The following is a 43,324-nucleotide window of genomic DNA, read 5'->3' as shown; positions in this document are numbered from 1 at the left end:
GCCTCAACGAACTCGGCTACCGGGTCACCCTCGACCCCATGGAGGCCGCCGGATGAACCAACCGGAACGAAACCCGGCGGGAACGGCCCCGCTGGAATCACCGTCGTGCCCGAAATACCACCCACCTGCAGTTATTTACACGTCAGAGCCCAGAACTTGTGCCAGACCCCGACTCGCATTGTCGAAGCCACGGGCGGTCCGGGGCTCCTCGTCCTTCTGGACCGACGTGTGCATGGCACGCGGCATGTCGTGCCGCGCGGCCGATGCAACCCGGCCGCGGCCATCGGCCCCCGCGCCCGCTGTCTACTCGGCTGGAGGTGGGCTCGGCGTCCGGGAATCGGTCGTCGCGGCCAGCGCGCGCTGGTGAGCGACGATGCCGGGCAGTTGTTCGTAGATCGCGTCGATCAGATCGCAGATCCGCTCGGCGATCGGACGTCCGAGGGCGGTCAGTTCGTAGTCGACGCGGCGGGCGACCGTCGGGTGCGGGGTGCGGTTCACCAGTCCGTCGTCGTGCAGGCGTTGGAGGGTCTGCCAGAGCATCCGGTCGGAGACCCCGGTGACCTGGCGCCGTACTTCTGCGAACCGCAGTGGGCCGTCGACCAGGGCGGCGAGGGTCAGGGCACCCCACCGGCCCGCCGCGTGCTCCAGTACTTCCCGTGACACGCACTCCGGATCGAACACGCTCATCCCGGCCACGCGCTCGGTCCCTCGGCTCATGCACCCATCGTAAGGGGTTATGCTTACTATCCATAAGTACTTACTATTGATAAGCTTCGTTGTCACGAGAGAGGCTCTTCCCATGCCCGAGACCCTCGGACTGATCGGCAGCGGCAACATCGGTGCCGCGGTGGCCCGGCTCGCCGTCGCCGCCGGACTGGATGTCGTGCTGAGCAACTCCCGCGGTCCCGCGACACTCGCCGAACTCGTCGCCGAGTTGGGTCCGCGCGCCCGGGCCGCCACCCCGGAGGAGGCTGCACGAGCGGGTGAGCTGGTGGTGGCGACGGTGCCGTTGCGGGCCTACGCGCAACTGCCCGCGGACGCGCTGGCGGGCCGGACGGTGATCGACACGACCAACTACTACCCCTACCGCGACGGCCGGATCGAGGAACTGGACGCGGGCAAGCTCACCTCCAGCGAGCTGGTGCAGCGGCACCTGCCCGGTTCGCGTGTGGTGAAGACCTTCACCAACCTCGACTTTCGCCGGCTGTTCCTCCTGGCCCGGCCTGCCGGTGCGGCCGACCGCAGTGCGTTGGCCGTCGCCGGCGACGACGCCGAGGCGAAGGCGCGGGTGACCGACCTCCTGGACGCGATCGGCTACGACGCCGTGGACCTCGGGACTCTCTCCGACAGCTGGCGCATCGGACCCAACACCCCGATTCACGTCCAGCCCTATCTGGGCGCCTGGCCCGAGGGGCTGAGCACCGACGAGGAACGCGGACGCTGGTTCTTCCAGACGCCCGGAGTCCCCGTGCCCGCCGCCCGTGTACGCGAACTGATCGCCTCGGCCGTCCCGGTACCGGCGGGCGGACCGACACCGCGCTCCGCCGGCTAGACCCTGAGCACGGCTGACGCGATGGCGGACCGGCCTTAGGACGGTCCGCCATCGCGTTCCCCGATACCGCCGCAGACCCCGTCAGGTCCACGGGCGGACGTCGGCGCCGCAGGCGGTGTCGCGGTCGGTCACGGGGGTGGACCGGCCGCGACCGCTGCCGCATGTCGGCGCCGTCCGCTTGCCGCAGTCGGCGACGTCGAGCAACTTGCCAGTGGCCACGTCCGTCAGGTGGTGGGTCTCGTCGCCCGGGTCGGAGAAGTCCACAGCCGGTTGGTGCCGCCCTTGCTCCCGTACTGGATGACGCCCGCGCCGTCGGCCGGATCGCCCGCGTACTCGTCGAGGTCCTTGCCGCTGCGGTTACGGACGCCGCGGTGGCCTACGACGACCCCTTGGTGATCGGCGTGGACGGACGCCGACCTGTGGCCCTCCTGAGTCTGAGCGGTGGCCCGACTTCTGCTGCGCACCCGCGTCCGCCGCCGGCGGGTTCAGCCGCGCAGGTGCATGCCGCCGCAGATGGACCAGACCTGTCCGTTGATCCACTCGCCGTCGTCGGAGAAGAGGAATGCGGCGATGCCGGCCATGTCGGAGGTCTTGCCGAGCCGAGGGCTGAGGGCGGCCGCGAGGGCTTGCTTCTGCATCTCCTTGTCGGCCTGCCGAATCTGGGTCTCGCCCATGACCAGGCCGGGGGCGAGGCCGTTGCAGCGGATGCCCTCCTTGCCCCAACGGGTGGCGATGTGCCGGGTCAGGGCGTTGACACCGGCCTTGGACGCGGAGTAGGCGGGCCGCACCCGCGCGCCGCTCCAGCCGGCGCCGGAGGACGTGTTGACAATGGCGCCGCCGCCGGCCTCCAGCATGTGCGGGATGGCCGCACGAGCGGTGAGCGCATAGCCCACGAGGTTCACGTCCAGGGTGCGCTGCCAGACCCCCAGGTCCATCTCCAGCAGGTCGAGGTCCCGGCCGAGGTTGGCGTCGGAGACATCCGCGCCGACGTTGAACAGCCCGTCGATGCCGCCGAGTTCGGATACCGCGCGGTCGATCAGCGCCTGGATGGACGCCTCGTCGGAGAGGTCGAAAGCCACGGGGACCGCCACGCCCCCGTTCCCCGTGGCGCGCTTGGCGGTGGCCTCCACGCCCGCGACGTTGATGTCGCCGACGACCACGGAGGCGCCCTCCTCGACCAGCCGCTCCACGGTCGCCGCCCCGATTCCGGTGGCGCCGCCCGCGACGACGATGCGCTTGCCCTGCAGACCCCTCATGTCCCACTCCTAGTGAAGCACGTACACATTGATGGAACTGAGTCTCACATGTGTGACAGTGTCTTGCAAGTGGGCGCATGACTCGGATGCAGGCATGGGTACGATCGGTGAATGAATGAAGCAGTACACGCACCACCGCCCGGGACGGGGGCGCCCGCAAGCGTTGCGGCGGGCACGAGTACGCGGGACATCGCGAGAGCCGCCGTGCGGACCCGGCTCGCCGAGGTGGCGTTCGAGCTGTTCCGCCGCGAAGGCTTCGACCGTGTCACTGTCAAAGAGGTGTCCGCCGCGGCCGGTGTGTCGCGCAGCACGTTCCTGCGGTACTTCGACAGCAAGGAGGACGCGATCCTCAGCGCCTTCGAGGTGCTGGACGACCGCGTTGCGACCGTACTGCGGACGGGACCCGCCGATCAGGACGACTGGACTGCCCTGCGGCACGCGATGACCACGCTCCTGGAGCCTTTCCGCCGGGCTCAGCGGGACTTCCTGCCCTTGGCCCTTCTGGTCGAGACCACTCCGGCGCTCTCGGCCGGCCGCAGGGAGAAGCAGGTCGGCTGGTCCGACGCGCTGGCCCGGGCCCTGGCCGAACGGGCGGGCGGTTCGTCCTCCGCGGCGCCGCCGCTCCAGTCCCTGGTCCGTGCCGCCGCCGCGGTCGAGTGCATGAACATCGCGGTGGCCCAGTGGGCGAGGTCGGATGGCCGTGAGGACCTGGACCAACTTCTGGACGAGGCGTTCTCGGCGCTGCGCGTGGGCTGAGCGGCGCCGGGCACGTGAACGGCCGCCGGGTGCGCCCGATGGTGTAGCGGGCTACACCATCGGGTCGGGAGTGCACTCCCTCGTGGCGGCGAGTGGGCGACGGGATCGTAGTCGGCAGAGCCCGCGAGAGCGCGGGCTACCGTCCCCGAAGGATGCGCCATGACGTCGACATCGTTCCTGACCCGCGTGAAGTCGTTCATCGCGGATCTCCTGCTCTGGTCCTTCTTCGTCGCCGGTCTGGCCGCGAGCATGGGAGGCGCGGGTGCGTTCCTGGACGGGACGGCGAAGACCGCGGCGACGTTCGCGGGTATCGCCGTTTCGTTGGTGACGGGTTCGCGGATCACGAAGAAGCCGAAGATCAAGGCGTTCTTGTCGTCGCGGCCCGTGCTGTGGTTCCTGTTCCTGTTCAACGGGGGTGTGGCCGCGGCTGCTTACTTCACCATGGACGGCGTGAAGGGCATCGCGACCGCTGCCGGTATGGGGCTGGTCTCACTGGGTGCAGGCGGTGGCCTTGTCTCCAACTACCGCCAGGGAGCCCTGGCCGCTCGCGAGGCAGCATCCGAGGAGCCGTACTTGCGCCCGGTGCCTGAAGCTTCGTACCAGCAGCCGACGCACAACGGCCTGTACTGGCAGTCGCCGTCCGAGGCCCCGTACCAGCCGCCGGTCCGCGGGGTCCCGAACCGGCCCGAGGACGACACGTCCTGGGCGTGAACCGGGCCGCCGAGTACACACCGTGAACATCCTGACATCAAGCAAGGAGAGCTTTCCCATGCCCACGATGAAGTCCCTCCGGACCGGCGCCGTCGACAAGGTCGAGGTGGTGGACGTCGAACGACCCGTTCCCGGGCCGAAGGACGCGCTGATCCGCATCCGTGCCTGCGGCATCTGCGGCACCGACGTCAGCTTTCTGCACATGGGCGGCATGCCCGCCCGTGCGCACCTGGGCGGTGAGATCGTTCCCGTACACCTGGGCCACGAGCCGGCGGGGGAGGTGGCTGAGGTCGGCGCCGATGTCGAGGGCCTCGTCGTGGGTGACCGGGTCGTGATCGATCCGACCGGCCACCCTTCGGGCCTCATCGGCTGTGGTGGCACGCAGGGCGCGATGAGCGAGTACCTGCTTGTCGAGAACGCCGAGGTGGGGAAGAACGTACAGGCATTCCCTGACCACCTGCCCTTCGCCGTGGCGGCGCTCAACGAGCCCATGGCCGTGGCCCGGCACGCCGTCAACCGTTCCGGAGCCGGCTCCGAGGACAAGGTGGTGGTCTTCGGCGCGGGCCCGATCGGCCTCGGCGCCGCGATCTGGCTGAAGTTGCGCGGCGTACGGCATGTGGTGGTCGTCGACGTCATCCCATCCCGGCTGGAGAAGGCGCTTGCCGTCGGGGCGGACGCGGTCATCAACTCCGCACATGAAGACGTCACCGGCCGGCTGACCGAACTGCACGGCCAGGCCGTCAACGCCCTGGGCCAACCCCGGCCCGGCACCGACATCTTCATCGACGCCGCCGGCGCCCCGGCCGTTTTCAACACCGTGATCGGGAACGCCAAGTCGCACGCCACACTCGTCATGGTCGCGGTGCAGAAGAAGGGGGAGGTCGACCTCGGTGGCATGCTGCGCAGCGAACTGACCCTCATCGCCTCCCAGGGCTACCCGACCGAGATATTCGAGGTCACCGCCGAACTCGCCGAACATCACGAACGGTTCGAGAAGTTGATCAGCCATGTAGTCCCGTTCGCGGAGGCCGACCGCGCCTTCGAACTGACGCTCACCCCCGGCGCCGCCGAAAAGGTCGTCGTCACCTTCGACGACCAGCCCTGACCCCACGGCTGCGGCCGGTGTCTCCGGTGGCTGACGCCCGGCCGGCCGCGCGTCAGCCCCGCACTGCTCGCCCGGGACCACCCTCCGGTCCCGCAGTTCTCGGCGAGGGACGCCGTCGGTCTGCCGGAAGGCACCGCGACCCCACTGAGCTCTTCGAGGCCACCCCCGAGCTCGCGGCACACCTGCCGCTGCCGCTACGAGTTGTTCCGACGCCTGCCGATCCCCGGCGCGCGCCGCTACGACGACGGTCACATCCGGCTGCTGTTGCACGTCCTGTGCGTGCACTCACCGCACCCCTCTCCCGTTGCCGCGCAGCCGTCCCGATGTGTCGCGGGGCGACAGTGTGCCAGGAGCGAGCCCCGGGGATCGCGGAGGGTCGCGTCCCGGTCCGCCGCGTGGTTCGGACCGGGCCCGGGGCCGATGCAGGAGCACGGCGGAATTTCATCAGGCGCTTGTTGTTATGTGCGGTCGGCCCGCACGTCTCCTGCATGTACGACCTTTTCCGACAGGAGTTCAGCATGATCTAGCGCGGAACCCCGGGCGTTCACGCCCGGGAGGAAGCGCTTCTCAAGACAGGGGTGACCCGCACGGGTGCACGGGTCCGCACGGTTGGCCTCAGCCGGGACGCTTCTGGTTCTCGATGTACTCCTTGATGATCGCCAGCGGTGCGCCGCCGCAGGACGCGGCGAAGTAGGACGGGGACCAGAAGTGGTCGCCCCACAGGTACGTGCGGATGTGGCCGGGGAACTCCTGGCGAAGCCTGCGGGCTGAGACGCCCTTGAGGGAGCCGACCAGCCGGGAGATGGCGACCTTGGGCGGGTAGTGCACGAGCAGGTGGACGTGATCGCGCTCGCCGTTGAACTCCACCAGCTCGGTTTCGAAGTCGGCGCATACGGCCCGCATGATCTCTTCGCAGCGCGTAAGGATCTCGTCGGTGAACGGGCCGCGCCGGTACTTGGGCGTGAAGACCAAGTGAGCGTGGAGGGTATAGATGACCGTGCGCCCCCTACGGATGTCGGGGTTTGGTTCCCAGCGTGGTGACATAGACCAACCGTAGTACGATTCCCGGCATGAAGATCGTGACGCAGGTGAAGCTGATGCCGGAGGCCGACCAGGCCGCCGCGCTGTCGGCGACCCTGCGCACGGTCAACGACCTGGCGTGCTGGGTCTCCGAGGTGGCGTTCACCCATGGTGTGCCGCGTGAGTACGAGCTGCGCAAGCAGACGTACCCGCGCCTCAAGGCCGAAGGGCTCGGGGCGCAGGCGGCGCAACACGTGATCAAGAAGGTGCGCGATGCGTACACGACGCTGCACGCCAACATCCGCGCCGGAAACCTCGGCAAGCCGAAATCGAAGCGCCGGATCAAGGCCGCATCGAAGCCGATCACGTTCCGTCCCGAGGCCGCGCAGCCATATGACGACCGGTGTTTGAGCTGGCAGTACGACGCACAGACCGTGTCCATCTGGACAACTGCCGGGCGACTCAAGAACGTCCGCTTCGTCTGCTCCGCCGACGCGCTCAAGACGCTCCGCGGCTACCGCAAGGGCGAGTCCGACCTGATCGAGCGTGACGGACTCTTCTACCTGATCGCCACCTGCGAGGTTCCCGAGGCCGAGACGTACGAGCCGGACGGCTTCATCGGCGTGGACCTCGGCATCGTCAACATCGCCACCACGTCCACCGGCTACCAGGCCGCCGGGCGCGGTCTGGGCCGCTACCGCAAGCGTCAGCTTGCCCTGCGGGCCAAGCTCCAGAAGAAGCGCACCACGTCCGCCAAGCGCCGGTTGAAGGAGCGCTCCCGCCGCGAACAGCGGCACGTCAAGAACACCAACCACATCATTGCCAAGACGATCGTGACCGAGGCTGAACGCACCTCGGCCGGGATCTCCCTGGAAGAACTCAAGGGAATCCGGCAGAGGGTACGGCTCCGCAAGCCCCAACGGGTCGCACTCCACTCCTGGGCCTTTGCCCAGCTCGGAGACTTCATCGTCTACAGGGCCAAGAGGGCAGGCGTGCCGCTGGTCTTCGTTGATCCCGCGTACACGTCGCAGACGTGCGCCGAGTGCGGCCACGTCGACAAGCGCAACCGTGTCGACCAGGGGCTTTTCATCTGCCGGGGGTGCGGGGTCGTTGCCCACGCCGACCGGAATGCTTCCCATAACATCGCCACCCGTGGCGAGAGCGTGTGGAATGCGGGGCGTGAGTCACGCGTCCCTGCCACCCCATAGGGATGTCTGGACGGAGGAGCCAACCCAGCAGCCAGTTGGGCGCTACCTCCAAGCCCGGTCCTTTAGGGCCGGGTCAAGTTGACACAGTGCCAGTGAGCCAGGACAACACCCGACCGACGTTGAACCGACGCGGGATGCTGCGGATGACCGGCGCGGCCACGGTCATCGGCATCGGGACGGTGATCGGGGGTGCCGTGCCCGCCGACGCGGCGACGGTGCTCTCCTCGCCCGCCAGTGTCGGCGGGGGTCTTGCCCATCCGGGAATGCTGCACACCCAGGCCGACTTCGAGCGGATGAGGGCGGGAGTCAAGGCTGGCAAGGCGCCGTACAAGGCGGGCTATGCGGTGCTGGCGGCCAACTCGCACGCCCAGAGCACCTGGAAGCCCAACCCGCTGGCGAGGGTGGTGCGCGGCGGCGAGGGCACGAACGTCGGCACGCTTTACCACGATGTGCACGCGGCATACCAGAACGCCCTGCGCTGGAAGGTCACCGGTGACAGCGCGCACGCGGACACCGCCCGCGACATCCTCAACGCGTGGTCGGCCGAGCTCACCGTGCTCGACGGCGACGCCGACCGGTTCATCGCGGCGGGCCTGCACGGCTACCAGTTCGCCAACGCAGCCGAGATCATGCGCGGCTACCCGGGCTTCGACCTCGCCCGCTTCCAGAAGATGCTGGTAGACGTCTTCTACACGCAGAGCAGCGACTTTCTCGCCCACCACAACGGCGCTTACGTCACCAACTACTGGGGCAGCTGGGATCTGCTGAGCATCGGGTGCGTCCTGGCCACCGGCATCCTCTGCGACGACCAGGACAAGGTCGACGAGGCCGTCACCTATTTCAAGTCGGGCAAGGGCAACGGCTCCGTCAAGAACCTCATCACTCACATCCAACCGGGCGGCCTCGGACAGTGGGTGGAGGTAGGCCGCGACCAGGGGCACGCGACCTTGGGCGTCGGGCTGGCCGGCGCCATCGCCGAGATGGCATGGAACCAGGGCATCGACCTCTACGGCTACGACGACAACCGTCTGCTGAAGGGCTTCGAGTACGTCGCCAAATGGAATCTCGGGCATGACGTGCCGTACACCTCCTGGACGTGGAAATACGGCGCTCCGGGCATCTGGGGCGGGTCACAGACCCTGACCGCCCCGTCGACGGACTCCCGCGGACAACTCCGCCCGATTTGGGAGTCGATCTACAACCACTACGTCAACCGCCGTGGCCTCGACGCCCCCTACGTCACGGCCTACGCCGAGAAGGTCCGTCCCGAGGGCGGCGGCGGGAACTACGGCGAGGGCGGCGGCTTCGACCAACTCGGCTTCGGTACCCTGGCCTTCACCCGCCCCAAGGCGATCGTCTCCGTCGGCACACCGGCCCCGTCGCAGGACACGACCGCGGCCTCGGGAAGCCCGAAAGCCACGGCACAGCCCGCCACCGCCGGGTCCAATGACACCCGGGCACAGGGCGGCAGGGGGGACGACCTGGCTGCCACGGGCGCTGGCGGAGTCGCGGCCGTCGCCGCCACCGGAGTGCTGGCCATCGCGGGAGGCATCATCGCCCTGCGCCGCCGAAGCGCCCGCGACAGCGACTGAGGGGGACCCTCACCGACCCGGAACCGGTGACCGGATCGCGGCTCTGCCCGCGGCGGCACGGCGATCCCGCACACGCGATGGTGTCAGAGCGTGGCGCGCCGTGGTTCAGCGCGCCGCTCGGGCGCGTGGTCTGTTGCTGGGCACGTCTGCCGAAGTCGGACAGCCACGGGCTGATGGTCGGTTCGGGGCGGGCGACGACGTGGGTACCCGCCGCTGGAGCGCCCACCTCGCCTCCGTCGAACCGCACACGCAGTGCGCCGTCGGAGGTGAAGGCCATGTCGTCCAGGACGGAGGCACGGCTCGCAGGGCCGGCGGACGTCTCGTCGAGTGAGGCGGCGATGAGCTCGGCGGTGGTCCGGTACGTCCGGTCCCCGCCGTCGTACCAGTACGTCCGGGCCGTAAGTCCGGAGCCGACCGCCGTGCCCCCTCGGTAGACATGCCCCCCAAGGCCGCCCATCAGTGGCGCCAGGCCATCGCCCTCCGCGCCGCGTGGCGTGAGGCCGTGAGTGCCGTGGTGTCGTCGACTTCGAACTCGCCGTACAGCCTGAACTCGGGCTCACCGAGGGGCGCGTCCATACGTCACTCCAGAGAACGTCGCCGTTGCGGATGCGCGGCGCCCAGTCCGGGGCGATGGGCGAGCGAAGTGCCGTTACCAGTGGTGAGTTTGGAGCGAGTGATGGGTTCGTGGTCTTGACGGAAGGATGGAGGCGGAAGTAAATTCAAATGTCTAACGACCGATCGGTATAAATAACGCGTCCAGTAATCGCCGACCGCTGGACCGGGGATTCGGATCTGGACGCCGCCAAGAGCCGGAGACGACCATGGGTGATGACCTCGGCATGCTGGTGATTCGTTTGGCCGTCGGGCTGATGTTGATCACCCACGGGGCGAACAAGGTGGCGGGGCCCGGCGGTATCGGCGGCACGACGGCCTGGTTCGCCGCCCTCGGGTTCCGTCCCGCATGGATGCACGCACGTGTTGCCGCGGCCACCGAGATAGCGGTCGGAGTTCTTCTCGGCCTCGGTCTACTCACGGGGCTGGCCTGTGCCGGGTGTGTGGGTCTGATGCTCGTGGCCGCCCTCACCGATCACCGAGGCAAGGGTTACTTCATCTTCAAGGGTGGTTGGGAATACGTGTTGCTGGTCGCCCTCGTGGCGATCGGCGCTGCCTCCGTGGGACCCGGGGCGTGGTCGTTGGACCACGCCTTCGGGCTCGACCTCGCCGGTGCGTGGTGGGCTCTGGTTGCGGTGGCCATCGGTACCGGTGCTGCCTTCGGTTTGCTCGCTGCGGGGTACCGTCCGGCAGCCGTGTCCGGGGGAGAATCCGACTGATCTGCTGCCCGGCGCCGGGCGCCCCGCCCTGCTTGCCGTCCGCGTAGTGAACGGGCAGTTCAAGCACCCGTGGTGCGGGCTTCGGAGAGGGCGCTTCATATGCCCTGTCGGGTGGTCGTGACGGTCGGCCGCCAGGTGGGCCTGAACGCGCCCGGGATCGGTGCGCTGCCGGCGCGGTACGTGGGCTCGGCCGACCATGCGGCCTCGCACACGCAGGCAAGCGGCGCCCAGGCGGGTGCGCCGTAGGACAGGTGATCGGTGAACTCACAGGTCCGTCGCGGGCCATCCGCCGGATCCACTGGCAGCATGGGGTGCGTCGTGACCGTGCCGAGCACCGGCTGGGTGGCAGGTGTACCGCACGCGGCGGAGCGCCCGACCGGGACCAGCGGGACCGCGGGGTCGGTGGAGGCGCCGTGGCCAACCCGCCGGGCGATCGGCGGGGCCAAGATCCGGACGGCCGGCCGGACACCGGGGAAGCCGACCGACGCGGCCAGCCGGACGGTGACCCCGGCCGGGTCGAGGGAACAGCGGTCCGGTGCCAGCGTTGTGTCCCCGGAACCACCGTACGGATGCACTTCGTCGGAGGGTTGCCCGGTGACCTCGCGGAGCCGTGCCGGAGGTTGGTGAGCGGGTCCGGCCTGCAACGGGGTGAGCCGGCGGCGGGAGAAGGACGGCCGCCCCTCCGATCCGCCCGGAAGGCCGAGTGCAGCCACAGAGCGTTGTGGTGGTTGCGCTCGGCGGCGGATCCGGGAACGGGTGGGAGGTCGCAGGCGCGGGCGATCCCGGCGCGCACGAGGCCGGGACCTTGCCTCCGTTCGACCAAGCCGAACCGGGAGGAGGTGACAGGCGTGTTCCACGCCGTGGCGCAGATGCCCGTGGAATCGCGGTGCCGGCCCCCGACGGTGTGGTCAGCGCAGCGTCAGTGCTGTGAAGGCTTCGTCGAGCAGAGCGACAAGGTCGAGGCGGCCCTCCGAGGCTGTCCAGGCGTCGAGAGCGACATTGAGGCACTCGAGGGCGGCGCCGGCCCGCACATCGTGGGTGAGCGCCGCGTGGTCGGCGCCAGGACTTCCTGAGCCGGCGGGTCGGGTGGCTACGGGTTGGCCGCGCTCGGCGAGAGCCCGGGCCAGTATCGGCCGCCAGCTGTGCTGTTTCTGCAACTGCCGAGCGCTCAAGGCGGGAGTCTCGCGGACCAGACGTGTCCGCGCCAGGGCCTCGGCGGGGTCCTGGCGGTACGGCTCAAGGGCGACGTCCAGACCGTGCCGCAAGGCCGTCCAGTGGCTCTCCTCCGTCGGGCGTGCACGCAAGGCCTCGGCAACGCGGTCGCCCATTGCGTCGAAGGTGTCGAGGACGGCGTCCTCCTTGGTGCCGAAGTAGCGCAGGTAGGTGCTGCGGGACACCCCGGCAGCCCTGGCCAGGTCATCGAGGGTGACGTTGTCGAAGCCCTTCTGACGGAACAGGTCGAAGGCAACTTGTGCGAGTTCGGCCCGGATGGCGGCGCGTGCGATGTCCCTTGTGGTGGTACCCGATGGCGTGCTCACGCTCCGATCCTACCGTCCGTCCGCACACCGGCTTGCAGTATTGACGCTCAATGGCTATCTTGACACTCAGTTCCATGTTGGAAATGGGAAGTCAGCTTCGCTTGTCAGGACGGAGGCTCGGCACTGTGACCATCCGGACGCTCGGCCTCATGGCTGGAGGCGCGATCGGCGGCGCCTTGGCCCGCGTGGCCGTCCTTGCCGGACTGGATGCCGTCCTGGGTAACTCCCGCGGCCTGCGCACCCTCATCGCGCTTGTCGCGGATTTCGGCCCTCGTGTCCGCGCGGCGACGCCGCGGGAAGCCGCCCAGGCCGGAGGGCAGGCGGTGACCGTGCCGCTGGCCTTCTCCCGCGTGGTGAGGGCGTTCAGCAACAGCGACTTCCGTCGTCTCTCCATCGGTGCCCGTCCGTTGAGTGCCGGCCGTGCCGGCGACCGCAGTGTCCGTCCCGTCGGGGGTGACCACTCGTTCGCCAGGGCGGACGTGGGCGGGCCGCTGGTTCTTCGATACCACCCCAGGTGCCCCGGTCCCGGCCGCCAGGAGCGGGGAATTGGCCGATGCTGCTGTCCGAGACCCTGGGCCCGGTATGCGCGCTGCCATTTCCGAAGTGTGAGGGCCGGCCCGCTGTTCAATCGGGGAAATTTTTTGTAGAGCCGTTATCCGGGGGACTGGACGCGTTTTATCTCCTGGGGGACTCGGAGAGGGGATGGAATTATTTCCCGGCACCCGAGAGATAGCGGAAATGGTGGAGCGAATACTGAACTGCGCGCTCAGTCGCCACCCGGGTCGACATACGGGTTCGGCCACAGAGATGAGACTCCGATGACTGATCTTGCAACCTCGATCTCGGGGGGCGCGTCAACCGGCTTCGACCCCCAGCGTGCGGAGAAGGCCGTTCGTGAACTGCTGATAGCGGTGGGTGAAGATCCCGACAGAGAGGGATTGCGCGAGACTCCGGCACGGGTGGCGCGCGCATACCGGGAACTCCTGGCAGGGCTCGGTCAGAAACCCGAAGAGGTGCTGACCACGACGTTCGACCTCGGGCACGACGAGATGGTCCTGGTCAAGGACATCGACATCATGAGTGTCTGTGAACATCACCTTCTGCCCATCCGGGGCGTGGCCCACGTCGGTTACATCCCCGCCGCGAGCGGGAAGATCACCGGTCTCTCGAAACTCGCCCGTCTGGTGGACGTGTTCGCCTGCCGCCCGCAGGTGCAGGAGCGGCTCACCACGCAGATCGCGGACGCCTTGACCAGCATCCTTGAGGCGCAGGGGACCATCGTGGTGATCGAGGCGGAGCATATGTGCATGTCGGCCCGGGGCATCCGAAAGCTCGGTGCGCTGACGACCACGTCCGCTGTGCGCGGGCAGTTGTGCGACCCCGCCGGCCGCGCCGAGGCCATGAGTCTCATTCTGGCGAACTGAATTGAGCTCTTACGTTTCCGGTTCGGCGATGTGAACGCAGGCATCGGGTTCGGTGTCAGCTCCGCGTCAGCAATCCAATCGACTCGCTCATTTCTAATTTGACTATGCCGAATCATTGACTAGACCGAGCGGTACAGCTAACTTCAAAAGTATCCAGGATGAATTCTGGAACGAACGACGAGGTTCGAAAGAGGTACCGCCTGTGTTCAAGGAATTTGTCGTGTCCGGCGACTCGCACATCATCGAGCCGGTCGATCTCTTCAAGTCCCGGCTGCCGAAGCACCTGCGTGAACGAGCGCTGTGGGAAGAAGAGTTCACCCTTGGCGAGCCGATGGTCCCGGGTGGACACACGGAGTTCAAGAAGCTGCACACCATCGGTTTCGACGGGTGGACCATCTCGAAGTACCGTCAGCATGGTGGGGCGACGCCGGACGGCGATCCGGAGCACATCATCCGGGACATGAACCTCGATGGCGTCGACGCCTCGGTCATGTTCCCCAACCTGTCGTTGTTCGTCCTGTTCACGGACGACCACGAGCTGTCGATGGCGCATGCCCGGGTGTGGAACGACTACATCGTGGAGCGTTACCTGCAGTACAAGGACCGACTGCGGCCCACGGCGGCGATCCCGCTGACCCATATCCCGGACGCGGTCGCCGAGATCGAGCGGGTCGCGCGGCTGGGCATCGGTGCGATCCTGCTGCCGGACATCCCGCCGTCGCTGCCGTACTGGTCGGCGGAGTACGACCCGGTGTGGGCAGCGGCCCAGGCGCACGGCCTGCCGGTGTTCTTCCACGTCGCGACCGGTGGGGTGAAGGTCAAGGACAACGAGTCCGAGACGGCGACCACGGTCCGGGGACTGATGACCTCGATGAACATGGGCAAGGGCCAGCTGACCGATGCCATGGTGGCGAGCCGGACGATGAGTGCCGGCGGCAGCGGGGCGGCCGGTCCGCAGGGCATCATCGCCGACCTCGTGGCCGGCGGCGCGTGTGAGCGCTTCCCGAACCTGCACTTCAACCTGATCGAGTACAGCGCGGGCTGGCTGGTCTCGTACATGGGCTTCATGGACAAGCTCTGGAAGACCGGTACCGGTCAGGACCCTGACTGGTGGCTGGGTTTCTGGGACGACTCGCGCTCCCCGCAGGACCAGCCGGCGATGGGACGGCTGTTCGCCGTCAACAACCGGTGGCCGCACCCGCTCAAGCCCAGCGAGTACGTGCGGCGTCAGATCCATGTCCAGTTCGCCGACGACCCGACGGCGGTCAAGGCGCGTCACATCACCGGTGTGTCGACGATCATGTGGGGCAACGACTACCCGCATGCCGAGGGGACTTTCCGCAGCAGCGCCGAGTGCATCGCCGAGAACTTCGAGGGAGTCGGCGACGAGGACCGTGCCGCCATCCTCGGCGGCACGCTCGCCGACATTGTGGGCTTCGACAAGAGCAAGAAGCTGGCAGGGTTGACCAGCGGCGCCTGACCGCGGGGAGCGGAACGGTAGGCCGAGCCCCGGAACGGTGATGTTCCGGGGCCTGGCCTGTTGGCTTGTCCCGATGGGGCCCTCGTTGCGTCGCCGGCCAGGGCGGGACATCGCCCGCTGTCCTGTTGACCGGCGGGGTGCGCAACGATGCCTCCCTGCTGCTGTCCCTGCTCGACGCGATTCCGTCGGCCGGGGCGAGGGCGGCCGTACCCGCCGCAAGTTGGACTCTCTGTTCGCCGGCGGGGCCGGCCGCGGCGCGTACCACGAGCCGCTACGCAGCCACGGCATCATGTCCGCCGTCATCTGCCGCAGCAGCGGGCCGAGTTCCTACCGTTGGTCGAGCGCCGAGGGGGGCCTCACCTGGCTCCAAGGCGTCCAGGACTGCGGATCCGCTGGGGGAATGTCGGCAAGCACGCCACGAGACTGTCCTCAAGCCCGCCGAAGGCTCGGCGCCGACAGGCCGATGCACTCACCGGGCGGTCCAGCCACCGTCCACCGCGACGGTGGTACCCGTGACGTAGCGAGAGGCGTCTGACGCAAGGAACACCGCCGCGCCGCCCAGTTCTTCGACGCTACCCACCCGACCCAGGGGAGTGCTCCGTACGATCCGTTCGCCCCACTTGCCATCCAGCAGCCCCTTGCTGAGATGCGTAGGGAAGTAGCCCGGCGCAAGGGCGTTGACGCGCACCCCGCGATTCGCCCATTCGACGGCGAGTGTCCTGGTGAGCGCCTCGACGCCTCCTTTGCCGGCGGCGTAGGCGGCGATCCGTTCGAATCCGGTGCCCGCGTGCACCGACGAGACGTTCACGATCGAGCCGGACCCTTGTGCCAGCATGGCCTTGCCGGCCTCGCGGCAGCAGTAGAAGGTGCCCTGGAGGTTGGTGCCGAGCACCCGTCGCCAGGCCTCGTCGGTGACGAACTCGCTGCGGGTCAAGTGGGGACTGATACCTGCGCAGTTGACGAGGGCGTCCAGTCGCCCGGCGGTGTCGCCGATCCGCTGGACCGCCGTGCGCATCACGTCCGAGTCGGCGACCGAACCGGGCAGCACCAGCACCTTGCCGCCGTGCGCGCCAAGATCGGCCGCCAGACTCTCAAGGTCGGCGGCCGTACGAGCGGTTACCACCACGTGCGCCCCTGCCTGGGAGAGCGCGATGGCGATGGCTCGGCCGCTGCCCTTGCCCGCACCGGTCACCCAGGCGACCTTCCCGTCGAGACGGAGTTCGGTGTTCACGTCTGTCATGGTTCAGCCTTCCGGATGTTGCACGGGGTCCGCTGGAGGACCGCGTTCCAAGGGATACGGAGCAGTTCGTCGACGACGTGGGAGCGGACCGGTGTGACGTCACCCCGTCCGACGGCGGGTTCCCTCAAGCCGACGGCGAGTCCGTTCACCCGCTCACAGAGTCGACGCCCCCTCAGACTGCGCTCCCCTGCTGTGCAACCAGTGCGTCGGGTCGCTGGGGGCAGGCGGTCGCCGAGGATGCTCGCGAATTTGGGCACGGAGGCTTTCCCGGCTCGGTGGCCAGCCGTACCTAGACCGGTCGGTTGCCTGCGACCAAGCTTTGGCATACCGCCCGGTCTATAAAACCTGTGCGACGTAGCGTACGACGTCGCAGCTGCTCCGACAACCGTCCGGTGTCCGAGAACCGAGCCGCTCACGCCGTGCGGATCCACTGCGGCTACGACTGTGTGAGCGGGTCATCGTAAAGGCGCTGGTACGGCGCGTTGAGTGGCGAAGGGGCCCGCGACCAGGTGCACGGGCCCCTGGTTCAGCCGGCCGCCGGGGCCGGCTTCCGCTCCGGCTCCGGGGCCAAGAACAGATCGGGCCGGTCGCGCTTGAAGGCCGCTGCCGCTTCCTCCACGTCCGGCAGCGTGACGCCCGGCACGCCGAACCCGCGCAGCAGGGTGCTGCAGTACTCGCGGGACAGCTGTGCTGGGTTCCAGCGGCCGTCGGCTTTCACCCACTGGTAGGTGTGATTGTGCAGATTGAGGAATTGCAGGGTGGCCAGGCCGGGGTCCACCGCGCGGAAGCTGCCCCCCTCCACGGCCTCCGTGAGCAGTTCCCTGACCAGCTGTTCGAACTCGGCGCGTTGGCTGAGCAGCGTGTGCAGAGAGTCGCCGGTCAGGCTGCGGTAGTCGTGTTCGTAGACCCAGATGTGGTCGAGTCTGCGGAAGATGATCGTCAGCAGCGATTCCGACAGGAGTCGTAGGCGCACCAGCGCATCCATGTCCAGAGCCGCGATCTGCCGGGCCCGGGCCAGCAATGGGGCCATCACTCGGGACTGGATCTCGATCAGCAGGTTTTCCTTCGCACCGATGTAGTAGTAGAGCGCCCCCTTGGCAAGCCCGGCCGCGCGGCCGAGATCGTTGACCGAGGTTGCCGCGTACCCCTGGCGGGCGAACAACTCGGCGGCGGAATCGATGATCTTCTGACGTTTGACCTCATAGTCCGGTCCGTGGCCCGGTGGACGTGGCATCGGTTGTCTCCCCGCATGTGGCATCAATGTGCCTTGTGGTGACATGCCCCTCACCCGCATCTGGACGTAGTGGATCCGTCCAGGGGGAAGCGGGCTCGGGGCAAGGGTTTCGGTTGTGGTTGAACTGGTTTGTTGGACCGAACGGTACATTGAAAGTGTGGCCCGGGGGAGTGCGGCCGGGCTTGCGCGCTGGTCGACTCGTGGTGACCTGTCGTTGTTCGCGCCGCTTCTGACGTGTCGAAGGACGGTGGTCCGAACTGTCTCCCGCGGCCCTGGTGATCAGGTTCTCGGGGCCTCGGGCCCTTGACGGCCGGGTCAGCGTGTGGTGATCCGGTGGGGAACCCCCTGGCCGAGGTGCTCGGCGTCTCACGGATGGACTCGACGTTCGCCTTGAGGTCGGCCTGTCCCCTCGGATCCGATCGGTGGAGTTGGTCAGCGGAGTCGGTCGACCGCCTGCTGATGTGCCGTCAGTGGGGCCGCCCCGTCGGCGTTTCCGGGCGCGGTCCGAGTCGACCGCTTGCCGGAGAAGCGTTGCAGGCGCTCCCGCTTCTCCCGTGGTTCCTGGGGTGGAGTCGTGGCTGCGACTCTCGGGGAGTGGGTCGGCGCCAGATGGGGTCCGCGCCGATGTCGGCCTTCAGTGGCTTTGTCTGGCCCGCGAGACCCTCCTCGCGATTTCACCCGTGCTTTCTCGCTTGAGCCTTGATTTATGTAGTGGTCACCGGTCGATCGAATGCCGAGGTCAGGGTGGAGCAAGGTCGTGGTCAACGAGCTTCTTCAGTCACCCTCCGGCGGGTGAGGTTGCCGAGCGTGTTGATGAGGCTACCCGGCAAGGGCGGTTTTGCTGGGCCAAGCCGCCGTCGCAACGTCACACCTGATCGGTGGCCAATCTGAAGAAGCTCAATGAGTGTGAATTTCGCCAAAGCGATTGATTGTACCGACCGACTGTTTTAACTTTCTCTTGGGAACGTGAAGCAGCGCAACGGGAGTTACTCATGAACGACAAGGGCGTCGAGGAAACCACCGACCTGCGGGCCGCCGGATGGAAGGCGCTGAGAGCCGCTCTGCCGGATGTGTATCCCGATGGTGAGGTTGAACTGAGGGACGGCCGCCTCGGGGAGGAACTCGTCGACATCGGGCTCGTCAACGTCTGGGGCGGACTGTGGGGCCGTGACGGGCTTGCTCCTCGTGATCGCAGTCTGGTCACGCTCGGACTCCTCATCGCTCTCGGCGCGGAGACCGAGATCAGGACTCACGTCCGTATCGCCGTCACCAACGGACTGACCGAGGACGAGATCGCCGAGGTCATCTACCACTCCGCCGGCTACACAGGTTTCCCCCGAGCGGTCGCCGCCCGTACCGCCGCCCGCGAGGCGCTGGAGGGGTGACCTCTGCAAGGGCCGGCTCCCGGCTGGGACCTCGCATCGAGCACAGCCAGGAGCGCGCATGTCACCGCAGGGAAAGGTCGCGGTCGTCACCGGTCGTGCCCCAGGGGATCGGACGCGGTAATCGCCTCCGTGCTCGCCGCCAAGGAGGCGGCCGAGGCGGTCTGGGACCTGAACTCCGAGGGCGCGGGGAAGACCGCGGCGGAGATCCAGGCCGCGGGTGGTACCGCCATACCGGTGGCCGGCGACGCCGCCGACGCGGCTGGTGCGCCGCCTCTGCGGCCCGGACCCGTGAGGAGTTCGGACCGACCGGTCACGATCCTCGTCAACAACGCAGGCATCACCGCCTACGAACCCTTCACCGGCATCGGCACCGGCATCGGCGAGGCAAGCTGGGACCGCATCATCGGGATCAACCTCGAGGTCCCCTACCTCGTCACCCAGGCCCTTGGGCCCGACAGGCTCGCCGCGGGCTGGAGCCGGATCATCAATATCGCCTCCTCATCGGCCCAGACCGGCGCACCGGCGATGGCGCACTACGCAGCCTCCAGGGGCGGAGTCATCGGCCTCACCAGGGCGCTGGCGGTCGGGTGAGCGGCGTCCGGCCCCCAACGGTGATGTACTCCCCGCCGACGCGGTGGTCGTGTGCATCGGTGCGCTCCCGGCCACCGGTCTGCTGGAGGGGAGCCGGCCGACCCTCGACAACGGCGTGGCGTGTGACTCGCGTTGCCGGGCGGCCGGCGGCATCTACGCCGTGGGCGGCATCGCCCCCTGCCAAGCCAAACTCCAAGCGCACGGTTTCGTGCCCGCCGACGCCGAAGCAGACGTCGTCGAGGGCGATGTGACAGCCCGTCGCTTCGCCATCCGCTATCGCAGCGACAGCCGGGGCACCGGCGTACTCGGCCGGAACATGCCCCAGCAGACCCGGCCGCGCCGACAGGAGATCGTCGACGCCACCGCTGCCCCCACTGACTGATCAGGAGCCCCCATGGAGGTCATCGCGAACCCCATAGAGGAATGACGTACCCCCCCCACTTTCCCCATCCCCCATTGACCTTCTTCAGCCACCCCTCCGGCGGGTGAGGTTGCCGAGCAGGGCAGTTGCTGCCCTTGCTGGGCCAAGCCGCCGTCGCAACGCCACTCGACCGGTGGCCACCCCGAAGAAGCTCAATCATCCCCGTCTGGAGATAACACCATGTCAGAGTCAGCCACTCGTCCCGCCGCCGATGAGCAGATCTACCACTACCAGGACGACCGGGATCCCAAGTGCCCGTTCGCTCCGCCGCCCGGGCTGCGTGCTCTCAACGAGCAGGGTCCGGTGTCCCGTGCCCGGATCTGGGACGGTACGACCCCGTGGCTCGTCACCGGCCATGCCGCCCAGCGCGCCATCCTGTCCGACCCCCGGGTGAGTTCGGACGACAAGCGGGCCGGATTCCCGCTGCCCAACCAGGCGATGGCCGAGAACGTCCAGCATTTCCCGCTGACCATCTTCAATGCCGACGGCGCCGACCACACGCGGATCCGCCGGATGATGACGCGTCCCTTCACCCGGCCCCGGATGGAGGCGCTGCGACCGGAGATCCAGAGGTTCACCGACGACCTCATCGACAAGATGCTGGCTGGTCCCAAGCCGGTCGATTTGATGACGGCGCTGTCGCTGCCGCTGCCCTCGCTGATGATCTGCGCGCTGCTCGGAGTGCCGTACGAGGACCACGAGTTCTTCCAGGAGCACGCCTCGTTCGCCACCCGGAGCGACAAGACCGCGGAGGACGACCGGCGGGCGAACGAGGCGCTGGGCGGCTACCTCGCCGGACTGCTCCAGAAGAAGATGCAGGAGCCTGCCGAGGACGTCCTGTCGGACTTCGCCGGGCGCGTCAAGGACGGAGACCTCACCCTTCCCGAGGCGACTCTGCTCTCCATGATTCTGCTGATCGCCGGCCACGAGACCAGCGCGAACATGATCACGCTCGGTACCGCTCTCCTCCTGGAGAATCCCGAACAACTGGCGCGGCTCCGACAGATCGAGGACACTCGGCAAGCTGCGAACGCGGTCGAGGAGATCCTGCGCTACATCACCGTCGCGACCTTCGGGCAGCGACGCATCGCCGCCGAGGACTTCGAGTTCGAGGGTGTGCAGATCAAGAACGGCGACGGCATCGTCGTACCGCTGCCCGCCGGCAACTGGGACCCGGAGGCGTTCCCCGAGCCTGAGAAGCTCGACCTCGAGCGCAAGGCGAGCCAGCACCACGCCTTCGGCTGGGGAATCCACCAGTGCCTGGGCCAGCAGCTTGCCCGGATCGAGCTCCAGGTCGTCTTCGGCACGCTCTACCGCCGCATCCCGACCCTCCGGCTCGCGGTCGACCGCGACCAGCTCGACTTCCGTCCCGCTGACGCGCTCGCATACGGCATATCGGAGCTGCCGGTCACCTGGTAGGGCGTCCCCCCCGAGTCCTCGATCAACCGGTCCCGCCTACCTGGGCGGGACCGGCACCGGCGGATCCGGCTCTGTCGGTGAGTCACTCGTGATCGGCACTGTGCTCATTCCCGGCACCAAGGCCCTCAAGCTGGTCACCACCAACAAGCTGGTCTCCCGGATGAAGCCGAGAAATGCCCTGCATCGCGAACTTGTCGTCGGGGAACAACGGCTGGGCGGAGGCGCTGCGCCGCGACGCCGCGCCTCCGCCCAGGGGCTCAACACCCATGACGGCAAGGCCGTTTACAAGGAAGTCGCCGAGGCACACGGCCTGGAGCAGGTTGAGATCGCCCGTCACCGGGAACGGGAGCGCCGCCCCGCTTTGTCCGAGTGGAGGATCGAGTGCCGCGTCACGCCGTGCACGCTGCCGCGAAGGCCGTCAGTTCGTGGGCGACATCCGGGCCACTGGGGGTGTAGATGATCTCCCGGAATCCGTCCGCGGCCAGCCGGTCAAGACGACGACGAATGCTCCGTGCGTCATCGACCATGGTGGTGCGATCGACATGGGGCAACAGTCTGCGGTCACGGGGCGTCAGGTGCGTGACGTGACCTTCATAGGCCGACGGCAGTCTTCCCTCGTCCGGAGTGAGCGATTCGAGTTCGATCCGCCACTCCCGGCCGCCGGGCAAGGCGTCCACCGCGTCCGCGCCACCGTAGGCGTAGGCGTTGTGCCAATCGACGACTCGCCATGGCCCGATCGCGTCGAGTGCACGGTCACTGTCTGGAGCCTCACCCGCTTCCAGCACTGTGCCGGACACCATGGTCGCAGTGGGAAGCTCGGGGTGGACGGGGCCGATGATTCCGTCCGCTATCTCGTTCGCCAGCTTGGCGCCGCGAGGCCCGAACGCACTCAGCCAGAGCGGAACGTTCATCGGACGCGGCTGCGACAGTCCCTCCAGGTGCAGCATGCGAACGGACTTGCCTTGGACGACGGCGGTTTCTCCTGCGAGCAGTCGGCGTAGAGCACGCATGTAGTCCGCCAGTTCGCTCAGCCGCATGGGCGGTTGTCCTACGGTGAGGCGAGCCGTGAAACCAGTACCAAAACAAGGCCGGAATCGGCCGTTTGAGAGACGAGTCAGCGTAGCGATCGCTGACGCCATCGCCATGACCTCGCGTTGCGCCGGGACAAGGACAGACGCGCCCAGACCAATATGATGGGTGCGTTCGGCGGCGAGTGCCAAGTGGACGAACGGATCTTCCCACAATGCGGCGGAATCGTAGATCCAAGCCCGGGTATAGCCAAGCTGTTCGGCCAGCACGACGAGATCGGCGAACTGAGGGCCCGGGGGCAATCCGCATGACAATTCAAACTCATTCATGGGGCAGCTCGAAGCCGCTCAGCAGCACGGCATGTGACTGAGCGGCAGCGTGGCGCAGGGGCTTCGCCCGTGCATAGGCTTCCGAGTCGTACCAGGTCCGGGCCGCCTCGACGGACTCGAATTCAAGAATGACGGTGCGGTTGCCGTGCCACTCGCCCTCCAGAACCGCAGGCTGATCATCGACGACCAGCACCCTGGCCTCGCTCTCAGCCATCGAAGGGGCGGCTGCTTTGCTGTAGGCGTCCATTGTGGCCTGATCGGTGATGAGTTCAGTCACGACGACATATCCCTTGGGCACGGCGACTCTCCTTTGACCAGTGGATGCGGGTTTCCTCCACCACGCCGGAGAAGCCCGCGCGTCGGCGCCACAAGCACCAGGAAACCATCAGCCATGCAGATGGACCTGGGCTCGAAATCCGTGACGCCCTATGGATTCAGGAAACCATCACAGAAGTATCCTGTACCGACCGGTCACACTATTATTGAGGAGCTTGCTAGTCAAGAGAGGGGGTACTGAAAAGTGCCCGGTGTGGGCGGCTGCTCACTCTGCCTGCTTGACTTGACTTCGATTCTCCAGCGGTCTTGAGTGAATGAGCACTTTCAGCGCTACCACGCCAGGGTGACGATCGCTGCGGCGATTGGCGCCCTTCGATCCGGACTGCACCGGGCTCTGCGGAAGTTCCGTGAGGACTCCACTCGGGCGACTCCCCGCTCGACCGGCGCCGGCGCCCTGGACACCGCCTGGTTGACGGTCTCTTCGCTGAGCGACAGCTCGCCTCCAGCGGGCCGTCTGGCCGACATGGCCACCCACGTGCCGCCACCCATGTAGGAGGGATCGGCCAGGATCTGCACCACCTGCCGCTCGCAGATCCGGATAATCCGGTGGGTGCGGGCCGAGGTCAGTTCGCGGCAGCTCCCCGCCACGGCCGACGAGAGCCACAGCACCTCGCCCCGAGGATCGGTGACCATCTGAACGTTCACTCCATATCGGCGGTGCTTGGCCGAGTAGTCGGCCCGGTCCTCGCCGAGGCGGTCGCACTTGATCAGGATGCCGTCGAGCAGGACGAACTCGGGGTCCGCCTCGCGCGGAGCGCGCAACAGGCCCGACGCGCGGGCGGCCAGGAGATCGATGACCGCGCTGGTGCAGGCACGGGCAGCGCCGGCCGAGATGCTGAACTCTGCGGCGATCTGCGTGGGGACCCCGCGCATGGGTCGGGTAGAAGCTGCGCCATGCATCTGTGATGTGTCATGTTCTGCCGCAGTGACCCGGTCGGCAGAGCTGGCGTGGCCTCCCGGCAGTCACCTGGAACTCGTCAGATTCTCGTTTCCGCAACCCACTTCGATGCCTGGGCGTCAAACTCCATGACGGACGGTTGTTGATCACCTGGGAGAGCACATGGCGAAGAAGGACCAGACGACGGACGCGGCGAGGGAGAAGGACCGCGAAAAGTGGATGGCGCGTTTGCAGGTACGGCTGGTCATGCAGCCGGGTGTGGACCGGGCGGTCATACTCCAGGCGGTCAAGGAAGTCACGGCGCACTGCGCCGAAACGGGAGAGCACCCACGGACTGCCTTCGGCGACCCCGACGCCTACGCCGTGGAGGCTGCCGCGCGCCTGGTACCGGCGGACAAGGCGGCACGCGCGAGGCGGCACAACGCGGCGATGGACAGGCTCGAGTCCGTGCTCAAGAAGGCCGGGGACATCGCCGGTCTGTGACAGGTTGGAGCGGCTTCCGCCTTGGTCGGGCGCACGGGTGCTGACACAGCCTCTGCTCGCCGGGGCTGCTGCGCAGTGCAGACGACTGGCGGAGTGCCGGAGCTCGTGACGCCGATGCTGCTTTGCGCACTGCTGGTGACAAGTGACAGACACCGCGCCTCCCCGGCGACAACCATCGTGCCTCACCAGGGCGAAGCCGCAGCTCGGCCGACGTGAAGGTGACACCTGCCATGCTGCGGCTCATCAACGTGACTGAGCCCTTCAGTCGGAGACTGAGAGCCTTGCTTGGAAGGCCACTTGGTTCGGATAACCGGTAATGGCCCGACACCCGCTACGACGTGGGCAAGACCGTGAAACGGCCCGGGAGCATCACTGGACCAAACCGACTCGGACCAGTGGGCGCGGCCGGCGTGACCACAGCGGACGGGAGGAAGGCGGCGGCGAGGCGCAGGACGGCCTTCAGCGTGGAATGACGACCCATCAGTAGAACGGTCTGAGGACGAAACCACACTGTTTACAGACGCGCCGGGCGGGGTGCGGCCCGTGGCGGAATGCTGATCCACCCGGGCGGGTGGATCAGTCGTACCGGGAAAAGGCTTCCGCGGGACGCCTGGGATGTCCCGCCCGACGTCCGTGGTGTCCCGCCCGACGTGTCAGGCGTGCTGCCATGTGTCGCTGAAGGTGCTGCCCGAGATGGTGCCCGGCTGTGCCCTGACCGTGCCGCCGCTGCCGACCATGACGATCCGGTTCGGGGACACGCTGCCGAGGGTGCTGAGGTTGGTCGTGCAGTCCTTGAAGTTCACGGTGCCGAAGTCGGCCAGGTCGGTGGTCGTGCCACCGAACGGGGACTCCCCGACGATGACCTCGGCGGAGGTCATGACGGGGCCGGAGGGGCGAGGGCTCCGGGCGGTTTTTGTCCAGCCCTGGGTGGAGTCCATGAGCGTCATCACGACGGAGCTGCTGCCGGCGTAGGACACCGTGGCGGTGATCTGGTCGCCGGGCCGGACCGGGTCCGAGTACCTGGCCGGGGCCGCGGGGTACGCCTCCCACCAGGCGCTGTAGGTGGGCACGCCGTTGATGCAGTCGGCCTCGGTGCCGGTGTGTTCCAGCACGAAGGTGCTGTAGCCGTCGACGCCGGCCCAGAAGGAGGAGTAACTGTTGGTCGAGCCGCAGGTGACCGCCGGCTGGATCCAGGTGGCGGACACCGCGGCGTAGTCGCCCACGGAGCCGGATGCCGCGTAACCGGACCAGTTGGAGGAGTAGACATCGGCGGCGGAATCCGGTGACGCGGCGACCGCCGGGCCGGTGAGCGCGCCGGCCGTGATGACGGCCGAGGCTATGGCGAAGACACGGGCTGGAACTCTCGCGGGCATGACGACTCCGTCTGGAAAAGTCCGTTGGTCAAAAGGGGTGGGAGAGGGGTGGGAGACGCGCGGGACGGGCGGCGCCGGTGATGGTGACGTACTCGCCGGCGCCGTCGTGAGCGCTCAGAGTGAGAGGTCAGGGTGACCGGTCAGGGTGGGCGGTCAGATCGCGGCTTTCGCCGTCACGAACTGCGCAGGTTCCAGAGGTGGTCGTCCCAACCGTTGTTGCCCCAGGAGGAGTTGTAGCAGGGGTAGACGGTGAGACTGGTGTTGTTGGCCAGGTCGGAACCGTCACTCGCCCAGCCGCTGACATCGAGGCAGAGGCCGTCCTGGTAGTTGACGACCTGGTAGTCGCCCTTCGCGTCGACGTCGTTGAGCCACCACTCCTGGTTGTCGCGGGACGGGTCGGAGGCACAGCCGAAGATGCTGACGGCCGAACTGGTGGGGGCCGCACCGTACCCGGGCAGGTCGAGGCACAGGTTGCTCTTGGTGTTGACGAACTCGAAGAGGCTCAACGAGCCGACCGTGCGCGTCGGCACCATGCTCCACCGCTGGTTGTCCGCGTCGGTGTAGTCGCAGTTGTACTGGGTGACCCCCGTGTTGGCCGGAGCCGGGCCGTAGCCGGGCAGGTCCGCGCACTTGCCGGTCCACTGGTTGTACAGGTTCACCGGACCGCTCGCCGCGTCGGCCGAACTGAGCGTGGACGCCTGGGAGTCGGCGGCGGCGATGGCCGTGGTCCCCGGCGCGAGGAGCGCTCCCGCCGCGATGGCGACCGCGACCGCGACGCGTTTGATCCGCTGACCTCGTGTGGTTGAGGTGGTCGATCCGTGCTGCTGGGTGCGAGTCCGCATGGCTCTCCGTTCTTGGCGTCAGATGTGCACCGGCATCGGTCCCGCGTGGCACCTTCCCGCACTTGACCAGGAGGAGCGGCTGCTTGACCGCGTACAGCGAAACATCGATGCGGACAGGGTCACCAGGAAGAACGACGGGACGGACCACCGGAAGATCTACCGGAACGAACCGGCGGCGCGGTGCGGAGCCCCCAGCTCGGCGGGGACGCTCACGCGAAGGTCACCTCCGCTGTGGCGTGCTGTTCCTCCCGGTGCTCGCCGCAGCCGGTAGGACAGGGAACGAACCCGGGATCCCGGCGAGTGGCGGCGAGGCAGTTCGAACATGAGCAGGGCAAGCAGAGGGCCGTGGACGACGAGTCCGGGGTAGCCCTCCCCGTCCCGGGCGTGCGGAGTGTCGTAGTGGATGCGGTGAGCGTTGGCGGTGAGGGCGCTGAAGCGGAACAACAGCGCGGGGTCCGGTCGCAGCGGAAGCCGCCAGACGTCGGTGGACCGGGGGACGGCGGAGTCGTCGGGAGCCACCGCGGGCTGTCCGGAGCCGCCGCCGGACCGGTAGACGATGTGCTGCTCCTCCACGACGCAGACGCGACCGCGAGCGTCTGGGCCTGCCCATCCCCATGCCCGGTGAACCAGGCGGCTCCGACGAGCCGTCTGCCGCAACACGCCCAGCCGTCGCCAGAATGGTCGCCGCCCGCATCCTCACCGCCGGCACACGCATCGTGCTCACCGACCGCTCCATCGACCACTGGGCCACCATCGACGAAGACGGCGGCATCGTCCTCACCGCAACCGGCGGCACCCCCCTATGGCCGGGCCGACGAAACAGGCGGGCCGTCGCCCGCGGCACCAAGACCTGCCAAGGCATGAACGAATGGCACGTCGAAGACGAGGCGGGGGCGCGCATCAGCCTGCAAGCCCTGCAAGCCCTGCGCGATCGCGCGGTGGCCTCCGGCGACCTGCAGCAGCACCCCGGACAAACGGTCTTGATCGTCGGGGGGCGAGCACCGCGGCTCGCCCCCGAACTGGCCGGGGCGAGCAGCCTCGGCACTCGCCACGGACTCGGGTTCTTCAGCGGATGATCGAGGTCAGTACGTCCACGCCGAGGTGCATGAGGCAGTCGGTGTCGAGCCGGTGGTAGATCTGTCGGCCGTCCCTGCGGGAGGTGAGCAGGCCGGCTTCGCGCAGTCGTCCGAGGTGGCGGGAGACCTGCGGCAGGGTCATTCCCGTGCGTACGGACAGGTCCGACGTGGTGATCGGTTCGTTCACCAGATGTCGGCAGAGTTCCAGTCGCGCGGGTTCGGAGAGGATCGCCAGCCGGAGCCGTACCTGTGCCAGTGTGGCCCGTTCCACCGGATTCGTGCTGTCCGTCCGTTCGACGGGAAAGTGCACGACGACGGGATAGGGCGGATCGTCCTTGACGATCAGGTGTGGGCGGGCGTGCGCGGACGGCACCAGCAGACAGCGACGGCCGCGCAGGTCGGCTCTCAGCGACTGGAGTTTGTCGAAGACGACAGCGGGCGGGTTCTGCCCGACGACGGCGTTCGGGCTGAGTGAGGCGAGAGCCTCGGGCAGCGGCAGCGCCTGGATGCGGGCCCGTACGCGGGTGCATTCGCTCTCCAGCCGGTGCTGCACCCGTGCCCATTCGGCGTCGAAGAACTCGGCGGCGCAGCGCCGCAGCAGTTCCAGCAGCCCGGCGCGCATCTGCTCCGGGGTCTGGAGCAGCCTGCGGGCCAGTTCGCCCCGGCTGAAGGAGCGCCGTTCGCTGGAGAGGACGTAGGCGCTGCGGACGGTTTCGTCGGTGAGCAGATCGCGGGTGTCGAAGACACCGCCGTGGACGCCGGGCGCGACGACGGTCACGAACTCGTCCAAGGGCAGCGCCTCGAGGCGGCCGAGTTCCTGCTCCAGTGTTCTTCCCAGGGGCAGTGCCAGCGGCAGCAGGGCCCGGCAGCGCCGCCGGTTCCACAGTGGTGCGTAGACCGCGAGCAGGCTCTTGGACTCCGGGGACAGCTCGGCGCTCACGCGTTCCAGCCATGGGCGTACGTCGAGGTGGTGCTCGGGCTCGGCGATGGAGTGCAGGCACGCCATCAGCTCGGCCATCGGTGAGAGCCCCACCGCGACATCCGCCGGGACGACGCCCTGCAAGGTGATGACCACGGCCATGCCCCGCAGCGTACAGCCGATGCTTACCGCGCCCGCGGTAAGCATCGGCGCCACGGCAGACCGGCAGACCTAGGCTGCGTCCAATTCCGCTCCGAGCAGCGAGAGGCTCCGGCCGATGCACCTGTTTCTGCAAACGTTCTTCGACCCCGACGAACTGTTCAAGGCGTTCCCCGTCCTGCTGACCGAGGGCCTGCGCAACACCCTGCTGATCGCCTCGCTGGCGATCGTCATGGGCGTCGTCCTGGGAGTGCTCCTCGCGATGCTGCTGCTGTCGCACCGCCGGTTCGTGAGGCTGCCCGCCCGCCTCTACATCGACATCTTCCGCGGTCTGCCCGCGATCGTGACCGTCAGCCTGGTCGGCCTGGGCTTGCCGGCGGCCGGGATCCGCCCCTTCGGGCGGGAACCGCTGGGCTACGCGGTGCTCGCCATCGGCCTCATATCGGCGGCCTACCTGGCGGAGATCTTCCGGTCCGGCATCCAGGCCGTGCCGCCCGGGCAGTTGAGCGCGGCGCGCAGCCTCGGCATGTCCTATCTGACCGCGATGCGGGTGATCGTCGTTCCGCAGGGCGTACGCAACGTACTGCCCGCGCTGGCGGGCCAGTTCATCATCGACATCAAGGAGAGCGCCCTGGTGTATCTGCTCGGGCTCGGTGTCGGGCAGCGCGAGCTCTACTTCATCGCGCAGGAGCGCCAGGCCGCGACGTACAACTCCTCCGCCCTCGTGGCCGCCGGTGCCTGCTACCTGCTGCTCACGATCCCGCTCACCTATCTCGTGAACCGGCTCGACCTGCGCCTGCGGACCGGCGGCCGCAAGCCGAAAAGGCCTGCGGCCGGCCCCACGCCGACCGCGGTTCCGCCCGTCCCGTCCGTGCTGGAGGCCTGAGCGATGTCCGACATCCTGTCCCAGAAGAATGCCCTCGCCCTCGACACCGGTACGGGCCCTGTGGCGGCGGTCGGCGTCCGTGCCCTGCACAAGAGCTACGGCGATGTGGAGGTGCTGCGTGGCGTGGACCTCGATGTGGCGGCGGGCGAGACCGTGTGCGTCATCGGCCGGTCGGGTTCCGGGAAGTCCACCCTCCTGAAGTGTATGAACCTGCTGGAGCCGCCGACGGCCGGCGAGATACGCCTGGGCGGCGACCTGATCACCGGCCCCGGGGTGGATGTCGACGCGGTGCGCACCCGGGTGGGCATGGTCTTCCAGCACTTCAACCTGTTCCCGCACCTGAGCGTGCTGCACAACGTGACCGTGGCTCTGCGCAAGGTCCTGAAGATGGACCGGGCCGCTGCTGACGAGACCGCCATGTCCCAGCTGCGTCGGCTCGGCCTGGCCGACCTGGCGCAGTCCCGGCCGAGTCAGCTCTCCGGCGGCCAGCAGCAGCGCGTGGCGATCGCCCGGGCGCTGGCGATGAAGCCTGAGGTCATGCTGTTCGACGAGGCCACATCGGCGCTGGACCCCGAGCTCGTCAAGGACGTACTCGACGTCATGCGGCTGCTCGCCGACTCCGGTATGACGATGATCGCCGTCACGCACGAGATCGGCTTCGCCCGTGAGGTCGCCGACCGGGTGGTCTTCATGGACGAGGGCCGCGTCGCCGAGTCGGGCCCGGCCCGCCCGACGCTGGAACACCCCGAGACGGCACGGCTGCGCGAGTTCCTCGCCCGGGTGCTCTGACGGCGCACGCTCCGCGGCCGCACTCTCCCCTCCTCACCATCGAATCGCTCAAGGAGTTCGCCATGCCTACCGCACCCCTTTCCTCCCGTTCTGCTACGAGACCTCGCCGCTCGCTTCTGGCCATCGCCCTGTCCGGCCTCGTGCTGGCAGGCTGCGGGAGCGGTACCGGCACATCCGGGGACGACAACCCGTACGGTCTGATCGAGGCCGGCACCATCAGATCCGCCACGCAGACGGGCCAGCCGCCCTTCGCGTACGCCGAGGACTCCGGCAAGCCGGCCGGTTTCATCATCGACGTGACCGACGAAGCCGCCAAGCGCCTCGGCCTCAAGGTCGACTACAAGGCCACGACCGTCACCGGATCGCTGACGGGGCTGACCGCGGGCCAGTTCGACCTGGCCTCCTCCGGTCTCGGCGTGACCGCCGAACGGCAGAAGAGCGTCAGCTTCACCAAGCCCCTGTTCTGGAGCACCGTCGTCGTCCTGACCGCCAAGTCGAGCAAGATCTCGACCTTCGACGGCTTCAACGGCAAGCGCGTCGGAGTCGTCACCGGTTCCTCGCAGGAGGCGCAGCTGCCGGTGAAGATCCCCAAGGCGGACCCGGTCCGCTTCCAGACCCAGAACGCCGCGGTGAGCCAACTCCTCAACGGCCAGATCGACGCCTTCCTGGTGGGCGGCCCGGACGCGACGGAGTTCATGAAGCAGTACTCCGGCCTGCGGCAGGCGGCCTCCGCACCGGTGGACCACCCGACCTCGATGGCCGTGCCCAAGAACCACACGGCCTTCCTCAAGGCTCTCGACAAGGAGATCGCCTCGATGGTGAAGGACGGCACCTACGCCAAGCTCTACCGCAAGTACTTCAGCACCCAGCCGGAGCCTGAACTCATCGCCGCGTGGCCCGCGCTCGCCGCCCAGTTCCCCGGAGCCAAGTGATGCCGGAGACCGAGAACGAATGGCGGCGGGTGTCCTTGCCCGGCGGCCGCTCCTGCTGGCGGAGCGTACTGCGGATACCGGCCCGGGACGGCGTCCTGCTCATCGCGGACGTCTACGCGGACCGTCCCGATCCCGGCCCGGGTCCGGTCCTGATGGAGCGCACACCATACGGCCGCCGGGAGGCGAGGGGTTCCGACGGCGCCCTCGGGGGCGAGAACCCGCCCGCGCCTCAGACCGTGGCGGAGGTGTTCACCCGGGGCGGCTACCGCGTCGTACGGCAGGACTGCCGGGGCCGCGGCGACTCCGAGGGCACCTTCGTCAAGTACCTCAACGAGGCCACCGACGGCTACGACACCGTCGAGTGGATCGCCGAACAGCCCTGGTGCGACGGCAGGGTGGCGACCATGGGCGTCTCCTACTCCGCGCACGCCCAGGCCGCTCTCGCCTCGCTCGGAACACCGCACCTGGCCGCGATGTTCCTCGACTCCGGCGGCTTCGCCAGCGCCTACGAGGCGGGCACCCGCATGGGCGGAGCGTTCGAACTCAAGCAGGCCACCTGGGCGTTCCACCGGGCCAAGCTGAGCGAGACCGTACGGGCCGACCCGACCCTGCGCGCCACCCTGGACTCGGAGGACCTGGCCGCCTGGTTCACGCGCATGCCGTGGCGGCGCGGGGCGAGCCCGCTCCGGTTCGTGCCGGAGTACGAGGACTACCTGCTGGAGCAGTGGGAGAACGGCGCGTTCGGCCCGTACTGGCAGCAGCCCGGCATCTACGCCCGCGGCTACTACGACGCCTTCCCGGACGTCCCCAGCCTGCACATGTCCAGCTGGTACGACCCCTACATCCGCACGGCCACGGAGAACTTCCGCGAACTGGGCCGCAAGAAGACCAGCCCCGCCTACCTGGTCCTCGGTCCGTGGACCCACGGCAGGCGCAGCGACTCCTTCGCCGGTGACGTCGACTTCGGGCCGGACGCCCGCCTGGACGGCAGCCTCGCCGGGAACTACGCGGCCATGCGGCTGAGTTGGTTCGACGCCCACCTCGCCCCGGACGGCATGACGGAACCGCCGCCTCCCGTCAGGTACTTCCTCATGGGCGGCGGCTCCGGCCGACGCACCGCCGAGGGACGGCTCGACCACGGCGGTCACTGGTGCACCGCGGCCTCCTGGCCGCCGGAGGAGACCCGGATCGTCACCTTCGCACTGGGCGCCGCGGGAACCCTCTCGGAGGGGGCACCCGAGAGCTCCCCGTCCTCCATGCCCTCCCCGTTCTCCCCGTTCTCCCCGTCCTCCCGGTCCTTCCTGGAGTACGACTTCGACCCCCGCGATCCTGTGCCGACCCTCGGCGGTCAAGTCACCTCCGGTGAGCCGGTGATGAGCGGGGGCGCCTTCCACCAGCACCCCGACGCACGGTTCTTCGGCGCCACCGAGCCCCATCTGCCCCTCGACAGCAGGCCCGACGTGCTGGTCTTCCAGACCCCACCGCTCACCGAGGACCTCGCCGTCGCCGGCCCCGTCAGCGTGCGCCTCACGATCTCCTCCAGCGCCCCGGACACCGACTTCACGATCAAACTCGTCGACGTCCATCCGCCGAGCGCCGACTATCCGCAGGGCTTCGCGATGAACCTCACCGACGGCATCCTGCGCTGCCGCTACCGCGACTCCTTCAGCGATCCCGAGCCGATGGTGCCGGGCGAGACGTACGAGATCACCGTCGAGGCGCCGGACACCGCGAACCTGTTCCTCGCCGGGCACCGGATCCGGCTCGACGTCAGTTCCAGCAACTTCCCCCGCTTCGACGTCAATTCCAACACCGGCGGCACGGAGGTCGGCGAGCGGCGCAAGGTCGTCGCGACCAACCGGGTCCATATGGGCGGCCGTTCCTGGCTGACTCTGCCGGTCCTCGGCGGGAAAGGCACCCCGCATGCATGACGGAACGCTGTCCGCCAGTTGGCGGGACGCGGGCGTCCGCGACGGCTTCACCCTGGCCGCGGTCGGCGACCTGGTCCTCGACGACGCGCTCGCTCCGCTCCTCGAAACCCGCTCGCCCCGCATGCTGCAACTGCTGCGCTCCGCCGACGTGACCTTCGGAAACTTCGAGAGCACCGCCGTCGACCCGACCGCATTCGGCGGCTGGCCGGAGGCCGAGTCCGGCGGCTCGTGGCTGATCAGCACCCCGCGAGTGCCCGCCGACCTGCGCCGGATCGGCTTCGACATGGTGTCCCGGGCCAACAACCACACCACCGACTGGGGCGTGGCAGGCATGCGCGCCACCGACCGGCTGCTCACCGAGGCCGGCATCGTGCACGCCGGCACCGGCGACAACCTTGCCGACGCCCGTGCCCCCCGGTTCCTGACCACCCCGGCCGGCCGCGTCTCGCTGGTCTCCGTCGCCTCCCGCTTCGAGGCCATGTCCCGCGCCGCCGACCCGCTGGGCCGGGTTCCGGGCCGCCCCGGCGTCAACGCCCTGCGCACCACACGGTACGTCGCCGTCCCCGCCGGGCGGCTGCGCGAACTCGCCCTGATCCGCGACGCGTTGCCGCCCGGTTCCGTACGCGCCTCCGTACTGGAGGCGGACCGCCGAGACGACACGGTCACGCTCTTCGGTACCCGCTACACGGCCAAACCCGGCCCGGGCCCCCACCCCGACGACGTCGAATTCCGCTTCACCGTCCACGAGTCGGACCGCCGCGAGGTGCTGCGCGCCGTCCGGCAGGCCAAGCAGACCTCCGACTTCACGATCGCGACCATGCACACCCACGAACCCGGCAACTACAGCCAGGACCCGCCCGACTTCCTCCCCCTCATCGCCCGCGAGGCCATCGATAACGGCGCCGACGCGTTCATCGGCCACGGCCCGCACCAATTGCGCGGCATCGAGGTCTACCGAGGCCGCCCGATCTTCTACTCCCTCGGCAACTTCTTCTTCATGGAGAACACCCAACAGCCACTCACCCCGGGCGCCTACGACAAGGACGCCCCCCACCCTGGCGAGACCGAGGCCGAGTTCCTGGAACGCAAACGCGTTCACGGCGTCTTCGGCGAGCAGATCTGGTACGAGTCCGTCATCGCACTCAGCCAGTACGACAGCCGCGGCACCCTGCATGCCGTCGAACTGCACCCCGCCGAACTGCACTGGGAGGGCCCGCGTGACGCCGACCGCGGAATTCCCCGACTGGCCGACCCGCCCGTCGCGGACCGGATTCTCCAGCGTCTGCAGCGGCTCTCGAAACCGTTCGGAACCGAGATCACGATCAAGGAGGGGATCGGCCACCTCAGCCTCTGACCGCCTGCGCGTGGCACGGCGGCCTGGGTACGGGACCGCACCGCTGACGTTCATAGCGTCATGGGCGGACCGGGATCGCTGATAGCAATCGCACACGGTCCTCATTCTCTACCGGGGCGTGGGGCGCGTGGGGCGTGGTGGTGGGCCGGTGTGGCTGGGCGGATGAGGATGCGCCTGCCCGGGTGAATGTCGGCTCGGCCGGCCCTGCGGGCACCCCCGTCTGTGACCTCGGTGGGGAAGGGTCCCCCTGTCCGGCGAGCGCGAACGCGAGTGTACGGCTGGGATGTCGGCGGGCGTTTCGCGGCGGATCGGCACCGGCACGGTCCGGAGCTCGCGGATCGCTGTGCAACGCCCGTGCACCCGACGGCAGTCGAGCGTGACGTGTCCGTGACGGCGCGGTCACGGGGGTGCTGGCACCTTCGGGTGACGGGCCGAGGGAGGGACCAGTGCGGTGGCGAACTACCAGTCGATCGGATCAGTGGCCGAGGCGGTCGCGCGGCTGCTGCGGCAGGCGTGGCAGCCGGCACTGCTGGGCGGCATCGAGCCGCGGTTCGAGGTGTACCAGGGCAAGGACTTCTCCACACCGATGGCGCAGGGTGTGTCGGTGTTCGTGTACCAGGTGAACGTCGACCAGGTGCAGCGCACGCTGCCGTCGGCCGAGCCGGACCACCGGCGGCCGTTGCCCGTGCGGGTGTCGTTCCTGCTCACCGCGTGGGGGCAGGACGCGTCCACCGAGCACGATCTGCTCGGGTGGGCGATGCGGGCGATCGCCGACAACCCCGTGCTGTCGTCCGGCTTCCTCAACGCCGCCGCGCCGGGCGTGTTCCGGGCCGCGGAGACCGTCGAGCTGGTCCCGATGGAGTTGAGCAACAACGACGTCTTCCTGCTCTGGCAGGTCCTGCCGGGCAGCCTCCAGTTGTCCGTGCCGTACATCGCGCGGGTCGTCCGCGTCGAGTCCGATCTCGTCGATGCGCAGGGCGCACCCGTCCAGGTGCGCGAGCTGTCCGTGGCGACGGCGGCCGGCTGATGGGCGTCCTCGGCGAACGCGAGCGGACGGGGTACCGCGCCCCGCTGGCGCTGCGCTGCTTCGACGCGGTCAGTGCGGCCGCTGTCGGCGACGGCCTGAGCGCGGTGGCGTGGCGGGGGAGCGACCCGGCGACGACGTACCCCGCGGTCCCGTCGCCGGTGTCGAGCCTGCTGGGCTTCGGCGGGCTGCCGGGGCAACGCCCGTACGAGCGGGCCTTCTCCACCGGCGGCGCCCCCCTGGACTGGCCCGCCCCGGCCGCGCCCGAGCCGTTCACCGTCCGGGTGACCGACCACGGGCGCCGCTATCTGCCGGTCACGCTGCTGGCCCAGGTGCCGGTGGGCGCGCCCGTCGAGGTACCGCTGTACTCGGCGCCGGGGCGTTCGGCGCCGTCCGGCTGGGCGGTCGTACGGGGCGAACTACGGGCTGCCGACCGGAGCGCGGTCGCCTGGGCCGTGGTCGAGGTGGCCGCCGACACGGTCCCGTACACCACCGTCAGCGACGCCCACGGCAGGTTCCTGCTCTACCTCCCCTACCCCGAGGCCCTGCCGGCCCTGCCCGGCGCACCGTCGGCCGGCGGCGGCCTCGGCGCGGTCACCTGGCCGCTCACCATCGGGGTCCGCAGCGCGCCGGGCACGCTGCGGACCCCGGCGGCGGCGCCGGCGGCGCCACCCGGGCCGCCCTACCTGGACTCGATCCTCGGCCAGACGGCCGCGGGGATCGACCTGGGCGGCGGGCCGAGGCCGACCGTCACCGCGACGCTCGTGTTCGGCGCCCCGCTGGTGCTGCCGATCACGGTGGTGCCCGCATGACCCCCGCCCGCGATGGCCCCTTGGCCCTGATGACCCCTTGACCCCGATGACTCCCACGAACCACAGGAATGCCACCCCAGTCGAACCAGCCGCGGAGGCGAGCCGAGCATGCCCCAGTACCTAGCACCCGGTGTCTACGTCGAAGAGACACCCGGCCCCCGGACGATCCAGGGAGTCAGTACCAGCACGGCGGCCTTCATCGGCCCCACCCGGTTCGGCCCGACCAGCGGACGGCCCGAACTGCTCACCTCTTACGCGGACTTCGTGCGCATCTACGGTGACGCGGTCGACCTCGACTTCGGCGGCGGCCCGCTCCCCAACTACCTCGCGCTCGGCGTCAAGGGCTTCTTCGACGAGGGCGGCGGCAGCCTCTACGTGATGCGGACGTACGCCTACACCACCCCCGGCACCCCGGGGCAGGACCACGGCTTCGCCGTCGTGCCCCGGGACACCTCCGGACCGGCCCAGTTGTCGGTGCGGGCCCGCTTCCCCGGGCGGGCCGGGAACCTGCGGGTCGTCCTCACCCTGCGGGCGGGCACCAACGCCCTCGCCTCGACCCCGGCCGGGACGAAGACCCTGACCCGGGTGCGGGAGTTCGACACCGTGTGGGCGACCCGGCAGTCCCCGAACGAGAGCGGCGTGTTCGTCGTCCGCCGCGACACCGCCACGGGCGGCTGGACCCTCGTCGGCGGCTTCGAACTGCCGCTGGACGAGGCGACCGCGGTGTACCCGCTCACCGCCCTGGTGGAGGTCCAGCACCCGACCGTCGACCCGACGGGCCTGCCGGCCTTCGGCGCCCCGCAGGCGATCGGCGAGTTCGGGTTCGACCCACGTGCGGTCGGCACCGGCATCAGCACCGTCCTGACCGCGAACCCGCCCACCCGCCGCGGCGCCCTCACCGTGCCGATCGCCCTCGAAGGCGTGGCGGGTCTGCTCGACGCGGACGCCCCGGCCGACAGCCTGCCCACGGCCATCGCGCTGGCCCTGTTCGACAACGAGATCCTGGGGACCAGCGGCTCGGCGACGGCCCCGCTGGCCGCCCGGCAGCGCGTCGTCACCCTCGGCGGCGGAACCGACGGGAGGGTCCCCGGCGTCACCGCGTACCAGGGGGATCCGGTCGGCTTCGACGACTACCAGGCCGACCCCACCGCGCTGCCGTTCAACGGGCTCGTCGCCTTCGAGTCGGTCGACGACATCTCGATCGTCGCCGCGCCCGGTTCCGCCACGGGCTGGGTCGCCGGGGCCGCCGGACTGGACGCGGCGCACGCGATCGCCGACTCGGTGATCGACCACTGCGAGCGGATGGTCTACCGGGTCGCCGCACTCGACACCCCGCCCGGCCAACTGCCGGGCGAGGCACTGGACTTCCGCAACCAGCGGTCTTCCACGCACGCCGCCCTGTACTACCCCTGGATCACCGTCAGCAGCCCCACCGACGGCAGCCGCGTCCAGGCGCCGCCCGCCGCCTACCTGGCCGGGATCTGGGCGCGCAGCGACAACAGCCGTGGCGTGATCAAGGCCCCGGCGAACGAGGTCGTCCGCTCCGCTCTGGACTTCGAGACCCGGCTGAACAAGGCGCAGCAGGAACTGCTCAACCCGCAGGGCGTGAACTGCCTGCGCTTCTTCCCCGGCTCGGGCTTCCTCGCCTGGGGCGCCCGGACCATCTCCGACGACCCGGAGTGGAAGTACCTCAGCGTCCGCCGGTACTTCAACTTCCTGGAGAAGTCGATCGACGAGGGCACCCGGTGGGTGGTCTTCGAGGTCAACGGACCCGCGCTCTGGGACGCCGTCCGGCACACGGTCGAGGGCTTCCTGTTCGACCAGTGGAAGAGCGGGGCGCTGCTCGGCGCCAAGCCCGAACAGGCGTACTTCGTCCGGTGCGACGCCTCGACGATGACCGCCGACGACCTGGACAACGGGCGGCTGATCTGCGTCATCGGCGTCGCGGCGGCCAAGCCCGCCGAGTTCGTCATCTTCCGGATCAGCCAGTGGACAGCGACGCAGAGCGCCTGACGAACCCCTGAGGAGCGGCAATGGCAACCCAACGCGACAACCCGTACGGCGGTTTCAACTTCCTGGTCGACTTCGCCACCGGCGACGCGAGCACCGTGCGCGGCGGCTTCCAGGAGGTCAGTGGCATGAACATCGAGCTGACCTCCGCCGAGTACCGGGCCGGCAACTCGCCGGTCAACCACCCGGTCAAGGTGAACGGTGTCTACAAGGTCGGCGACGTCACCTTCAAGCGCGGTCTGCTCGGCGCGCTCGACCTCTACCAGTGGATCGACGCGATCCGCACCGGGGACCACGGCCTTCTGCGTACCGTGCACGTGTCGTTGCAGGACGAGGCGCACAACGGCCCGGTGATGACCTGGACCCTGCTCAACGCGCGCCCCCTGCGGTACACCGTCCCGGCCCTCAACGCCAGGACCGGCTCCGAGGTCGCCGTCGAGGAACTCGTCCTGTCCGTCGAAGACCTGAGCATCGAGTAGGACGCGACATGACCGCCTCGGCACTCACCTTCCAGGGACGCCTGCCCGGCGTCGACAGCGCTCCCGGACCGCCCGCCGCCGACCGGCCGCTGCGCCTCGACGTAGCGGCGTTCGTCGGGTTCGCGCAGAGCGGCCCGCTCGACCTGCCCGTCGCGGTGGAGGACGTGAACCAGTACGCGGCCGTCTTCGGCGGCGAACTGGTGCTGGCCACCGACGCGGGCCGGCCGGTGCACGCCCGTCTGGCCGGGGCCGTCAGGGCGTTCTTCGACAACGGCGGACAGCGCTGCCACGTCGTGCGCGTCGCCGGGCCGAACGCCCGGCCCGCCCGGTGGACGGTGCCGGGAGTGCGGATCTGGCAGCCCGACGGCACCGACTCAGGGGCCGCCGTCGAGGCGGCCTGGCCCGGCGCCTGGTCGAACGGCCTGGAACTGGGCACCCAACTCCTGGTCCGCCCCCTGGCGTTGCAGGGCCCGTACCAGCGGGCCACCGCCACGGACCCGGGGCGCCTCGTACTGGCGTCGGGCTCCCCGGCCCCGGTCCAGCCGGGCGATCTGATCCGGTTGGACCTCGGCCCTGACCGGCCGCTGCTCTACACGCGGGTACGGTCCCTGGCCCCCGGCACGTCGGCGGTGACCATGGACGCCGAGGTGCCCTGCCTCGCAGGGACGGACTCCGCCGCCGACCGGCCCGACCCGGGCGGGCTCGACGGCCTCCCCGCCGAACTCGCCGTCGCCTCGGCCGTGTTGCTGCGGATGGACCTGATCGCCAGGCAACGCCGCGCCGACGGCTCGCTGCTGCTGGACCGGTGGTCGGACCTCGCCTTCAACGCCGCCGCGACCCCGCCCTCCGGCACGGCCGCCGGCACGACGCGGCCCGTCTGGACGGACGTGATGCAGCCCGCGGGCGATCCGGCGCCCGACACCGGCCGGTCCATGCTCCTGCGCGCGGACGCCGCCGCCACACAGGCCGCGGCGACCGGGCTCGTCGTGCCCGTCGGGATGGACCCGCCCGGCGTCATCACGGACACCGCCGACCCGTCCGTGCCGGACGGCCCCGACCAGGCCGCCGGGTCCGACGACCTCGGCACCTTCCCCGTACGCTCCTTCACCGACCCCGACCTGGCCGCGGCGACCGTGTACGACCTGACGGAGAACGCGGCCCAGATCGGCGTGCTGTCGCCGGCTCCGCGGCGGCTCACGGGCCTGCACGCCCTGCTGGACGTCGAGGAGGTCGCGCTGGTCGCCGTGCCCGACGCGACCCACCTCGGCTGGTCCCCGGCGGCGCCCGCGGCCGAGCCGGGCCCGCCCGTCCTCGACGATCCGGGCGGGTACGACGAGTCAGGACTGATCGACGTCCAGAGCGCGCTGGTGACGATGTGCGCGGCGCGCGGCGACCAGGTGGCGCTGCTCAGCGTCCCGGCGCACTACGGCACCGACCAGGTCCTGAGCTGGCGGCAACGGCTGGGCGCCCGACCGCGGTTGGCCGACGCCGGAGCGTCCGGCACGTCGCCGTTGAGCTACGCGGGCTACTGGCACCCGTGGCTGCGCGTGCTGGAGACCGACCCCCTGGCCGCGACGCCGCTGCGCTCGGTACCGCCCGACGGCATGGTCGCCGGGACGATCGCGGCGCGCGAACTGGCCCGCGGCGCCTGGATCGCCCCGGCGAACCTGCCGATGCGCGGCCCGGTCCAGCTCGCCTCCGTACTGGGCGCCGTCGAGAGCGCCCGGCTGTTCGACGCGCACGCGAACCTGCTGCACAGGCGCCCCGGGACCATCAGCGCGCTGAGCGCGCACACCCTGTCCGACGACCCGGCGCTGCTCCAGCTGTCGGTGCGCCGTCTGCTGATCCTGCTCCGCAAGACCGCGCTCGCCCAGGGCCGCCGCTACACCTTCCAGACCGACGACGAACGGTTCCGGCAACTCGTCCGGATGAGGTTCGAGCAGATCCTCGCCTCGATGGCCGCCGCGGGCGCTTTCCAGGCCTACCAGGTGGCGACCGCCGACGGGGGAGAGGGCGCCGTGGTCGTCACCCTCCAGATCGCGCCGAGCGATCCGGTCGAGTTCATCACCATCAGCCTGGTCCGCTCGGGCGAGGGCCTGCTCGACGTACGGGAGAACTGACGATGACACCCATCGACCCGCCCTTCACCGCCTTCCGGTTCGACGTCGTCCTCGACCTCGACAAGGAGACCGCCGACCTCGCCGGCCCGCTGTGCGAGGCGGCCTTCGCGGAGTGCGACGGGCTGGAGATGACGATGCAGACCAGGAAACTCGACGTCGGCGGGATGAACGACCGCCAGATCCACCTCATCGGCCCGGTCACGTACGGGCAGTTGACCCTCAAGCGCGGCATGACGGACAACCTCCAGCTCTGGCGGTGGTTCACGCTCGGCACGCGGCCCGGTTCCGTGCTCACCGCGCACGGCCACGTCACCATGCGGGCGGCGGACGGAACTCCCGCGCTGCGGTTCACCCTGACCGGCTGCCTGCCGGTGCGGATGCGGGCGCCGGGGCTCAACGCCAGGGACGGACTGGTCGCCGTGGAGGAACTCGGGCTCGTCTACGAACGCCTCGACATCGGGCTGCCGGACGGCCCCGGACCCGGCACCGTGCCCGCGGGCCCGGCCACGGTCGGCGGAGGTGCGGGCTGATGGGCACGGCGACGATCACCGAATGGAATCCGGTCACCTGGAAGGCCGTGGACGACAGCGGCGGCGTCACCGTCGACTTCGACCCGGCGAGCCTGCAACTCACGTACACCCCGACGGGCGTCACCGGCGCCAACGCGGTGATCTCGTCCGGCACGTGGAGCAAGTTCGCCGCGCAGCAGACCGGCCAGTCGACGACGCTCAGCGTCGACCTGACCTTCGACACCACGGCCACCGGGAAGTCGGTCGCCGACAGAACCCAGCCGATCGTGGCGCTGACACTGCCGGCCGTCTCGCGGGGGAGCGCCGCCCCGGCCCGCCGGGTGGCCCGGTTCAGCTGGGGCGGGTTCGTCTTCTACGGCGCCGTGCAGACCCTCACCCAGACCATCGACTTCTTCTCCGCGGCCGGCATCCCGCTCCGGGCCTCCGTGCGGATGACGCTCTCCGACGTCAAGCAGCCCGACCCGGCCACCGCCCAGCCGCCGCAGGCCACCCCGGTCCCCTTCGGCGCCGCCGCCGGGACCGGCGCGGCCCCGGCGACCGCGGCCGCGCCCTCCGCAGTCACCGCCGCCACCGGCGCCCCGGTCGGGACGACGCCGCTGACGCTCAGCCAGGCCGGGGACAGCGTGCAGTCCATCGCGGCCCGGTCCGGTGCCGGAGTCCCCTGGAAGACCATCGCCGCCGCCAACGGCATCGACAACCCGCGGCTGCTGCCCCCGGGGACCGTCCTCGACCCCAGCGTCCGTACCCCGTGAGCAGGAAGGACTGACCACCCGTGCGCATCGACATCAATGAGCTGGAGATCCTCGAACCGGCCGCCCCGGCGGGACCGGACCCGGACGCCGACGCCGCGGCCGCGGCCGGGGACCGGCCGGACCGGCAGGCGGCGGATCTCGGCGAGCGGCTGCGCCACTGGCACCGCGAGGCCCTCGCGCACGAGCACCGGCTGCTGGCGGACTGAGCCATGAGCCCACACACCGCGGCGTACGTGTCGACCCCGGCCATCGTCCTGAACGGCACCGCCGACCCGCGCGCCACGAGCGACCTGATGGCGCTGACGGTCGAGGAGACGACCCTCGGCATGTCCTGGTGCGAGGCGGCGTTCGGCAACTGGGGCGCCCGCGGCTCCGCGCAGGACTACCTCTACCTGAGCGGCGATCCGATCGGCTTCGGTACCGACCTGTCCGTGTCGTTCGCCGCCGACGGGGTGGACCACGAGGTCTTCGCCGGCCGGGTCAGCGCCCTGCAGGCCGACTACCCCGCCGACGGGCCCGCCCAGGCGCGGGTGTTCGCCGAGGACCGGCTCCAGGACCTGCGGCTCGCCCGGCGCACCCGGACCTTCGACGACTCCACCACCACGGACGTCACCGACCGGCTCGCCCGGGACCACGGCCTGACCGCCGATGTCCGACTCGACGGCCCGGCCCGCAAGGTCACCGCCCAGCTCAACCGCAGCGACCTGGCCCTGCTGCGCGACCTGGCCCGGTCCGACGACGGCGAGGTCTGGCTCGACGGCGGCACGCTGCGGGTCCGCCGCCGCCCCGACCGGCAGGACACGACGGTCCACCTCGGCTACGGCGCCGACCTGCTGTCCTTCTCCGCCCGCGCCGACCTCGCGGACCAGGTCACGCGGGTCGCGGTGACCGGCTGGTCGGTCGCGGACAAGGCCGCCATCCACGAGACCGCCGACTCCGCGGACCTGGCCGCCGAACTGGAGGCCGGCCAGCGCGGCGGATCCACCCTGCTCGGCTCG

The 43,324-nt window shown here is 69.3% G+C and carries 45 protein-coding genes and 2 pseudogenes (1 of these 47 running past the window's edge); 32 read left to right on the top strand and 15 right to left on the bottom strand.

Features of this window, described 5'->3' with window-relative positions; genetic code table 11:
* Nucleotides 1–303 precede the first annotated feature (303 nt).
* The gene (locus AB0D85_RS41500) at nt 304–717 is read right to left on the bottom strand and encodes a helix-turn-helix domain-containing protein (RefSeq protein WP_362332696.1); all 414 of its coding nucleotides are present in this window, start codon (nt 715–717) and stop codon (nt 304–306) included.
* A gap of 82 nt (nt 718–799) precedes the next feature.
* On the opposite strand from AB0D85_RS41500, the gene AB0D85_RS41495 reads away from it, so the two are divergent.
* Nucleotides 800–1,552, top strand: a complete 753-nt coding sequence (locus AB0D85_RS41495; RefSeq protein ID WP_362332693.1) for an NAD(P)-binding domain-containing protein — start codon at nt 800–802, stop codon at nt 1,550–1,552.
* A gap of 81 nt (nt 1,553–1,633) precedes the next feature.
* On the opposite strand, the gene AB0D85_RS41490 is transcribed toward AB0D85_RS41495, so the two are convergent.
* Genes AB0D85_RS41490 through AB0D85_RS41480 form a run of 3 tightly spaced genes read right to left on the bottom strand, consistent with a single transcriptional unit; the run spans nt 1,634 to nt 2,808 of the window.
* A complete protein-coding gene (locus AB0D85_RS41490) occupies nt 1,634–1,771 on the bottom strand; it encodes a hypothetical protein (protein WP_362332691.1) in 138 nt (45 codons plus the stop codon).
* Nucleotides 1,772–1,776: 5 nt separating this feature from the next.
* A complete protein-coding gene (locus AB0D85_RS41485; protein ID WP_362332688.1) occupies nt 1,777–2,016 on the bottom strand; it encodes a hypothetical protein in 240 nt (79 codons plus the stop codon).
* A 21-nt stretch (nt 2,017–2,037) separates the two neighbouring features.
* On the bottom strand, nt 2,038–2,808 hold the full coding sequence (locus AB0D85_RS41480; protein ID WP_362332683.1) for an SDR family oxidoreductase: 771 nt from the start codon (nt 2,806–2,808) through the stop codon (nt 2,038–2,040).
* 111 nt (nt 2,809–2,919) lie between these two features.
* On the opposite strand from AB0D85_RS41480, the gene AB0D85_RS41475 reads away from it, so the two are divergent.
* The 3 genes from AB0D85_RS41475 (at nt 2,920) to AB0D85_RS41465 (ending at nt 5,380) form a co-directional block, all read left to right on the top strand.
* The gene (locus AB0D85_RS41475) at nt 2,920–3,564 is read left to right on the top strand and encodes a TetR family transcriptional regulator (protein WP_362332680.1); all 645 of its coding nucleotides are present in this window, start codon (nt 2,920–2,922) and stop codon (nt 3,562–3,564) included.
* A gap of 159 nt (nt 3,565–3,723) precedes the next feature.
* Nucleotides 3,724–4,275, top strand: a complete 552-nt coding sequence (locus AB0D85_RS41470; protein WP_362332677.1) for a hypothetical protein — start codon at nt 3,724–3,726, stop codon at nt 4,273–4,275.
* Between the two features lie 58 nt (nt 4,276–4,333).
* Nucleotides 4,334–5,380 carry a zinc-binding dehydrogenase gene (locus AB0D85_RS41465; protein ID WP_362332674.1) on the top strand — a complete coding sequence of 349 codons (1,047 nt, stop codon included), beginning with the start codon at nt 4,334–4,336 and terminating at the stop codon, nt 5,378–5,380.
* A 615-nt stretch (nt 5,381–5,995) separates the two neighbouring features.
* Here the strand turns inward: AB0D85_RS41465 and tnpA are convergent.
* Nucleotides 5,996–6,424 carry an IS200/IS605 family transposase gene (gene tnpA / locus AB0D85_RS41460; RefSeq protein ID WP_362332671.1) on the bottom strand — a complete coding sequence of 143 codons (429 nt, stop codon included), beginning with the start codon at nt 6,422–6,424 and terminating at the stop codon, nt 5,996–5,998.
* A 26-nt stretch (nt 6,425–6,450) separates the two neighbouring features.
* Between tnpA and AB0D85_RS41455 the strand changes: the two genes are divergently transcribed.
* The 4 genes from AB0D85_RS41455 (at nt 6,451) to AB0D85_RS41440 (ending at nt 10,531) form a co-directional block, all read left to right on the top strand.
* A complete protein-coding gene (locus AB0D85_RS41455) occupies nt 6,451–7,608 on the top strand; it encodes a transposase (protein WP_362332668.1) in 1,158 nt (385 codons plus the stop codon).
* A 134-nt stretch (nt 7,609–7,742) separates the two neighbouring features.
* Entirely contained in the window at nt 7,743–9,200 is a 1,458-nt protein-coding gene (locus tag AB0D85_RS41450; protein ID WP_362332665.1) for an alginate lyase family protein, read from the top strand.
* Nucleotides 9,201–9,475: 275 nt separating this feature from the next.
* A complete protein-coding gene (locus AB0D85_RS41445; RefSeq protein WP_362332662.1) occupies nt 9,476–9,634 on the top strand; it encodes a hypothetical protein in 159 nt (52 codons plus the stop codon).
* A gap of 387 nt (nt 9,635–10,021) precedes the next feature.
* On the top strand, nt 10,022–10,531 hold the full coding sequence (locus AB0D85_RS41440) for a DoxX family protein (RefSeq protein ID WP_362332659.1): 510 nt from the start codon (nt 10,022–10,024) through the stop codon (nt 10,529–10,531).
* 908 nt (nt 10,532–11,439) lie between these two features.
* Here AB0D85_RS41440 and AB0D85_RS41435 read toward each other — a convergent pair.
* Nucleotides 11,440–12,069, bottom strand: a complete 630-nt coding sequence (locus tag AB0D85_RS41435) for a TetR family transcriptional regulator (protein WP_362332656.1) — start codon at nt 12,067–12,069, stop codon at nt 11,440–11,442.
* Between the two features lie 50 nt (nt 12,070–12,119).
* Between AB0D85_RS41435 and AB0D85_RS41430 the strand changes: the two genes are divergently transcribed.
* The 3 genes from AB0D85_RS41430 (at nt 12,120) to AB0D85_RS41420 (ending at nt 14,973) form a co-directional block, all read left to right on the top strand.
* Nucleotides 12,120–12,716 (top strand): NAD(P)-binding domain-containing protein, encoded by a 597-nt coding sequence (locus AB0D85_RS41430; RefSeq protein WP_362332653.1) that lies wholly within the window; start codon nt 12,120–12,122, stop codon nt 12,714–12,716.
* 171 nt (nt 12,717–12,887) lie between these two features.
* Nucleotides 12,888–13,493: a GTP cyclohydrolase I FolE gene (folE, locus tag AB0D85_RS41425; protein WP_362332650.1), complete on the top strand. Its 606-nt coding sequence runs from the start codon at nt 12,888–12,890 to the stop codon at nt 13,491–13,493.
* A 220-nt stretch (nt 13,494–13,713) separates the two neighbouring features.
* Nucleotides 13,714–14,973, top strand: a complete 1,260-nt coding sequence (locus AB0D85_RS41420; protein ID WP_362332647.1) for an amidohydrolase family protein — start codon at nt 13,714–13,716, stop codon at nt 14,971–14,973.
* A gap of 469 nt (nt 14,974–15,442) precedes the next feature.
* Here the strand turns inward: AB0D85_RS41420 and AB0D85_RS41415 are convergent, their stop codons facing one another.
* A complete protein-coding gene (locus AB0D85_RS41415) occupies nt 15,443–16,213 on the bottom strand; it encodes an SDR family NAD(P)-dependent oxidoreductase (protein ID WP_362332644.1) in 771 nt (256 codons plus the stop codon).
* Between the two features lie 526 nt (nt 16,214–16,739).
* Nucleotides 16,740–17,447, bottom strand: a complete 708-nt coding sequence (locus AB0D85_RS41410; protein WP_362332641.1) for a TetR/AcrR family transcriptional regulator — start codon at nt 17,445–17,447, stop codon at nt 16,740–16,742.
* A 992-nt stretch (nt 17,448–18,439) separates the two neighbouring features.
* Between AB0D85_RS41410 and AB0D85_RS41405 the strand changes: the two genes are divergently transcribed.
* From AB0D85_RS41405 to AB0D85_RS41385, 5 genes and pseudogenes are all read left to right on the top strand, one after another.
* Entirely contained in the window at nt 18,440–18,832 is a 393-nt protein-coding gene (locus AB0D85_RS41405; RefSeq protein WP_362332638.1) for a carboxymuconolactone decarboxylase family protein, read from the top strand.
* Between the two features lie 129 nt (nt 18,833–18,961).
* On the top strand, nt 18,962–19,423 hold the full coding sequence (locus tag AB0D85_RS41400) for an SDR family NAD(P)-dependent oxidoreductase (RefSeq protein WP_362332635.1): 462 nt from the start codon (nt 18,962–18,964) through the stop codon (nt 19,421–19,423).
* Between the two features lie 49 nt (nt 19,424–19,472).
* On the top strand, nt 19,473–19,805 hold the full coding sequence (locus AB0D85_RS41395; protein ID WP_362332632.1) for a hypothetical protein: 333 nt from the start codon (nt 19,473–19,475) through the stop codon (nt 19,803–19,805).
* Nucleotides 19,806–20,024: 219 nt separating this feature from the next.
* On the top strand, nt 20,025–21,263 hold the full coding sequence (locus AB0D85_RS41390) for a cytochrome P450 (protein ID WP_362332629.1): 1,239 nt from the start codon (nt 20,025–20,027) through the stop codon (nt 21,261–21,263).
* Between the two features lie 85 nt (nt 21,264–21,348).
* Nucleotides 21,349–21,591: pseudogene (locus AB0D85_RS41385) on the top strand (alanine dehydrogenase); the annotation flags it as partial.
* Between the two features lie 61 nt (nt 21,592–21,652).
* Here AB0D85_RS41385 and AB0D85_RS41380 read toward each other — a convergent pair.
* The 3 genes and pseudogenes from AB0D85_RS41380 to AB0D85_RS41370 all read right to left on the bottom strand — a co-directional run.
* Nucleotides 21,653–22,621: an LLM class flavin-dependent oxidoreductase gene (locus AB0D85_RS41380; protein ID WP_362332626.1), complete on the bottom strand. Its 969-nt coding sequence runs from the start codon at nt 22,619–22,621 to the stop codon at nt 21,653–21,655.
* Nucleotides 22,614–22,919, bottom strand: coding sequence for a DUF1330 domain-containing protein (locus tag AB0D85_RS41375; RefSeq protein WP_362332622.1), 306 nt, complete (start codon nt 22,917–22,919; stop codon nt 22,614–22,616). Before AB0D85_RS41375 ends, AB0D85_RS41380 begins: the two co-directional genes overlap by 8 nt.
* A 308-nt stretch (nt 22,920–23,227) precedes the next feature.
* Nucleotides 23,228–23,812: pseudogene (locus tag AB0D85_RS41370) on the bottom strand (transposase family protein); the annotation flags it as partial.
* A 205-nt stretch (nt 23,813–24,017) separates the two neighbouring features.
* On the opposite strand from AB0D85_RS41370, the gene AB0D85_RS41365 reads away from it, so the two are divergent.
* Nucleotides 24,018–24,338, top strand: coding sequence for a hypothetical protein (locus tag AB0D85_RS41365; protein WP_362332619.1), 321 nt, complete (start codon nt 24,018–24,020; stop codon nt 24,336–24,338).
* Between the two features lie 653 nt (nt 24,339–24,991).
* Here the strand turns inward: AB0D85_RS41365 and AB0D85_RS41360 are convergent.
* The 3 genes from AB0D85_RS41360 to AB0D85_RS41350 form a co-directional block, all read right to left on the bottom strand.
* Nucleotides 24,992–25,711, bottom strand: coding sequence for a G1 family glutamic endopeptidase (locus AB0D85_RS41360; protein WP_362332616.1), 720 nt, complete (start codon nt 25,709–25,711; stop codon nt 24,992–24,994).
* 173 nt (nt 25,712–25,884) lie between these two features.
* Nucleotides 25,885–26,553: an RICIN domain-containing protein gene (locus AB0D85_RS41355; protein WP_362332613.1), complete on the bottom strand. Its 669-nt coding sequence runs from the start codon at nt 26,551–26,553 to the stop codon at nt 25,885–25,887.
* Nucleotides 26,554–26,709: 156 nt separating this feature from the next.
* Nucleotides 26,710–27,126 (bottom strand): hypothetical protein, encoded by a 417-nt coding sequence (locus tag AB0D85_RS41350; protein ID WP_362332610.1) that lies wholly within the window; start codon nt 27,124–27,126, stop codon nt 26,710–26,712.
* A gap of 104 nt (nt 27,127–27,230) precedes the next feature.
* Here AB0D85_RS41350 and AB0D85_RS41345 point away from each other — a divergent pair, with 104 nt between their 5' ends.
* Nucleotides 27,231–27,629 (top strand): hypothetical protein, encoded by a 399-nt coding sequence (locus AB0D85_RS41345; RefSeq protein ID WP_362332607.1) that lies wholly within the window; start codon nt 27,231–27,233, stop codon nt 27,627–27,629.
* On the opposite strand, the gene AB0D85_RS41340 is transcribed toward AB0D85_RS41345, so the two are convergent.
* The gene (locus tag AB0D85_RS41340) at nt 27,619–28,710 is read right to left on the bottom strand and encodes a DUF5937 family protein (protein ID WP_362332604.1); all 1,092 of its coding nucleotides are present in this window, start codon (nt 28,708–28,710) and stop codon (nt 27,619–27,621) included. The two genes, AB0D85_RS41345 and AB0D85_RS41340, sit on opposite strands and share 11 nt — an antisense overlap.
* 115 nt (nt 28,711–28,825) lie before the next feature.
* On the opposite strand from AB0D85_RS41340, the gene AB0D85_RS41335 reads away from it, so the two are divergent.
* The 14 genes from AB0D85_RS41335 to AB0D85_RS41270 all read left to right on the top strand — a co-directional run.
* Complete coding sequence (locus AB0D85_RS41335; RefSeq protein WP_362332601.1) at nt 28,826–29,593, top strand: amino acid ABC transporter permease; 768 nt, start codon at nt 28,826–28,828, stop codon at nt 29,591–29,593.
* A gap of 3 nt (nt 29,594–29,596) precedes the next feature.
* A complete protein-coding gene (locus AB0D85_RS41330; protein ID WP_362332599.1) occupies nt 29,597–30,382 on the top strand; it encodes an amino acid ABC transporter ATP-binding protein in 786 nt (261 codons plus the stop codon).
* A 62-nt stretch (nt 30,383–30,444) separates the two neighbouring features.
* Nucleotides 30,445–31,314: a transporter substrate-binding domain-containing protein gene (locus AB0D85_RS41325; protein ID WP_362332596.1), complete on the top strand. Its 870-nt coding sequence runs from the start codon at nt 30,445–30,447 to the stop codon at nt 31,312–31,314.
* Nucleotides 31,314–33,245, top strand: coding sequence for a CocE/NonD family hydrolase (locus tag AB0D85_RS41320; protein ID WP_362332594.1), 1,932 nt, complete (start codon nt 31,314–31,316; stop codon nt 33,243–33,245). The genes AB0D85_RS41325 and AB0D85_RS41320 overlap by 1 nt, the downstream gene beginning before the upstream one ends.
* Nucleotides 33,238–34,599 carry a CapA family protein gene (locus tag AB0D85_RS41315; RefSeq protein WP_362332591.1) on the top strand — a complete coding sequence of 454 codons (1,362 nt, stop codon included), beginning with the start codon at nt 33,238–33,240 and terminating at the stop codon, nt 34,597–34,599. The genes AB0D85_RS41320 and AB0D85_RS41315 overlap by 8 nt, the downstream gene beginning before the upstream one ends.
* A 451-nt stretch (nt 34,600–35,050) precedes the next feature.
* On the top strand, nt 35,051–35,626 hold the full coding sequence (locus AB0D85_RS41310; RefSeq protein WP_362332587.1) for a DUF4255 domain-containing protein: 576 nt from the start codon (nt 35,051–35,053) through the stop codon (nt 35,624–35,626).
* A complete protein-coding gene (locus tag AB0D85_RS41305) occupies nt 35,626–36,435 on the top strand; it encodes a hypothetical protein (protein ID WP_362332585.1) in 810 nt (269 codons plus the stop codon). The genes AB0D85_RS41310 and AB0D85_RS41305 overlap by 1 nt, the downstream gene beginning before the upstream one ends.
* A gap of 108 nt (nt 36,436–36,543) precedes the next feature.
* A complete protein-coding gene (locus AB0D85_RS41300) occupies nt 36,544–38,448 on the top strand; it encodes a phage tail sheath subtilisin-like domain-containing protein (protein WP_362332583.1) in 1,905 nt (634 codons plus the stop codon).
* A 20-nt stretch (nt 38,449–38,468) separates the two neighbouring features.
* Nucleotides 38,469–38,924: a phage tail protein gene (locus AB0D85_RS41295; protein WP_362332581.1), complete on the top strand. Its 456-nt coding sequence runs from the start codon at nt 38,469–38,471 to the stop codon at nt 38,922–38,924.
* Between the two features lie 8 nt (nt 38,925–38,932).
* A complete protein-coding gene (locus tag AB0D85_RS41290; RefSeq protein WP_362332578.1) occupies nt 38,933–41,044 on the top strand; it encodes a hypothetical protein in 2,112 nt (703 codons plus the stop codon).
* Nucleotides 41,045–41,046: 2 nt separating this feature from the next.
* The gene (locus AB0D85_RS41285; protein WP_362332576.1) at nt 41,047–41,574 is read left to right on the top strand and encodes a phage tail protein; all 528 of its coding nucleotides are present in this window, start codon (nt 41,047–41,049) and stop codon (nt 41,572–41,574) included.
* The gene (locus AB0D85_RS41280; RefSeq protein ID WP_362332573.1) at nt 41,574–42,326 is read left to right on the top strand and encodes a LysM peptidoglycan-binding domain-containing protein; all 753 of its coding nucleotides are present in this window, start codon (nt 41,574–41,576) and stop codon (nt 42,324–42,326) included. Before AB0D85_RS41285 ends, AB0D85_RS41280 begins: the two co-directional genes overlap by 1 nt.
* Before the next feature lie 20 nt (nt 42,327–42,346).
* Entirely contained in the window at nt 42,347–42,532 is a 186-nt protein-coding gene (locus tag AB0D85_RS41275; protein ID WP_362332570.1) for a hypothetical protein, read from the top strand.
* Nucleotides 42,533–42,535: 3 nt separating this feature from the next.
* On the top strand, nt 42,536–43,324 hold the 5' portion of the coding sequence (locus AB0D85_RS41270) for a contractile injection system protein, VgrG/Pvc8 family (protein WP_362332567.1). 294 nt of this gene lie beyond the right edge of the window; the window shows 789 of its 1,083 coding nt (coding positions 1–789); its start codon is at nt 42,536–42,538; its stop codon lies beyond the right edge, outside the window.

The sequence above is a fragment of the Streptomyces sp. NPDC048277 genome (genome assembly GCF_040652235.1).
Classification (GTDB): Bacteria; Actinomycetota; Actinomycetes; order Streptomycetales; family Streptomycetaceae; genus Streptomyces.
The sequence above is the reverse complement of the archived record's forward strand: the minus strand, read 5'-3'. Positions and strand labels throughout refer to the sequence as shown.

What these genes read in the sequence shown, in the direction of transcription:
- AB0D85_RS41500 (WP_362332696.1), bottom strand. Translation starts at nt 717, where the DNA reads ATGAGCCGAGGGACCGAGCGCGTGGCCGGGATGAGCGTGTTCGATCCG.
- AB0D85_RS41495 (WP_362332693.1), top strand. Translation starts at nt 800, where the DNA reads ATGCCCGAGACCCTCGGACTGATCGGCAGCGGCAACATCGGTGCCGCG.
- AB0D85_RS41480 (WP_362332683.1), bottom strand. Translation starts at nt 2,808, where the DNA reads ATGAGGGGTCTGCAGGGCAAGCGCATCGTCGTCGCGGGCGGCGCCACC.
- AB0D85_RS41475 (WP_362332680.1), top strand. Translation starts at nt 2,920, where the DNA reads ATGAATGAAGCAGTACACGCACCACCGCCCGGGACGGGGGCGCCCGCA.
- AB0D85_RS41470 (WP_362332677.1), top strand. Translation starts at nt 3,724, where the DNA reads ATGACGTCGACATCGTTCCTGACCCGCGTGAAGTCGTTCATCGCGGAT.
- AB0D85_RS41465 (WP_362332674.1), top strand. Translation starts at nt 4,334, where the DNA reads ATGCCCACGATGAAGTCCCTCCGGACCGGCGCCGTCGACAAGGTCGAG.
- tnpA (WP_362332671.1), bottom strand. Translation starts at nt 6,424, where the DNA reads ATGTCACCACGCTGGGAACCAAACCCCGACATCCGTAGGGGGCGCACG.
- AB0D85_RS41455 (WP_362332668.1), top strand. Translation starts at nt 6,451, where the DNA reads ATGAAGATCGTGACGCAGGTGAAGCTGATGCCGGAGGCCGACCAGGCC.
- AB0D85_RS41450 (WP_362332665.1), top strand. Translation starts at nt 7,743, where the DNA reads ATGCTGCGGATGACCGGCGCGGCCACGGTCATCGGCATCGGGACGGTG.
- AB0D85_RS41445 (WP_362332662.1), top strand. Translation starts at nt 9,476, where the DNA reads ATGTCGTCCAGGACGGAGGCACGGCTCGCAGGGCCGGCGGACGTCTCG.
- AB0D85_RS41440 (WP_362332659.1), top strand. Translation starts at nt 10,022, where the DNA reads ATGGGTGATGACCTCGGCATGCTGGTGATTCGTTTGGCCGTCGGGCTG.
- AB0D85_RS41430 (WP_362332653.1), top strand. Translation starts at nt 12,120, where the DNA reads ATGGCTATCTTGACACTCAGTTCCATGTTGGAAATGGGAAGTCAGCTT.
- folE (WP_362332650.1), top strand. Translation starts at nt 12,888, where the DNA reads ATGACTGATCTTGCAACCTCGATCTCGGGGGGCGCGTCAACCGGCTTC.
- AB0D85_RS41415 (WP_362332644.1), bottom strand. Translation starts at nt 16,213, where the DNA reads ATGACAGACGTGAACACCGAACTCCGTCTCGACGGGAAGGTCGCCTGG.
- AB0D85_RS41410 (WP_362332641.1), bottom strand. Translation starts at nt 17,447, where the DNA reads ATGCCACGTCCACCGGGCCACGGACCGGACTATGAGGTCAAACGTCAG.
- AB0D85_RS41405 (WP_362332638.1), top strand. Translation starts at nt 18,440, where the DNA reads ATGAACGACAAGGGCGTCGAGGAAACCACCGACCTGCGGGCCGCCGGA.
- AB0D85_RS41390 (WP_362332629.1), top strand. Translation starts at nt 20,025, where the DNA reads ATGTCAGAGTCAGCCACTCGTCCCGCCGCCGATGAGCAGATCTACCAC.
- AB0D85_RS41380 (WP_362332626.1), bottom strand. Translation starts at nt 22,621, where the DNA reads ATGAATGAGTTTGAATTGTCATGCGGATTGCCCCCGGGCCCTCAGTTC.
- AB0D85_RS41365 (WP_362332619.1), top strand. Translation starts at nt 24,018, where the DNA reads ATGGCGAAGAAGGACCAGACGACGGACGCGGCGAGGGAGAAGGACCGC.
- AB0D85_RS41360 (WP_362332616.1), bottom strand. Translation starts at nt 25,711, where the DNA reads ATGCCCGCGAGAGTTCCAGCCCGTGTCTTCGCCATAGCCTCGGCCGTC.
- AB0D85_RS41355 (WP_362332613.1), bottom strand. Translation starts at nt 26,553, where the DNA reads ATGCGGACTCGCACCCAGCAGCACGGATCGACCACCTCAACCACACGA.
- AB0D85_RS41345 (WP_362332607.1), top strand. Translation starts at nt 27,231, where the DNA reads ATGGTCGCCGCCCGCATCCTCACCGCCGGCACACGCATCGTGCTCACC.
- AB0D85_RS41340 (WP_362332604.1), bottom strand. Translation starts at nt 28,710, where the DNA reads ATGGCCGTGGTCATCACCTTGCAGGGCGTCGTCCCGGCGGATGTCGCG.
- AB0D85_RS41335 (WP_362332601.1), top strand. Translation starts at nt 28,826, where the DNA reads ATGCACCTGTTTCTGCAAACGTTCTTCGACCCCGACGAACTGTTCAAG.
- AB0D85_RS41330 (WP_362332599.1), top strand. Translation starts at nt 29,597, where the DNA reads ATGTCCGACATCCTGTCCCAGAAGAATGCCCTCGCCCTCGACACCGGT.
- AB0D85_RS41325 (WP_362332596.1), top strand. Translation starts at nt 30,445, where the DNA reads ATGCCTACCGCACCCCTTTCCTCCCGTTCTGCTACGAGACCTCGCCGC.
- AB0D85_RS41320 (WP_362332594.1), top strand. Translation starts at nt 31,314, where the DNA reads ATGCCGGAGACCGAGAACGAATGGCGGCGGGTGTCCTTGCCCGGCGGC.
- AB0D85_RS41315 (WP_362332591.1), top strand. Translation starts at nt 33,238, where the DNA reads ATGCATGACGGAACGCTGTCCGCCAGTTGGCGGGACGCGGGCGTCCGC.
- AB0D85_RS41305 (WP_362332585.1), top strand. Translation starts at nt 35,626, where the DNA reads ATGGGCGTCCTCGGCGAACGCGAGCGGACGGGGTACCGCGCCCCGCTG.
- AB0D85_RS41300 (WP_362332583.1), top strand. Translation starts at nt 36,544, where the DNA reads ATGCCCCAGTACCTAGCACCCGGTGTCTACGTCGAAGAGACACCCGGC.
- AB0D85_RS41295 (WP_362332581.1), top strand. Translation starts at nt 38,469, where the DNA reads ATGGCAACCCAACGCGACAACCCGTACGGCGGTTTCAACTTCCTGGTC.
- AB0D85_RS41290 (WP_362332578.1), top strand. Translation starts at nt 38,933, where the DNA reads ATGACCGCCTCGGCACTCACCTTCCAGGGACGCCTGCCCGGCGTCGAC.
- AB0D85_RS41285 (WP_362332576.1), top strand. Translation starts at nt 41,047, where the DNA reads ATGACACCCATCGACCCGCCCTTCACCGCCTTCCGGTTCGACGTCGTC.
- AB0D85_RS41280 (WP_362332573.1), top strand. Translation starts at nt 41,574, where the DNA reads ATGGGCACGGCGACGATCACCGAATGGAATCCGGTCACCTGGAAGGCC.